51 protein-coding genes (2 of these 51 running past the window's edge) are annotated in these 56,584 nt (G+C 71.3%); 15 read left to right on the top strand and 36 right to left on the bottom strand.

All coding sequences use genetic code 11. From position 1 onward, the window contains the following. The 5 genes from ACFYO9_RS31085 to ACFYO9_RS31065 form a co-directional block, all read right to left on the bottom strand. Positions 1–104, bottom strand: the beginning of a protein-coding gene (locus ACFYO9_RS31085) for a WD40 repeat domain-containing protein (RefSeq protein ID WP_358777650.1). Its footprint begins 1,129 nt before the window's first position; 104 of the gene's 1,233 nt are visible here — the first part of the coding sequence; it begins with the start codon at positions 102–104; its stop codon lies beyond the left edge, outside the window. Beyond that, positions 101–655: a SigE family RNA polymerase sigma factor gene (locus tag ACFYO9_RS31080; RefSeq protein WP_358777662.1), complete on the bottom strand. Its 555-nt coding sequence runs from the start codon at positions 653–655 to the stop codon at positions 101–103. The genes ACFYO9_RS31085 and ACFYO9_RS31080 overlap by 4 nt, the downstream gene beginning before the upstream one ends. A 183-nt stretch (positions 656–838) precedes the next feature. Next, positions 839–1,474, bottom strand: coding sequence for a hypothetical protein (locus ACFYO9_RS31075; protein ID WP_358777649.1), 636 nt, complete (start codon positions 1,472–1,474; stop codon positions 839–841). A gap of 87 nt (positions 1,475–1,561) precedes the next feature. After that, positions 1,562–2,551: a 2,3,4,5-tetrahydropyridine-2,6-dicarboxylate N-succinyltransferase gene (gene dapD, locus ACFYO9_RS31070; RefSeq protein ID WP_358777648.1), complete on the bottom strand. Its 990-nt coding sequence runs from the start codon at positions 2,549–2,551 to the stop codon at positions 1,562–1,564. Between the two features lie 9 nt (positions 2,552–2,560). Next, on the bottom strand, positions 2,561–3,880 hold the full coding sequence (locus ACFYO9_RS31065) for an MFS transporter (RefSeq protein WP_388666749.1): 1,320 nt from the start codon (positions 3,878–3,880) through the stop codon (positions 2,561–2,563). Between the two features lie 63 nt (positions 3,881–3,943). Between ACFYO9_RS31065 and ACFYO9_RS31060 the strand changes: the two genes are divergently transcribed. Beyond that, complete coding sequence (locus tag ACFYO9_RS31060) at positions 3,944–4,828, top strand: winged helix-turn-helix transcriptional regulator (protein WP_358777646.1); 885 nt, start codon at positions 3,944–3,946, stop codon at positions 4,826–4,828. 32 nt (positions 4,829–4,860) lie between these two features. Here the strand turns inward: ACFYO9_RS31060 and ACFYO9_RS31055 are convergent, their stop codons facing one another. Beyond that, a complete protein-coding gene (locus ACFYO9_RS31055; RefSeq protein ID WP_358777645.1) occupies positions 4,861–5,397 on the bottom strand; it encodes a TetR family transcriptional regulator in 537 nt (178 codons plus the stop codon). Further along, complete coding sequence (locus ACFYO9_RS31050; protein ID WP_355818005.1) at positions 5,397–5,717, bottom strand: multidrug efflux SMR transporter; 321 nt, start codon at positions 5,715–5,717, stop codon at positions 5,397–5,399. The genes ACFYO9_RS31055 and ACFYO9_RS31050 overlap by 1 nt, the downstream gene beginning before the upstream one ends. Positions 5,718–5,842: 125 nt before the next feature. On the opposite strand from ACFYO9_RS31050, the gene ACFYO9_RS31045 reads away from it, so the two are divergent. Next, the gene (locus ACFYO9_RS31045; protein WP_358777644.1) at positions 5,843–6,946 is read left to right on the top strand and encodes an oxidoreductase; all 1,104 of its coding nucleotides are present in this window, start codon (positions 5,843–5,845) and stop codon (positions 6,944–6,946) included. 97 nt (positions 6,947–7,043) lie between these two features. Here ACFYO9_RS31045 and ACFYO9_RS31040 read toward each other — a convergent pair whose 3' ends face one another. The 8 genes from ACFYO9_RS31040 to ACFYO9_RS31005 form a co-directional block, all read right to left on the bottom strand. Further along, on the bottom strand, positions 7,044–7,382 hold the full coding sequence (locus tag ACFYO9_RS31040; RefSeq protein ID WP_030358830.1) for a metal-sulfur cluster assembly factor: 339 nt from the start codon (positions 7,380–7,382) through the stop codon (positions 7,044–7,046). Further along, positions 7,379–7,852: a Fe-S cluster assembly sulfur transfer protein SufU gene (sufU, locus tag ACFYO9_RS31035; RefSeq protein ID WP_355818000.1), complete on the bottom strand. Its 474-nt coding sequence runs from the start codon at positions 7,850–7,852 to the stop codon at positions 7,379–7,381. The genes ACFYO9_RS31040 and sufU overlap by 4 nt, the downstream gene beginning before the upstream one ends. Before the next feature lie 16 nt (positions 7,853–7,868). Then, on the bottom strand, positions 7,869–9,125 hold the full coding sequence (locus ACFYO9_RS31030; protein WP_355817997.1) for a cysteine desulfurase: 1,257 nt from the start codon (positions 9,123–9,125) through the stop codon (positions 7,869–7,871). Beyond that, positions 9,122–9,913: a Fe-S cluster assembly ATPase SufC gene (sufC, locus tag ACFYO9_RS31025; RefSeq protein ID WP_355817995.1), complete on the bottom strand. Its 792-nt coding sequence runs from the start codon at positions 9,911–9,913 to the stop codon at positions 9,122–9,124. Before sufC ends, ACFYO9_RS31030 begins: the two co-directional genes overlap by 4 nt. A gap of 7 nt (positions 9,914–9,920) precedes the next feature. Beyond that, on the bottom strand, positions 9,921–10,265 hold the full coding sequence (locus ACFYO9_RS31020) for a bifunctional 3-phenylpropionate/cinnamic acid dioxygenase ferredoxin subunit (protein ID WP_358777643.1): 345 nt from the start codon (positions 10,263–10,265) through the stop codon (positions 9,921–9,923). After that, complete coding sequence (gene sufD / locus ACFYO9_RS31015) at positions 10,262–11,482, bottom strand: Fe-S cluster assembly protein SufD (protein ID WP_355817989.1); 1,221 nt, start codon at positions 11,480–11,482, stop codon at positions 10,262–10,264. Before sufD ends, ACFYO9_RS31020 begins: the two co-directional genes overlap by 4 nt. Before the next feature lie 62 nt (positions 11,483–11,544). Continuing rightward, the gene (gene sufB / locus ACFYO9_RS31010; RefSeq protein ID WP_355817986.1) at positions 11,545–12,969 is read right to left on the bottom strand and encodes a Fe-S cluster assembly protein SufB; all 1,425 of its coding nucleotides are present in this window, start codon (positions 12,967–12,969) and stop codon (positions 11,545–11,547) included. Continuing rightward, entirely contained in the window at positions 12,966–13,712 is a 747-nt protein-coding gene (locus tag ACFYO9_RS31005) for a metalloregulator ArsR/SmtB family transcription factor (RefSeq protein WP_355817983.1), read from the bottom strand. Before ACFYO9_RS31005 ends, sufB begins: the two co-directional genes overlap by 4 nt. Before the next feature lie 161 nt (positions 13,713–13,873). Between ACFYO9_RS31005 and ACFYO9_RS31000 the strand changes: the two genes are divergently transcribed. From ACFYO9_RS31000 to ACFYO9_RS30985, 4 genes are all read left to right on the top strand, one after another. After that, a complete protein-coding gene (locus tag ACFYO9_RS31000; RefSeq protein ID WP_358777642.1) occupies positions 13,874–14,725 on the top strand; it encodes an AAC(3) family N-acetyltransferase in 852 nt (283 codons plus the stop codon). Between the two features lie 76 nt (positions 14,726–14,801). Then, entirely contained in the window at positions 14,802–15,725 is a 924-nt protein-coding gene (locus ACFYO9_RS30995) for an ABC transporter ATP-binding protein (RefSeq protein ID WP_355817978.1), read from the top strand. 88 nt (positions 15,726–15,813) lie between these two features. Continuing rightward, the gene (locus ACFYO9_RS30990; protein ID WP_358777641.1) at positions 15,814–16,584 is read left to right on the top strand and encodes an ABC transporter permease; all 771 of its coding nucleotides are present in this window, start codon (positions 15,814–15,816) and stop codon (positions 16,582–16,584) included. A 482-nt stretch (positions 16,585–17,066) separates the two neighbouring features. Then, positions 17,067–19,280, top strand: coding sequence for a glycogen debranching N-terminal domain-containing protein (locus ACFYO9_RS30985; RefSeq protein WP_358777640.1), 2,214 nt, complete (start codon positions 17,067–17,069; stop codon positions 19,278–19,280). A gap of 16 nt (positions 19,281–19,296) precedes the next feature. On the opposite strand, the gene ACFYO9_RS30980 is transcribed toward ACFYO9_RS30985, so the two are convergent. Continuing rightward, positions 19,297–20,496 (bottom strand): glycosyltransferase family 4 protein, encoded by a 1,200-nt coding sequence (locus tag ACFYO9_RS30980; RefSeq protein ID WP_358777639.1) that lies wholly within the window; start codon positions 20,494–20,496, stop codon positions 19,297–19,299. A 180-nt stretch (positions 20,497–20,676) separates the two neighbouring features. On the opposite strand from ACFYO9_RS30980, the gene ACFYO9_RS30975 reads away from it, so the two are divergent. Together ACFYO9_RS30975 and ACFYO9_RS30970 are read left to right on the top strand one after the other, a co-directional pair. Then, positions 20,677–23,391, top strand: a complete 2,715-nt coding sequence (locus tag ACFYO9_RS30975; protein ID WP_358777638.1) for a tetratricopeptide repeat protein — start codon at positions 20,677–20,679, stop codon at positions 23,389–23,391. Positions 23,392–23,395: 4 nt separating this feature from the next. Continuing rightward, positions 23,396–24,424: a COX15/CtaA family protein gene (locus tag ACFYO9_RS30970; protein WP_355817965.1), complete on the top strand. Its 1,029-nt coding sequence runs from the start codon at positions 23,396–23,398 to the stop codon at positions 24,422–24,424. Between the two features lie 16 nt (positions 24,425–24,440). Here ACFYO9_RS30970 and ACFYO9_RS30965 read toward each other — a convergent pair whose 3' ends face one another. From ACFYO9_RS30965 to ACFYO9_RS30955, 3 genes are all read right to left on the bottom strand, one after another. Next, positions 24,441–25,538 carry an amidohydrolase family protein gene (locus ACFYO9_RS30965; protein ID WP_355817963.1) on the bottom strand — a complete coding sequence of 366 codons (1,098 nt, stop codon included), beginning with the start codon at positions 25,536–25,538 and terminating at the stop codon, positions 24,441–24,443. 101 nt (positions 25,539–25,639) lie between these two features. Next, positions 25,640–26,005: a hypothetical protein gene (locus ACFYO9_RS30960; RefSeq protein ID WP_355817960.1), complete on the bottom strand. Its 366-nt coding sequence runs from the start codon at positions 26,003–26,005 to the stop codon at positions 25,640–25,642. 97 nt (positions 26,006–26,102) lie between these two features. Then, the gene (locus ACFYO9_RS30955) at positions 26,103–27,056 is read right to left on the bottom strand and encodes a heme o synthase (protein ID WP_355818080.1); all 954 of its coding nucleotides are present in this window, start codon (positions 27,054–27,056) and stop codon (positions 26,103–26,105) included. 418 nt (positions 27,057–27,474) lie between these two features. Here ACFYO9_RS30955 and tkt point away from each other — a divergent pair, with 418 nt between their 5' ends. From tkt to pgl, 5 genes are read left to right on the top strand one after another with little or no spacing between them, the layout of a single operon-like run. Continuing rightward, a complete protein-coding gene (gene tkt, locus ACFYO9_RS30950; RefSeq protein WP_355817958.1) occupies positions 27,475–29,562 on the top strand; it encodes a transketolase in 2,088 nt (695 codons plus the stop codon). 34 nt (positions 29,563–29,596) lie between these two features. After that, positions 29,597–30,715 carry a transaldolase gene (tal, locus tag ACFYO9_RS30945; RefSeq protein WP_355817955.1) on the top strand — a complete coding sequence of 373 codons (1,119 nt, stop codon included), beginning with the start codon at positions 29,597–29,599 and terminating at the stop codon, positions 30,713–30,715. A gap of 5 nt (positions 30,716–30,720) precedes the next feature. Next, positions 30,721–32,244: a glucose-6-phosphate dehydrogenase gene (gene zwf, locus ACFYO9_RS30940; protein WP_388666746.1), complete on the top strand. Its 1,524-nt coding sequence runs from the start codon at positions 30,721–30,723 to the stop codon at positions 32,242–32,244. Next, entirely contained in the window at positions 32,241–33,278 is a 1,038-nt protein-coding gene (gene opcA / locus ACFYO9_RS30935) for a glucose-6-phosphate dehydrogenase assembly protein OpcA (protein ID WP_355817952.1), read from the top strand. Before zwf ends, opcA begins: the two co-directional genes overlap by 4 nt. Further along, the gene (pgl, locus tag ACFYO9_RS30930) at positions 33,275–34,054 is read left to right on the top strand and encodes a 6-phosphogluconolactonase (RefSeq protein ID WP_388666744.1); all 780 of its coding nucleotides are present in this window, start codon (positions 33,275–33,277) and stop codon (positions 34,052–34,054) included. Before opcA ends, pgl begins: the two co-directional genes overlap by 4 nt. A gap of 54 nt (positions 34,055–34,108) precedes the next feature. On the opposite strand, the gene ACFYO9_RS30925 is transcribed toward pgl, so the two are convergent. The 14 genes from ACFYO9_RS30925 to ACFYO9_RS30860 form a co-directional block, all read right to left on the bottom strand. Continuing rightward, positions 34,109–34,603 carry a DUF2087 domain-containing protein gene (locus tag ACFYO9_RS30925; protein WP_388666741.1) on the bottom strand — a complete coding sequence of 165 codons (495 nt, stop codon included), beginning with the start codon at positions 34,601–34,603 and terminating at the stop codon, positions 34,109–34,111. Between the two features lie 113 nt (positions 34,604–34,716). Then, positions 34,717–36,369 carry a glucose-6-phosphate isomerase gene (gene pgi, locus ACFYO9_RS30920; RefSeq protein WP_358777637.1) on the bottom strand — a complete coding sequence of 551 codons (1,653 nt, stop codon included), beginning with the start codon at positions 36,367–36,369 and terminating at the stop codon, positions 34,717–34,719. A gap of 180 nt (positions 36,370–36,549) precedes the next feature. Further along, positions 36,550–36,885, bottom strand: a complete 336-nt coding sequence (locus ACFYO9_RS30915) for an RNA polymerase-binding protein RbpA (RefSeq protein WP_355817946.1) — start codon at positions 36,883–36,885, stop codon at positions 36,550–36,552. A gap of 160 nt (positions 36,886–37,045) precedes the next feature. Further along, positions 37,046–37,276 (bottom strand): preprotein translocase subunit SecG, encoded by a 231-nt coding sequence (gene secG / locus ACFYO9_RS30910; RefSeq protein WP_030784160.1) that lies wholly within the window; start codon positions 37,274–37,276, stop codon positions 37,046–37,048. A 135-nt stretch (positions 37,277–37,411) separates the two neighbouring features. Continuing rightward, entirely contained in the window at positions 37,412–38,188 is a 777-nt protein-coding gene (gene tpiA / locus ACFYO9_RS30905; protein WP_358777636.1) for a triose-phosphate isomerase, read from the bottom strand. 6 nt (positions 38,189–38,194) lie between these two features. Then, positions 38,195–39,406: a phosphoglycerate kinase gene (locus tag ACFYO9_RS30900; RefSeq protein WP_358777635.1), complete on the bottom strand. Its 1,212-nt coding sequence runs from the start codon at positions 39,404–39,406 to the stop codon at positions 38,195–38,197. Between the two features lie 101 nt (positions 39,407–39,507). After that, positions 39,508–40,518: a type I glyceraldehyde-3-phosphate dehydrogenase gene (gap, locus tag ACFYO9_RS30895; RefSeq protein ID WP_355817938.1), complete on the bottom strand. Its 1,011-nt coding sequence runs from the start codon at positions 40,516–40,518 to the stop codon at positions 39,508–39,510. A 189-nt stretch (positions 40,519–40,707) separates the two neighbouring features. Beyond that, positions 40,708–43,668, bottom strand: coding sequence for a M14 family zinc carboxypeptidase (locus ACFYO9_RS30890; protein WP_358777634.1), 2,961 nt, complete (start codon positions 43,666–43,668; stop codon positions 40,708–40,710). Between the two features lie 157 nt (positions 43,669–43,825). Further along, positions 43,826–44,815, bottom strand: a complete 990-nt coding sequence (gene whiA / locus ACFYO9_RS30885; protein ID WP_355817932.1) for a DNA-binding protein WhiA — start codon at positions 44,813–44,815, stop codon at positions 43,826–43,828. Next, complete coding sequence (gene yvcK / locus ACFYO9_RS30880; RefSeq protein WP_355817929.1) at positions 44,806–45,828, bottom strand: uridine diphosphate-N-acetylglucosamine-binding protein YvcK; 1,023 nt, start codon at positions 45,826–45,828, stop codon at positions 44,806–44,808. The genes whiA and yvcK overlap by 10 nt, the downstream gene beginning before the upstream one ends. After that, positions 45,825–46,760: an RNase adapter RapZ gene (gene rapZ, locus ACFYO9_RS30875; protein WP_355817926.1), complete on the bottom strand. Its 936-nt coding sequence runs from the start codon at positions 46,758–46,760 to the stop codon at positions 45,825–45,827. The genes yvcK and rapZ overlap by 4 nt, the downstream gene beginning before the upstream one ends. Continuing rightward, complete coding sequence (uvrC, locus tag ACFYO9_RS30870) at positions 46,757–48,781, bottom strand: excinuclease ABC subunit UvrC (RefSeq protein WP_358777633.1); 2,025 nt, start codon at positions 48,779–48,781, stop codon at positions 46,757–46,759. Before uvrC ends, rapZ begins: the two co-directional genes overlap by 4 nt. Before the next feature lie 102 nt (positions 48,782–48,883). Then, entirely contained in the window at positions 48,884–49,741 is an 858-nt protein-coding gene (locus ACFYO9_RS30865; protein WP_358777632.1) for a hypothetical protein, read from the bottom strand. A 5-nt stretch (positions 49,742–49,746) separates the two neighbouring features. Further along, entirely contained in the window at positions 49,747–50,424 is a 678-nt protein-coding gene (locus ACFYO9_RS30860) for a papain-like cysteine protease family protein (RefSeq protein WP_358777631.1), read from the bottom strand. 327 nt (positions 50,425–50,751) lie between these two features. Between ACFYO9_RS30860 and ACFYO9_RS30855 the strand changes: the two genes are divergently transcribed. Then, positions 50,752–51,657, top strand: coding sequence for a hypothetical protein (locus ACFYO9_RS30855; protein ID WP_358711005.1), 906 nt, complete (start codon positions 50,752–50,754; stop codon positions 51,655–51,657). 48 nt (positions 51,658–51,705) lie between these two features. Here the strand turns inward: ACFYO9_RS30855 and ACFYO9_RS30850 are convergent, their stop codons facing one another. Further along, a complete protein-coding gene (locus tag ACFYO9_RS30850) occupies positions 51,706–52,134 on the bottom strand; it encodes a Rieske (2Fe-2S) protein (RefSeq protein WP_355817915.1) in 429 nt (142 codons plus the stop codon). A gap of 226 nt (positions 52,135–52,360) precedes the next feature. On the opposite strand from ACFYO9_RS30850, the gene ACFYO9_RS30845 reads away from it, so the two are divergent. Next, positions 52,361–53,284 carry a carbohydrate kinase gene (locus tag ACFYO9_RS30845; protein WP_355817912.1) on the top strand — a complete coding sequence of 308 codons (924 nt, stop codon included), beginning with the start codon at positions 52,361–52,363 and terminating at the stop codon, positions 53,282–53,284. Between the two features lie 114 nt (positions 53,285–53,398). Here ACFYO9_RS30845 and ACFYO9_RS30840 read toward each other — a convergent pair whose 3' ends face one another. Continuing rightward, positions 53,399–54,163, bottom strand: coding sequence for a crotonase/enoyl-CoA hydratase family protein (locus ACFYO9_RS30840; protein WP_355817909.1), 765 nt, complete (start codon positions 54,161–54,163; stop codon positions 53,399–53,401). Between the two features lie 164 nt (positions 54,164–54,327). After that, a protein-coding gene (gene uvrA, locus ACFYO9_RS30835) for an excinuclease ABC subunit UvrA (protein ID WP_355817907.1) crosses the window boundary here: on the bottom strand, positions 54,328–56,584 show its 3' portion. Its footprint extends 866 nt past the window's final position; 2,257 of the gene's 3,123 nt are visible here — the last part of the coding sequence; the start codon falls outside the window, past its right edge — the gene reads right to left on this strand; the stop codon is at positions 54,328–54,330.

Raw genomic sequence — 56,584 nt, 5'->3', positions numbered from 1 at the left:
CGGGCGGCCAGCACCCGGTCCGCGAAGTCGCCCGGCACCGGAGCCTCTTGTGCCGCCTGGTCCCGGAGCGACTCGCGCACGAGATCTGTCACGTTCACGGTCATGCCTCCACGGGCGAGAAGTCGGGGGAGCCACAAGCTCGGCGGCCGGCCGGGGCGTCGAGCCGCGCCAGTTCGGGGGCGAGGGCGCGCAGCCGGGCCAGGGACCGGTGCGTCGTACTGCGTACGGTGCCGACGGAACAGCCGAGGACCGCGGCCACCTCCGCCTCCGGCAGGTCCTCGAAGTACCGCAGTACGAGGACGGTCCGCTGGCGCGCGGTGAGCTTGGCGAGCGCCCCGCGCATGACGATGCGCAGCTCCGCGGCGGAGGTGCCGTCGCCGGACGCGGCGCGCTCCGGCGGCTCGGCGACGGCCAGTTCGCGCCGCGGCCACTTCAGCCGCCACCTGCTGACCTGCTGCCGGTACAGGATCCGCCGTACGTACGCCTCGGGTTCGTCGATCCGCTGCCACCGTCCCGCGGCTCTGACGAGCGCGTTCTGCAGCAGGTCCTCGCCCGCGTGCCGGTCGCCCCCGCTGAGCAGCACGGCGGTCCTCAGCAGCGCGGGCGACCTGGCCGCCACGAACTCCCGGAAACTCTCCTGCTCCTGGACATTCATCGTCACCTTCGCTCCCTGGGGGCCTGTCGCCCTCCCGCACTCAGCAGGACGGGGGCGGGGGCCCGCGGCTATGCCTGTGGTGCGGAAGAAATGCGGGAGAAATCTCGCCGCCGCGCGAAACGAACCGCCCGGCGAAACGAAAGGAGCGGCCACCCCGAGGGTGGCCGCTCCGGTGTGGCTCGCTCAGCGCGCGGCGGGGAAGCCCGCGGCCTTGGTCCAGAGCAGGGTGTCGGAGCCGCGGCTGAAGGTGACCTTCTTGCCGCCGGGGGCGACGACGATCTTCTCCCAGCCGTCGAAGTTCTTGGTGACGTGCTTGTCCCACGTGGTCAGCGGGCCGACGGCCACCGCGGCGACCGAAGCGGTGGGCGGCTCGCCGTCGGCGCAGTACGGACCGAAGTCGCCGAAGGCGGCGACCGTGCCGTCCTTGGCCTTGAGCGTGATCCCCTGGCAGGCGTCGGCGGTGGTCCGGTGGACCGCGGCCGGCTCGGACCAGCCCTTGGCGGTGGGGCTGTAGTCCTGCACGAAGAGCCCCTTGTCACGCAGGTAGTACATGGCGACGCGACGCCCGTCGGCGAGCTTGACCTGCGCGTTGAAGGGGCTGGGGCTGCCGCTCCAGGGGATGTCGCTCTTGCCCAGCGGATGGCTGTGGTCACCGGCCACGGCCCTGCCGCCGGCCTCCGCTGCGGCCCGGTCGGCGGCCTGCGCGGCGGCCCGGGGAGCGTCCACCCGGTCCTGCCCGACGCTCTGCCCGCCCCCGGCCACGAGCCCGAGCACCACCACGGCGCCGAGCGCCAGAGCCCGCGTACCCGTCCTGTTCATGCTGTTCCCCCTGGGATCCGTGGGACCCCCGCGGATCCCAGGGGAGCAGACGTTACCGGCACCCGCGCGGTTCCGGCAGGTCCGTGATCAGTTGTGGCTGTGCAGGACCTCGTTCAGGCCGCCCCATACCGCGTTGTTCGGGCGGGCCTCGACCGTGCCGGTGACCGAGTTGCGGCGGAAGAGGATGTTGGAGGCGCCGGAGAGCTCGCGGGCCTTGACGATCTGGCCGTCGGGCATGGTCACGCGGGTGCCCGCGGTGACGTACAGGCCGGCCTCGACCACGCACTCGTCGCCCAGCGCGATGCCGACGCCCGCCTCGGCGCCGACCAGGCAGCGCTCGCCGATGACGATGCGGACGTTGCCGCCGCCGGAGAGCGTGCCCATGGTGGACGCGCCGCCGCCGATGTCCGAGCCGTCGCCGACGACCACGCCGGCGGAGATGCGGCCCTCGACCATGGAGGTGCCGAGCGTGCCCGCGTTGAAGTTCACGAAGCCCTCGTGCATGACCGTGGTGCCCTCGGCGAGGTGCGCGCCGAGCCGGACGCGGTCGGCGTCGGCGATGCGGACGCCCTTCGGCGTGACGTAGTCCGTCATGCGCGGGAACTTGTCGATGGACGTCACGGCGAGGTGCAGGCCCTCGGCGCGGGCGTTGAGCCGGACCTTCTCGACGTCATCGACGGCGACCGGGCCGAGCGAGGTCCAGGCGACGTTGGCGAGGAAGGCGAACTGGCCGTCCAGGTTCACGCCGTGCGGCTTGACCAGGCGGTGGCTGAGCAGGTGCAGACGCAGATAGACGTCGTGGGCGTCCAGCGGCTTGTCGTCGAGGGACGCGATGACCGTACGTACGGCGATGATCTCGACGCCACGGCGGGCGTCCGGGCCGATGGCCTGGGCCGCGCCGGCACCGAGCAGCTCCACGGCACGCTCGGCGGACAGCCGCTCGCTGCCGGCGGGGCCCGGCTCCGCGGCGAGCTCGGGCGCGGGGAACCAGGTGTCGAGAACGGTGCCGTCGGCGGCGACGGTGGCGAGGCCTGCGGCGACGGCGCCGGTGGTGCGAGAAGCATTCGTGTCGGTCATGGGTGAAACCTAACCGGAGGTGCCGCGCGCGGGCGAACCGGTCTCAGGGTCCGGGCCACCCGAGGTCACGGGCGCGGACGGCGCCCCCTCACGCACCCGCTCCGACACCCGCCCCGCCTCAGGTCCTGACACCCGTCCCCCTCCCCGCCCCACCACGAGGACCGCACACCCCGCCACCCCCGCGAGCACCGCGCAGACCGGCCACAGCAGTCCCGGTGCCGCGCTGTACAGGGCGCCGCCGAGCGGAGCCGACAGCACGACGCCGCTGACCGAGACGCCCGAATACAGACTCTGGAAGCGGCCCTGCACGTGCGCGGGCGCATGGTCGGCGACGTAGGCGGTGGCCGGGGTCTTGTAGAGGATCTCCCCGGCCGTGAGCAGCAGCATCATCGCCACCGCGGTGGCGAGCCCGGTGCCGGTGGCGAGCACGGCGTACCCCGCGCCCACGAGCAGCAGCCCGCCCCCGATGATCCGCAGCGGCGCGCGGCCGCGCAGGGCGAGGGTGGCGGGGAGTTCGAGGAGGAGGATGACGCCGCCGTTGACGGCCAGGAGCCAGCCGTAGACGCCGGTGTCCAGGCCGTGCCGGTCGAGGTCGACGGGGAGCGTCGCGTACTGCTGCCGGTAGACGAGGTCGGTGAGGAGGATGGCGCCGAGGAGGACGAGGACGGCGGGGCGCCGGCGCAGGGCGGCGAAGACTCCCTCACCCCGACCACCCTTGCCGGCCAGACCCGTATCCGTACTCGTACCCGCACCCATACCCGTACCCGTCCGCACCGCGCCGTGCGTGGGCAGCACCCGCCAGGCGTACGCGGCGAAGGCGAGCGTGCCGAGTCCGTCGACGGCGAAGAGCCAGCCGTACGAGACGTGCGCGATGAGCAGCGCGCCCAGCGGCGGCCCCACGGTGAAGCCCGCGTTGGTGGCGAACCGCATCACGGCGAAGCCCTGGCGCCGCACGCCCTGCGGCACGGTGACGGCGACGAGGGCACTGTTGGCGGCGCGCGCGCAGCCACCGGCGTACTGGCTCAGGGCCGGTACGACGTACAGCAGCGCGACCGGCAGGACGGACAGCGAGAGCACCCCCACTCCGGAGAGCACCAACCCGGCGAGCAGCACCCGCCGGTGGCCGTACCGGTCGCCGAACCAGCCGCCGGTGAAGTTGCCCGCGACCGCGCCGACCCCGCCGATGCCGCTGATCACTCCGGCTCGGGCGACGGAGAGGCCCACCTCGTCCGTCAGATAGACGAAGAAGTAGACGAAGGTGAAGGTGACGACCATGGTGCAGAACTGGCCGGCGGCGAGCAGCCAGACCGTCCTCGGTACCTCACGCAATGCCGCCCCCACGGATCGTCGAGTCAGTTCCTTTTGGGAACGGACTATGTCAGCATGGGGGCCATGGCGCAACGGACCCGGCTCGACGACGATCACTGCGCCATCGCGCAGGCCCTGGACGTGGTCGGCGACTGGTGGACCCTGCTGATCGTGCGCGACGCGGCGCGCGGTGTGCACCGCTTCGAGGAGCTGCAGCGCGAACTGGGCGTCTCCCGCAAGGTGTTGACCGAGCGCCTGCGGCTTCTGACGGAGGCGGGCGTGCTCGCACGCGTCCCCTACCAGGACCGCCCGGTGCGCCACGAGTACCGCCTGACGCCGCGCGGGCGCGCGCTGCTACCCGTCCTGGTCGCCCTCCAGGACTGGGGTGACACCTGGGTACTGGGAGAGGGAGAGACGATGGCGACCGCCGCGGAAGCGTCACTGGAGGCCCGGCGCGTGCACGAACTGCTCGGCACGCGCGTGCCGGAGCTCCAACTTGCAGGCCACGAAGGGGAGTTGCGCGACCCGGTGGCGACCGGCACGCCGTGGACCGTCCTGTACTGCTTCCCCGGCGCGTACGCCCGGCAGGACGCGTACCCGCCCGGCTGGGCCGGGATCCCCGGCGCGCGGGGCTGCACGCTGGAGTCGTGCACCTACCGCGACCGGCTCGCGGAATTCACCGCGGCGGGCGCCACGGTGCAGGGCGTGTCGTCCCAACGGCCGGACGAGCAGCGGGCGTTCGCCGAGAAGGAGGGCCTGCGCTTCCCGCTCCTGTCGGACGCCGGCCTGGCGCTCACGGCGGCCCTGCGCCTGCCGACGTTCCGCGCGGCGGGCGTGAGCCGGATGAAGCGGCTGACGCTGGTGGTGGACCGCGACCGGGTGGTGCGGGACGTGCAGTATCCGGTCACGGACGTCACGGCGAGCGTCGAGGCGGCCCTGGAGGCGGTCAAGTCCCTTGAGCCCCTATAAGCCCGCCGAACCCGCCCCAACCCTCAAGTCCCTCACCCGAGGAGACGGTTGAGCACCTCGCGGGCGTACTCCTCGTCGTACTCGCCGCCCGTCAGCAGCACCTGCAGGCTGATGCCGTCCATCAGGGCGACGAGGGCGCGGGCGGTGACCGGGTCGGTGCGGCGCACCAGGACGTCGGCGAGGCCCTGGCACCACTCGGCGGCCACGGGGCGCAGCGCGGGCCTGCGCAGGGCGGCGAGGTAGAGCTCGTACTCCAGCTCGACCCCGGACCGCTCCCCCGCGAACCACTCGCCGAGCACCCGGGCGAGCGCGCCCGCGAGATCCGCCTCCGGGTCCTCGAAGGCGCTGCTCGCCGCCATGACCTTCGCGAAGCCCTCGTTGCTCTGGCGCAGCGCGGCGACCATCAGCTCGTCGAGCGTCTTGAAGTGGTACGTGGTGGAGCCGAGCGGCACGTCGGCCTCGGCGGCGACCGAGCGGTGGGTGAGCCCGGCGATGCCCTTGGTGCCGACCACGCGGATCGCCGCGTCGATGATCCGCTGACGGCGCTCGGGATCGTAGCGACGGCCCATCAGTGCGCCCCGCCGAGGTTGAGCACGACGACCCCGATGATGACGAGCGCGATGCCCGCGATCTTGAGGGGGCTGGCCGACTCGCCCAGGAAGAGCATGCCGATCCCGGCGACGGCGGCGGTGCCGATCCCCGCCCAGATGGCATAGGCGGTGCCCACGGAGAGCGTCTTGAGGGTCTGCGCGAGCAGGGTGAAGGCGAGCAGATAGCCGGTGACGGTGATCAGGGAGGGCCACAGCTTGCTGAACCCCTCGCTGTACTTCATGGCGGTGGTCCCCGCCACCTCCGCCGCGATGGCCGCGGCCAGCAGTGCGTATCCCATGCGTACGAGTGTACATATCGTTGTGTACAGGCGTACGCAAACACGGAGTCCCGCACCGGTTAGGGTGACGCGATCACTGTGGGGGGCCACAGGGCGTACGACACGGACCATGGAGCGCAAGAGCGATGTCGGACACATCAGGGTGGGGACCGCAGCAGGGCCGGCAGGACCGGAACCCGCATCCGTATCCGCACGGCCGGCAGCCTTGCCCGCAAGGACCGCGGCCCTACCCCTGGGGCCCGCCTCCCCCGCCGCCCCCGAAACCGGGCGTCATACCCCTGGCTCCGCTCGGTGTCGACCAGGTCCTCGGCGGCGCCTTCGCCACCATGCGGCGTTACGCGAAGCCGCTGTTCGTCCCGGCACTCGCGGCCTACGCCGTGCTCGCCGTCATCATGGTCGCCGCGTTCGGCGTCGTGTACGCCGCGACGCGGGACGACGTCGACGCGCTCGGCGCCCGGGACTCCCCGGCCTGGGAGCACGTCCGACCGATCCTGTTCGCGTTCGGGGCCCTGTGGGTCCTCGCCACCCTCGGCGCCCTGGCCGTCAACTCGTTCGTGCAGGCCACCTGCGCGGCCACGCTGCACGACGCGGTGCTCGGCAGGGCGGCCGACGTCCGCGCCATGTGCCGCAGAGCCTGGTCGCGCACCCCTGCGGTGGCGGCCGTGACGCTGGTGCTCGCCCTGGTCCTGATGATGCCGGTGGGCGCGTTCGCCCTGCTCCTCTTCACCTTCGTCGCCCTGATCCTGGCCCAGACACTGATCCCCGTCATGCTGGTGTTCCCACTGCTGCTCGTGACGATCCCGCCGGCGGCCTGGCTGTACGTCCTGTTCGCCCTCGCCCCCGCGGCGGCCGTCCTGGAAGGGGCGGGCCCGTTCACCGCGCTGCGCCGCTCCGTACGCCTCGTACGCGGCGCCTGGTGGCGCACGTTCGGCATCTCGCTGCTCGCGGGGGCGATCGTGATGGTCGTGTCCCTGCTGTTCCAGCTGCCCCTGCAACTCGGCGCGCCCGAACCGACCGCGGTCGCCCCGGGCACCCCGGCCTCCGAGGTGTTCGTGGACCAGCTCCGCTCCCAGTCCGGCCTGTACGCCCTGGCAGGACTGCTCTGCACGCTCCTCGTCCAACTCCTCGCCGCGGTCTTCCTCCCCCTGGTGACGGCGCTCCTCTACCTGGACCGCCGCATCCGCAAGGAGGGCCTGGCCCACGCATTGGCGGAGGCGTCGGGGCAGTGAGGCCGTGAGGCTGTGAGCACGACGAAGCCCCCCGGGGATTGCCGGGGGGCTTCGCGGGTCCTGCGGGCTCGGTCGTTCTCCGACCTCGCCGTCCTTCTCAGACGTTGAACCCCAGCGCCCGCAGCTGCTCGCGGCCGTCGTCCGTGATCTTGTCCGGGCCCCACGGCGGCATCCAGACCCAGTTGATCCGGAGCTCGTTCACGATGCCCTCGGTCGCGGACTTCGCCTGGTCCTCGATGACGTCCGTCAGCGGGCAGGCCGCCGACGTCAGCGTCATGTCGATCGTCGCGATGTTCGCGTCGTCGATGTGCACGCCGTAGATCAGGCCGAGGTTGACGACGTCGATGCCCAGCTCGGGGTCGACGACGTCGTACAGCGCCTCGCGGACCTCTTCCTCCGAAGCGGGCTTCGTCGTGAGTGTCTCGTTCTCGCTCATGCCGTCTTCCTTTCAGCGGCCCCGTCGTTCTCGCCCAGTGCCTGGGCCGTCGCGTCCTTCCAGGCCATCCAGCTCAGCAGGGCGCACTTCACCCGCGCCGGGTACTTGGAGACCCCGGCGAACGCGACGGCGTCCTCCAGGACCTCCTCCATCGCGTCGTCCGGCTCCAGCTTGCCCTTGGACTGCATCAGCTCCAGGAAGACCTCCTGGATCTTCTGCGCGTCCGCGAGCTCCTTGCCGACAAGCAGGTCGTTCAGGACGGACGCGCTGGCCTGGCTGATGGAGCAGCCCTGGCCCTCGTACGACACGTCGGCGATCGTCGACCCGTCGTACTTCACCCGCAGCGTGATCTCGTCGCCGCACGTCGGGTTGACGTGGTGCACCTCGGCGTCGCCATCGCGCAGACCACGCCCGTGCGGGTGCTTGTAGTGGTCCAGGATGACTTCCTGGTACATCGAATCCAGCTTCACGTTCCCGGTCAGCCCCTCAGCCGAAGAAGTTCCGTACGTGCTCCAGGCCGTCGACGAGAGCATCGACCTCGCCGGGCGTGGAGTACAGATAGAACGACGCTCGCGTGGTCGCAGGAATTCCGTAGCGCAGGCAGACGGGGCGCGCGCAGTGGTGACCCACGCGGACCGCTATGCCCTGCTCGTCGAGGACCTGGCCCACGTCGTGCGGGTGGATGTCGCCGAGCGTGAAGGAGATCGCGGCACCGCGCTCCTCGGCCGTCGTCGGGCCGATGATGCGCAGGTCGGGCACCTCCAGGAGGCGCTTGACCGCGTACTCGGTGATCGCCTGCTCGTGCGCCGCGATCTTGTCCATGCCGATGGCCGAGAGGTAGTCCACGGCCGCGCCCAGGCCCACGGCCTGGGAGACCGGCGGGGTGCCGGCCTCGAACTTGTGCGGGGCGGGGGCGTACGTCGACGAGTTCATCGACACGGTCTCGATCATCTCGCCGCCGCCGAGGAAGGGCGGGAGGTCCTCCAGGAGCTCCTGCCGTCCCCACAGGACGCCGATGCCCGTGGGACCGCACATCTTGTGGCCCGTGAAGGCCACGAAGTCGGCCTGCAGCGCCTGCACGTCCAGCGGCATGTGCGGGGCGGCCTGCGAGGCGTCGATCAGGACGAGCGCGCCGACCTCCTGGGCGCGGCGCACGATGGCCTCGACCGGGTTGTGCGTGCCCAGGATGTTGGAGACGAGCACAAAGGAGACGATCTTCGTCTTCTCGGTGATGACCTCGTCGATGTTGGACAGGTCGAGCCGGCCGTCGTCGGTGAGACCGAACCACTTCAGCTTCGCGCCGGTGCGCTGCGAGAGCAGCTGCCACGGCACGATGTTGGAGTGGTGCTCCATCTCCGTGATGACGATCTCGGTCTCGTGGTCCACGCGGTAGGGCTCGTCGGCCCAGCCCAGCATGTTGGCCACGAGGTTCAGCGACTCCGAGGCGTTCTTGGTGAAGATCACCTCGTCGCGGCTGGGCGCGTTGATGAACGCCGCGACCTTGTCACGGGCGCCTTCGTACAGCGCCGTGGCCTCCTCGGCGAGGACGTGCACGCCGCGGTGAACGTTGGCGTTGTGCTGCTCGTAGTACTCGTTCAGTACGTCGAGGACCTGGCGCGGCGTCTGCGAGGTCGCCGCGTTGTCCAGGTACACGAGCTTCTTGCCGTCGTGGATCGTGCGATCCAGGATCGGGAAGTCCTTGCGGATCGCCTCGGTGTCGAGGAGGCCCGGCAGCTGTGTCACGCGACAGTCTCCTCTGAGTTCGCTCCGCTCACGGGGCCACCCTTCGTGTAGGCCTCGTAGCCCTCGGCCTCGAGCTTGTCGGCGAGCTCGGCGCCGCCGGACTCGGCGATGCGGCCGTTCGCGAAGACGTGCACGAAGTCGGGCTTGATGTAGCGCAGGATGCGCGTGTAGTGCGTGATCAGCAGGGTGCCGACCTCACCGGTCTCGCGGACGCGGTTGACGCCGTCGGAGACCTGGCGCAGCGCGTCGACGTCCAGGCCGGAGTCCGTCTCGTCGAGGATCGCGATCCGCGGCTTGAGGAGCTCCATCTGGAGGATCTCGTGGCGCTTCTTCTCGCCGCCGGAGAAGCCCTCGTTGACGTTGCGCTCGGCGAAGGCCGGGTCCATCTGGAGCTGCTCCATCGCGGACTTGACCTCCTTCACCCAGGTGCGCAGCTTGGGGGCCTCGCCGCGGATCGCCGTCGCCGACGTACGCAGGAAGTTGGAGACCGAGACGCCGGGGACCTCGACCGGGTACTGCATGGCGAGGAACATGCCGGCGCGGGCACGCTCGTCGACGGACATCTCCAGGACGTCCTCGCCGTCGAGGGTCACGGTGCCCTGCGTGATCGTGTACTTGGGGTGGCCCGCGATGGAGTAGGCGAGAGTCGACTTGCCGGAGCCGTTCGGGCCCATGATGGCGTGGGTCTCGCCCTGCTTCACGGTCAGGTCGACGCCCTTGAGGATCTCCTTGGTGGAGTTGTCGGCCTCGACGGTGACGTGCAGGTCCTTGATTTCAAGCGTTGCCATGGGTGCCTCAGGACTCCTGGGAAGGGGAGGCGTGCACGTCAACGAGTACATCGCCCCCTTCGATCTTTACGGGGTATACGGGGACGGGGCGCGTCGCGGGGAGGCCGGACGGCTTACCGGTGCGGAGGTCGAAGCTGGAGCCGTGCAGCCAGCACTCGATCTGGCAGTCCTCCACCTCGCCCTCGGAGAGGGAGACGTTCGCGTGCGAGCAGATGTCGTGGATCGCGTACACCTCGCCCTCGGTGTGGACGACCGAGACGGGCGTGCCGTCGAGTTCCACCCGCTTCGGGGTGTCCTCCTCCAGCTCGGTCAGTCCGCAGGCCCGGACGAACCGGGCTTGGTCGAGGCTCATGCGACGGTCGCCTCCAGCTCCTCTTCGATCTTCGCGATGAGGCGCTCCTCGACGTCGGGCAGGCCGATCTGCTGGACCAGCTCGGCGAAGAAGCCGCGGACGACGAGGCGCCGGGCGTCCTCCTCCGGGATGCCGCGCGACTGCAGGTAGAAGAGCTGCTCGTCGTCGAAGCGGCCGGTCGCCGAGGCGTGGCCCGCGCCGACGATCTCGCCGGTCTCGATCTCGAGGTTCGGCACCGAGTCGACCCGGGCGCCGTCGGTGAGCACGAGGTTGCGGTTCATCTCGTACGTGTCCGTGCCCTCGGCGGCGGCCTCGATGAGGACGTCGCCGATCCACACCGCGTGGGCCTCGTCGCCCTGGAGCGCGCCCTTGTAGACGACGTTGGACTTGCAGTGCGGGGTGTTGTGGTCGACCAGGAGGCGGTGCTCCTGGTGCTGGCCGGCGTCGGTGACGTACAGGCCGAAGAGCTCGGCCTCGCCGCCGGTGCCCGCGTAGTTCACGCGCGGGTGCAGGCGGACCACGTCACCGCCGAAGGTGACGACCACGGACTTGAAGGTGGCGTCGCGGCCGACCAGCGCGTTGTGCTGGGCGACGTGCACCGCCGTGTCGTCCCAGTCCTGGACGGAGACGACGGTGAGCTTGGCGCCGTCGCCGACGAGGAAGTCGACGTTGGCGGCGAGCACGGCGTCACCGGTGTGGTCGATGACGACCAGGGCCTCGGCGAACGCGCCCACCTCGACGACCTGGTGCGCGAAGGCGGTGCCGCCCTCGCCGTGCACGGCGATGCGGATCGGCTCACTCAGCACCGTCTCCTTGGGCACCGAGATGACCGAGGCCTTCTCGAACGAGGAGTAGGCCTGCGCGGCGACGCGGTCGACGGGCTTGCCCGCCTTGCCGACGCGCGCGTCGTCCCGGCCGACGGTCTCCTGGGTGACGCCCTCGGGGGCGCTCACCTCGACGCGGATGCCGCCGTCGGCGACCGCCGTGCCGTCGTGCAGGCCGCGCAGCCGCTCCAGCGGCGTGAACCGCCACTCCTCCTCGCGGCCGTGCGGGACCGGGAAGCTGTCCACGTCGTAGGACGGGGGAGCGCTCATGCGGGTGGCGACGGTGGACTCGGCGGCCACCGCGATGGACCCGGCGGTCGTCGACCCCAGCGGTGGGGGTCCCCCCTGGCCGAGCGAAGTCGAGGGCTTGGGGGAGTTCTGAGCCTCAGCCATGGCTGTCGTCGTGCTCTCTCTCTGCGTAAGAAGTCAGTCGCTGCGAAGGATGGTCGCCGGAATTAACCGACCGAACCCTCCATCTGCAGCTCGATCAGCCGGTTCAGCTCCAGGGCGTACTCCATGGGGAGCTCCTTGGCGATCGGCTCGACGAAGCCGCGCACGATCATCGCCATCGCCTCGAACTCCGTCATGCCGCGGCTCATCAGGTAGAAGAGCTGGTCGTCGGAGACCTTGGAGACGGTCGCCTCGTGGCCCATGGAGACGTCGTCCTCGCGGACGTCGACGTAGGGGTAGGTGTCCGAGCGGGAGATCGTGTCGACGAGCAGCGCGTCGCAGAGCACGTTCGACTTCGATCCGGCGGCGCCCTCACCGATCTCGACGAGGCCGCGGTACGACGTACGACCGCCGCCGCGGGCCACCGACTTGGAGACGATGTTGGAGGACGTGTTCGGCGCCATGTGGACCATCTTGGAGCCGGCGTCCTGGTGCTGGCCCTCGCCCGCGAAGGCGATGGACAGCGTCTCGCCCTTGGCGTGCTCGCCCATCAGGTAGACGGCCGGGTACTTCATGGTGACCTTGGAACCGATGTTGCCGTCGATCCACTCCATGGTCGCGCCCTCGTACGCCACGGCGCGCTTGGTGACCAGGTTGTAGACGTTGTTCGACCAGTTCTGGATCGTCGTGTAGCGGCAGCGGCCGCCCTTCTTCACGATGATCTCGACCACGGCGGAGTGCAGCGAGTCCGACTTGTAGATCGGCGCGGTGCAGCCCTCGACGTAGTGGACGTAGGCGTCCTCGTCGACGATGATCAGCGTCCGCTCGAACTGGCCCATGTTCTCCGTGTTGATGCGGAAGTAGGCCTGGAGCGGGATCTCGACGTGCACGCCCTTGGGGACGTAGATGAACGAGCCACCGGACCATACGGCGCTGTTCAGCGAGGCGAACTTGTTGTCGCCGACGGGGATGACCGTGCCGAAGTACTCCTTGAAGAGCTCCGGGTGCTCCTTCAGGGCGGTGTCCGTGTCGAGGAAGATGACGCCCTGCTCCTCCAGGTCCTCGCGGATCTGGTGGTAGACGACCTCGGACTCGTACTGGGCCGCGACACCGGCGACGAGGCGCTGCTTCTCCGCCTCGGGGATGCCGAGCTTGTCGTACGTGTTCTTGATGTCCTCGGGCAGGTCCTCCCAGGACTCCGCCTGCTTCTCCGTGGAGCGCACGAAGTACTTGATGTTGTCGAAGTCGATGCCCGAGAGGTCCGAGCCCCAGCTCGGCATGGGCTTCTTGTCGAAGAGGCGCAGGCCCTTGAGGCGGAGCTTGGTCATCCACTCCGGCTCGGACTTCTTGGCCGAGATGTCCCGGACGACGTCCTCGTTGATGCCGCGCCTGGCGGATGCGCCCGCCGTGTCGGAGTCGGCCCAGCCGTATTCGTACGTGCCCAGACCCTCGAGTTCGGGGTGGGCAGTCTCCTCGATAGGGAGCGTCATGCGGGGTTCCTCCCGGCCGTGCTTGCTGATGCTGGTGTGGTGGTCCGTGTGGTGCTGCTACCGCCGCTGCCGCTGTTGCCGCGCGGGATGAACGTCGTACAGACGCCGTCCCCGTGGGCGATCGTGGCAAGGCGCTGCACATGTGTGCCGAGCAGGCTGGAGAACATCTCGGTCTCCGCCTCGCACAGCTGCGGGAACTGCTCGGCGACATGGGCGACAGGGCAGTGGTGCTGGCAGAGCTGCTCACCGACCGGTGCGCTGCGCGCCGTAGCAGCGTACCCGTCGGCGGTCAATGCCCTGGCCAGAGCCTCGGTGCGCTGTTCGGCGGGTGCGGCGTCGATCGCCTTCTTGTACGTCTCCGCCTGGGCGGCGATGCGGTCCCGGGCGAAGGCGTCGACAGCACCCTCGCCGTGGCGCTCGGTGATCCACCGGAGCGCGTCCGCGGCCAGCTTGTCGTACGACTGGTCGAAGGCGTCGCGCCCACAGTCGGTCAGCGCGAAGACCTTGGCGGGTCGGCCCCGGGTCCTCGCCCCGTAGACCCGCTGCTCACGGGGTTCCACGACGTTCTCGTGGGCGAGGGCGTCGAGGTGGCGGCGGACGGCCGCCTGGGTGAGGCCGAGGCGCTTCGCGAGATCGGCGACGGTGGAGGGGCCGTGGTCCAGGATGGACCGCGCGACCCGGTTGCGCGTCGAACGCTCACCGGTCGCGAGTTCCTCCTGCGGAGCCTCGCCAACGTTTTTCACAACGCCATTGTTGCGTAATTCCTCAGAACCTGACAACCCGCGTCCGAAACGGCCCTTGGTGCGCTGCATCACTTAGGTAAACCTAAATTGACCTGCGGAAATGATCAGTGATCGATCAAATGGGTGGCGCCCGAGGAATACGTCCGCAAGACTCCTCAACCATGCCGACACCCCCTCTCACCGGCCCTTTGTGCACGCGCGAGTCGCTCGCCGACGACCTCCTGAGGCTCGGCGTCCGCCCCGGCGAGACGCTCCTCGCGCACACCTCGCTCAGCGCGCTCGGCTGGGTCAGCGGCGGCGCGGTCGCCGTCGTCCAGGCGCTCCTCGACGCCCTTGGCCCGGACGGCACGCTGGTGGTCCCCGCTCATACGGGTGACAACTCCGAGCCCTCGGCGTGGCGGAACCCGCCGGTGCCCGCGCAGTGGTGGCCGGTGCTGCGCGCGTCCCTCCCCGCGTACGACCCGCTGACCTACCCGTCCTTCGGCGTCGGCGTCGTCCCGGAGGCCGTGCGCACCTGGCCCGGGGCGCTGCGCAGCGCCAACCCGCAGACCTCGTTCGCGGCGCTCGGCCCGGCCGCCGCGACGATCACCGCAGGCCACGCCCGTGACTGCCGGCTCGGCGAGCGCAGCCCGCTGGCGCGCCTGGAGGAGGCGGGCGCCCGCGTCCTGCTGCTCGGCGCCGGGTACGACGCGTGCACCGCCTTCCATCTGGCCGAGTACCGCATCCCCGGCCCCGAGGTGGAGAACTCCTTCGCCGCCATGACGTCGCAGGGGCGCCGCTGGATGACGGTCCGGGAGCGCTCGATCTGCGAGGACGGCTTCGTGGAGCTCGGCGCGGCGTTCGAGAAGGGGGAGGGGGTGGGCGCCGCCGGAGAGCCCACCGGGGAGCCCGCCGCGACGGCCACGGTGGTGCGCGGGCTCGTCGGCGCCGCCGAGACGCGGCTCTTCCCGCTGGCGGACGCCGTCGCGTACGCGGAGCGGTGGCTGGCGGAGCACCGGCCGCGGCAGGTGTAGGCGACGGCGCCCGGAAGTGCCGGGAGCGCCGCCCCGCCGGTCCGGGGACCCGGCGCCGTCCCTAGACTGGCTCACCATGCGAAACGAGCCCGTCGTCCAGATCCGGAATCTGGTCAAGCGGTACGGAACCAAGACCGCGGTGGACGGTCTCGACCTGACGGCAGGAGCCGGCATCACCGCCGTCCTCGGGCCCAACGGCGCGGGCAAGACCACCACGATCGAGACCTGCGAGGGGTACCGGAAGCCGGACTCCGGCACCGTCCGGGTGCTCGGGCTCGACCCGGTCCGCGAGGCGCACGCGCTGCGGCCGCGCATCGGCGTGATGCTCCAGTCCGGCGGCGTCTACTCCGGCGCCCGCGCCGACGAGATGCTCCGCCACGTGGCCAAGCTGCACGCCCGCCCGCTCGACGTGCCGGCGCTCATCGAGCGGCTCGGCCTGGAGAGCTGCGGCCGCACCACCTACCGCAGGCTCTCCGGCGGCCAGCAGCAGCGCCTCGCGCTCGCCATGGCCGTGGTCGGCAGGCCCGACCTCGTCTTCCTCGACGAGCCGACCGCGGGCCTCGACCCGCAGGCGCGCCGGGCCACCTGGGACCTCGTACGCGATCTGCGCCGCGACGGCGTCGCCGTCATCCTCACCACGCACCACATGGACGAGGCCGAGGAGCTCTCCGACGACGTCGCGATCATCGACGCGGGCCGGGTCATCGCCCAGGGCAGCCCCGACGAGCTGTGCCGGGGCGGCGCCGAGAACACCCTGCGGTTCACCGGCCGCCCCGGGCTCGACGTCGGCTCGCTGCTCAAGGCGCTGCCCCCGGACTCGGCCGCCGCCGAACCGACCCCCGGCTCCTACCGGGTGAGCGGCACGATCGACCCGCAACTGCTCGCCACGGTCACGTCCTGGTGCGCCCAGCACGGGGTCATGCCGGACCGCATCTCGGTCGAACGCCACACGCTCGAGGACGTTTTTCTGGATCTCACCGGTAAGGAGTTGCGGTCATGACGCAGGCCCACTCGTCTTTCGGCCGGGGGTCCGGGGGTTGTCCCCCGGGACAGCACAGTCTGGAGCTCACGGGTAAGGAGCTGCGCGGATGAGCGCCGCCGGTACGTACACGCCGGAGCCGGGCGCCGCCCCGCTCCCCCGCATGATCGCCGCGCAGGCGGTCCTCGAGACGAAGATGCTGCTCCGCAACGGCGAACAGCTGCTCCTCACCGTCGTGATCCCGACGCTGCTGCTCGTCCTGTTCAGCTCGGTCGACATCGTCGACACGGGCGACGGCGACGCAGTCGACTTCCTCGCGCCCGGCATCCTCGCGCTCGCCGTCATGTCGACCGCGTTCACCGGTCAGGCCATCGCCACGGGCTTCGAGCGCCGTTACGGCGTGCTCAAGCGGCTCGGCGCGTCGCCGCTGCCGCGCTGGGGCCTGATGACGGCGAAGACCCTCTCGGTGCTCGTCACCGAGGTGCTGCAGGTCGTCCTGGTCACGGTCATCGCGTTCGCCCTCGGCTGGTCGCCGCACGGCAACCCCTTGTACGTACTCCTCCTCCTGGTCCTCGGCACGGCGGCCTTCTCCGGGCTCGGGCTGCTGATGGCGGGGACCCTCAAGGCCGAGGCGACGCTCGCGGCGGCCAACCTCGTCTTCCTGCTGCTCCTGATGGGCGGCGGCGTGATCGTCCCCCTCGACAAGTTCCCCGACGCGGCCCGGACGGTGCTCGGCCTGCTCCCCGTCTCGGCCCTCTCGGACGGCCTGCGGGACGTGCTGCGGCACGGCGCGGGCATGCCCTGGGGCGACCTCGGCATCCTCGCGGTGTGGGCGGTGCTCGGGCTCGGCGCGGCGGCGAAGTTCTTCCGCTGGGAGTAAGGGGGCGGCGCCGGACGCCGCCTGGTCCTCGGGGCGACCTCTGGTGGTTCGTCTGCGGGCCGGTGGGGGCTGATCGCGCAGTTCCCCGCGCCCCTGAGTGGTCCTCCCCCGGTCGTCCTGGGGGGCCGTCCACGGGGGCGGTGCTGCGGTCTGCGCAGGGGCGCGGGGAACTGCGCGACAAGCCCCCACGGACCCGCAGACACAGCCCCGCAAGGAAGAGGGACGTCACCCTCACAGCGTGCCCGGCTCAGGACCACCCCAGGGGCGCGGGGAACTGCGCGACCAGCCCCCACGGACCCGCAGACGCAGCCCCGCAAGGAAGAGGGACGTCACCCTCACAGCGTGCCCGGCTCAGGACCACCCCAGGGGCGCGGGGAACTGCGCGACCAGCCCCCACCGACCCGCACCCGAAAGACGCCCCCCGGCGGGAACACGCCCCCCCGGCGCGAATGACGTGAGCGCGCAGCGGGCACTCCCGTTGCGTGGCCGACACCTCCGAGTTACCCGGACCGCGCCGGGCGCGCGCCCTGCAGCCGCTCCTGCACGACGTGGTGATCTGCGTCGCGGCGCCCGCCTTCACCGCGTCGCCCCGCGACGGCCAGCTCCGCGGGGCGCGGGCCGACGGCTTCTACGACCACGACCGGCGGCTCCTGCACACCCTGCGGCTGCTGCTCGACGGCCGTGAGCCCGAGCCCGTCGGCGTCCAGCCGCTCGGCCCCGACCGGGTCCGCTTCACCGCCGTGCACCGCTACCCGGGCGACGGGACGGACGACCCCACACTGATCGTCGAGCGGGTGCGCGCCGCCGGGCAGGGCGAGACGCTGCTGCTGCGCAACGTCGGCACCGTCACGCGCGTCCTGCGCGTCGATCTGACGGCCGCCACCGATCTGGCCGACATCGCCGACGTCAAGCGCGGGATCACCGGGCGGGCCGTGCGCCCGCACGCCGACCGCACCGGTCCCGCCCTCTCCTGGCGCTCCGCCACCGGCCGTGCGCGGCTCCGCGCCGTCGAGTGCCCCGAGCCCCCAAAGACGTCGGCGGACCCGGCCGGCGGCACCTTCGGCTGGCCCCGGGTCGAGTTGGCGCCCGGCGACTGCTGGCGGGTCCGGCTCGCCGTCACGGGCCGCGCCGTCCCGGCCCCGCCGGGCCACCCGGTCGCCGCGTCCCCGCACGTGCCCTGGTCGGACCCGGTGATCCACGGCGACCGCCGCCTGGTCGGCCTGGTCCGCCAGGGCCTCGCGGACCTACGGGCCCTACGCCTCGCGGACGGGTCTCGGCACGCGGACCACCCGGAACCCGCAACCACCCCGCGGCACGCGGACGGTGCCGGTCACCGGCCTCCCGCACCCCACGACGACCAGTTCATCGCGGCCGGCTGCCCCTGGTATCTGACGCTCTTCGGCCGGGACTCGATCTGGTCGGCGCGCATGCTGCTGCCGCTCGGCACCGATCTGGCCCGCGGCACCCTGTGGACCCTCGCCCGCCGGCAGGGCACCGTCCACGACGACTTCCGCGAGGAGGCGCCGGGCCGGATCCTGCACGAGCTGCGGCCCGCGGAGTCCCGGCACGGCCACGGGCTCCGCCTCCCCGCCCACTACTACGGCTCCGTCGACGCGACCCCGCTCTTCGTCTCGCTCCTGGTGGACGCCTGGCGCTGGGGCCTGCCCCCGGCCGACGTCGAGGGCCTGCTGCCGTACGCGGAGCGCGCGATGGACTGGATCATCGGCACCTGCGCCAAGGACGGGGACGGCCTGCTGCGCTACTACCCCCGCCCCGGCGGCCTGCTCCACCAGTCCTGGAAGGACTCCACCGACGCGGTGCGCGACGCGGCAGGACGCCGCATCGAGCCGCCGCTGGCCCTCTGCGAGGTGCAGGGATACGCGTACGAGGCGGCCGCCGGGCTCGCCGATCTGCTGGCCGCGCGGGGCGCGACGGAGCGGGCCCGCGCACTGCGCGACTGGGCCGCGGCCCTCCGCGACCGGTTCGCCGACGCGTTCTGGATCGACGGCAAGGACGGGCCCGCCGCCCGCTACGTCGCCATCGCGGTCGGCCGCGACCTCGACCCGGTCAGCGGCCCCGCGTCCAACATGGGCCAGCTGCTCGCCACCGGCATCCTCGACGCGGACGGCTGCGCCGACGTCGCCGCCTGGCTCGCCGCACCGGAGCTGAACTCCGGCTGGGGCCTGCGCAGCCGGTCGGCCGCCGTGCCCGGCTTCAACCCGATGAGCTACCACGGCGGTTCGGTGTGGACCCACGACACGGCGATCGCCGTGCAGGGCCTGTGCGCGGCGGGCCGCCCCACCGAAGCCGCGGCCCTCGCCGACGGCCTGCTCGACGCGGCGGTGCACTTCTCGTACCGGATGCCGGAGCTGTACGGCGGCGACGCGCGTACCGACACCTCCCCCGCGCCGCTCGCCTACCCGGCCGCCTGCCGCCCGCAGGGCTGGTCCGCGGCGTCCGGCGTCGCCGTGCTCGCGGCCCTGCTCGGCCTGCGCCCGGACGCCCCGCGCCGCCTGCTCACCGTGCGCCCGCTCCCCCCGGACCTGCTCGGCCCGCTCACGGTGTCGGGGCTGCGCCTCGCGGGCGCGGACCTCTCCGTACGGGTCGACCGGGAGGGGCGTACGACGGTGGCGGGTCTGCCGCCGGAGTGGCGGATCGGCACTGGAGCGGACGGCGACGGCGACGGCGACGGGTGAGCGCGCGGGCGCCGGTTCAGACACCGGCGCGGGCGCCGGTCCTGATCCCGTCGGCTGACGCTCCGTCCGCTCGGCCGAGGAGCCTGCGGTACTCGCGCTGCATCTGCTTCAGATAGATCTCACGCAGGTCGAAGTGGTCACCGACATGGGCCCGGCCGCGCAGCCCCATCTCCCGGCCCGTCGCGCGGTGGTCGAGCAGATGGGCGAGGCGCCGGGCGAGTTGCTCCTCGTCGCGTCCGGGCACCAGGTATCCGATCACCCCGTCGCCGTCGACGCCTTCGTCGAGCCCGCCCATCCGGGTCACCACGACGGGCCGCGCGGCCGCCATCGCCTCCAGGGGCGCGAGTCCCATCGGCTCGTCGAAGACCGAGGGGTAGACGACGACCGTGGACCGCGCGTAGAGATCCGGCATTTGCTCGACGCCCGCCTCCACGAATTGCACGTACGAGGTGAGACCGCGCCGCTCGATCTGCTTTTCGAGGCTTTCCCGGAATCCGATCTTCTCGCCGTGGAAATCGACGGTCCGGTGCGTGTCGGTGAGGACGAGTCGCGGTTCGAATGCGCACATGCCGCGCCCGACGATCAGGTCGAGTGCGGCCACCGCGAGCTCCGCCCCCTTGTCGGGGATCAGACGCGCGGGCAACAGGACGGTGCCGGGGCCCGGTTCCGCGTCGAGCGGGGCGAGCGTCGTGTACGGGGCGGTGTCGATGCCCAGATAGGTGCGCTCGGCGCGGACTCCGAGCACGTCGGCGCAGGCGCTCCGCAGGAACTCCGAGACCGCGTAATGCCCGTCCCACTCGCCCGCCGTGAGCGTGGAATCCCGGCTTCCCGGCTTGCCCCAGATGCTGTGGTACGTGTGGCAGAGCACGAGCCGGTGCGGCTCCCGCAGCGCCTCCAGGGCCTTGGCCGGGGCGGCGCTGAAGTGGTGCAGGTTGTGTCCGTGCACGACGCGGATCCCGCGCTCGGCGAGGATCTCGGCGAACCACCGGGTGAGTCTGGCCAGGTCGGCCGGATCGCGCTCGACCCGGGCGAGGTCGAGCGCCGGGTGGGTGAGCACCTCGACACCGGGTTGACCCGGGCTCTGCGCGCCGGGCGTGCCGGTCAGGACGGTGACACGGTTTCCCTGCGCCGCCAACAGCCGCGAATAGTCCCATAGGTGGGATTCCACCCCGCCCACACAGGGCGGAAACGACCAGTGGACCAGTGCGACATGCATCCCGACTCCCGGGGGTTGATCCTTTGCGTCGAGATCCATTTCGCCTCCGTGCCGTCGAATCCGCGAAGCGCAGATGCTAGTCCCAGATTCCGCTGCGGAGATATTCCGGCGAGCACCGGTTTTCCCGGAGAATGGGACTGTACTGCGCCAAGGGTGGACGGGGCAGCCGAGGGGGAACTGATGTCCGTATTGATTTCTGGTTTATTCGTCGGTGCCCGCAAGCGGTTCGTCCTGACGCGCCGACGTCTGAATGCCACCCTGAAGCGGCTCGCCGCCGGCGTCACCGCCCTCTCGGGTGTGGCGGTCGCCTTGGTCGCGCTGCTGAAGGACAAGACGAACGGGCCGATGATGTGGGCCCTGATCACCGTCATCGTGCTGGTGATGGTCTCCCTCGTCGTCATGGCCGCCCCGGCCCCCGGCCGCACCGCCGAGGGCGCCGCCACGACCGCCACCCCGCCCAACAACCTCCCCTTCCGCTCCCGCTACTTCGTGGGCCGTGAGACGGAGATGGCCCGGATCGAACAGACCCTGCGCCCCGGCAAGGGCCCCCGGGGCCGGCGCGTCGGCGTGCTGCACGGCACCGGCGGCATCGGAAAGTCCCAGCTGGCCACGGCGTACGCCCACGAGAAGCTGGAGGAGCACACCCTCACCCGCTGGCTCAACGCCACCAGCGCCGACCGGCTCCTGTGCGACCTGCTCGAACTCGCCGCGCTGATCGGCATCGCGTACCACGAGTCCAAGACCGTCGTCCTGTCCCGGCTGTGGAGCTGGCTGCGCGACCACCCTGACTGGCTCCTGATCTACGACAACGTCCAGCTGGAGGAGGTGGAGGGGCACGGCGAAGGACCCATCGACCGGCATCTGCAACTCCAGCCCTTGCTGCCGCCCGAGGGAGCCGGCGAGGTGCTCATCACCACGCAGCTGCGCGAGGGCTGGACGGGCCTGTGCCCCGAACCGATCGAACTCACCGTGTACGACGAGGCCGACGGCATGGCCTTCCTGCGGCTCAGGACCGGGTCGCACGCCGACGAGCGGCTCGCCCGGCTCGGCCGGCTGCTCGGCTGGCAGCCGCTCGCCCTGGAGCAGGCCGGCGCGTACATCGAGCAGGCCGAGATCCATGTGGAGAGCGAGGACTTCGAGGACTATCTGCACCGGCTCTCGGAGCAGACCGCGGACAGCGACGCCAAGACGTTCGAGCTGGCCATCGAGCGGATCGGCGTGCAGCAGCCGGCCGCCGAGGACCTGCTGCGGCTCTGTTCCTTCCTCGCCTCCGAGGACGTGCCCCGCACCATGCTGTTCCGCTACCGCTCGGTCCTGCCCGACCGGCTGCGCCTGGTGATGGAGGACCAGCTGGCCTTCACCCGGCTCGTCCTCAAGCTCGTCCACCACTCCCTCATGACCCGCCAGGGCGACGGCCGCACGGAACCGGTGACGTACGGCATCCACCCCCGGGTGCAGATCTTCATCCGCTCCCGGCTCACCGGCCACGAGCGCCTGGAGTGGTCGCAGGCCGCGGTCCGGCTCATCGAGGCCGCCTTCCCGCTCGTCCCCGAGCAGCTCGACTCACGGGTCGCCTGCGAGCGGCTGATGCCGCACGTCGACGCGGTGACCGCCGAACCCGCCTGGGCCGACGACAGCGACGGCGACCTGGGCGCCGCGCGGGACCCGGAGGGCCTGGTGCGGCTGCTGCACCGGGCCGGCAGCTACCAGAGCCACCGCTGCGACTGGAAGAGCGCCCTGGCCTTCTTCAACCGCGAGGTGGAGCTGCGCCGGCTCGGCACCGGCTCCGACCACAGCCTGGCCACGGCCCACCTCGCCATCGCCCGCCAGCACTACTACCTCGCCCACCTGGACGCCGCGGAGGCCGCCTGCGGCCGGGCGCTCGCGCTGTGCGACTCCCACAAGGACGACGACGCCTTCCAGCAGGTGCGGGCGCAGTGCTGCCGGCAGTTCGGCGGCATCCTGCGCGAGCGCAACCGGTTCCGGGAGGCGAGCGGCTATCTGGAGACCGCGCTGCGGATCTACGAGCACCAGGGCTCCGGCTGGGAGGTCGTCGACTGGGCCGTCACCGAACAGGAGGCCGGCATGATCCACCGCAACGCGGGCCGGCTCTCCGAGGCGCTCGACTGCTACCGCAGGGCCGGCGAGCTGGTCCGCAGCGGCGGCTCCACCGGCCTGGAGGAGCACGTGGTCTTCCACGCCATGCTCCGCCGCGACGCCGGCATCGTCGCGCAGGACCGCGGCGACCTGGACACCGCGGAGCGCGAGCTGACGGCCGCGCACACCGTCTTCCGCAGCAAGCGCGGCGAGGAGGACTTCGAGACCGCGCAGGTCGCCAAGTTCCTCGCGGACGTGCTGCGCCGCAAGGGCCAGCAGTGCAGGGCCGCGTCCCGGCACGCCCGCGGCCCGCTGCGCAAGCGCCGCCTGCGCGCGCAGTCCCAGGCCCAGCTGACGGCGGCGCACGCGCTCCTCGGCCCCGTCGTGACCCTGCTGGGCGAGCGCCGCGCGACCGAGGCGCACACCTACGCCGCCTGCCTCAACAAGCTCGGCTCGCTGCAATGGGCGCAGGGCCACACCACCAAGGCCATCGGCACGCTCCGCGAGGCCGAGGAGATCTACGTCACCGCGTACGGCCCCGACCACCACTACCGGGCGAAGACGCTCTCCCGGCTCGGGCCCGTGCTGCGCGCCGCGGGCCACCGGGACCGCGCCGAGCAGGCGCTGCGCACCGCGGAGCGCATCTTCGTGGTCAGCCTGGGCGAGGACCACCCCTCACTCGTCGCGGTGTACGCCTTCCTCGCCGACTGCGCCGCGGACCCGGCCGACGCGGCGGAGCTGCGCGCCAGGGCCGACCGCATCCACCGGTCGCTCTGGGACAACTCGTCCCCCTCGTGAAGAGATGCACAAGCGGCCCCCTACGATGGTGCGCGTGCCAAACGTGACCCGAGCCGACATCGCCTCCGCCGCGCGGAACCCGCTCGCCTTCATCGCCGAGCGCTGGACCCCGACGCAGCGGACCGTCCAGCAGGCGGCCCTGATCTCCCTCGTCATGACGGTGGTCATCGTGGTGACCGGCGGCGCCGTCCGGCTGACCGGTTCGGGGCTCGGCTGCCCGACCTGGCCCAAGTGCACCGAGGAGTCCCTGACCGCGACGCACGAGATGGGCTTCCACGGCGTCGTCGAGTTCGGCAACCGCATGCTGACGTACGTGCTGTGCGCGGTCGTCGGCTGGGCGATCATCGCGGCCCGCTCGCAGAAGCCGATGCGGCGCAGCGTCACCCGGCTCGGCTGGATGCAGTTCTGGCTGGTGATGGGCAACGCCGTGCTCGGCGGAATCGTCGTCCTCGTGGGCCTGAACCCCTGGACGGTCGCGGCGCACTTCCTGCTCTCCACCGCCCTGACCGCGGTCGCGGTCGTGATGTGGCAGCGGACCCGCGAGGGCGACTCCGAGCCGCGCCCGCTGGTCGGCAAGGCCGTGGCGCAGCTCGTCTGGGTCCTGGTCGGGGTCTCCGTGCTGCTGATCGCCATGGGCACGATCGTCACGGGTTCGGGGCGGCACGCGGGCGACTCCAGCGACGTCCCGCGGATGGGCTTCGACTGGGAGTCGGTCAGCAAGCTGCACGCGGTCCTCGCCTGGATCGTGGTGACGCTGGCGTTCGCCCTGTGGTTCGTCCTCAAGGCGGTCGACGCGCCGCCCGGCCCGCTGGGCCGTACCCGCCAGCTCTTCCTGGTCCTCCTGGCGCAGGGCGCGATCGGCTACGTCCAGTACTTCACGGACACGCCCGAGATCCTGGTCGGCGTGCACATGTTGGGCTCGTGTCTGGTGTGGATCGCCGTGATGCGCGTCCTGCTCGCGATGCGGGAGCGCCCGCTCACCACGGCCGACGTGCCCGCCCAGGCCGACGACTCACGCCTGTCCGCCGTCTGAGCCGGCCGCACCGCCCTCACTGCCCGGCGCCCTCGGGGAGTCCGTAGACCCGGCGGGCGTTGCCGGCGGCGATCAGTCCCGCCACGCGCTGTGCGTCGGTGAGCGACCAGGCCCCCTCGGCGACCCAGGTGCCGAGCACCCGCCCGAGCGCCTCGCGGAACAGGTGCGCCCCGACGACGTGCAGCTCGGGCAGGCCGTGGGCGCCGCTGGAGAACAGCAGCTTGCCGAAGGGCGCCAGTTCCAGGATCTCCGCGAGGACCGCCGCGGCGCGGGCCCCGGTCCGCACCAGGGCGGGCCCGAGGTCGGCGTACACGTGCGGGAAGACGGCCGCCAGGTGTGCGGCGCTGCGGTGGTACGGATAGCCGTGCAGCAGCACCAGATCGGTGCCGAGGCCCGCGGTGGCCCGCGCGAACTCCCCCAGGTAGGTCTGCGGGTCCCCTGCTCCCGCGTGCAGCTGCAGCGGGCGGCCCGAGGCCACGGCGATCCACAGCAGATGGCGAAGGAGCACCGGGTCGGTGAGCGCCCCGCCGACCTGCCGCCCGGCCAGCCAGCGCCCCACCGCGCCCCGCACCTCGCCGGGTCCCGGCGGCTCCGGGGCGAGGGCGAGCGGATGGCGCACCCCCGCGACGGAGGTGAAGGCGACGGCGCCCGCGGCGGCGGCGTGCACCGACTCGGCCAGATTGGCCAGGAACGCGTCGGCGGTGCCGGAAGTGTCCGCGACCTGTTCGGCGAGCAGCTCCAGACGGACGATCTCGCGGGCGTCCGCGTCACCCGTACAGGCCATCTCGTCGGGTCCGGTCAGATCCCCCGGCAGCCCGGTGTCGACGAGGTACGTGGTGATGCCGCTGCCGCGCAGCAGGCGCCGGCCCGACTCGAGAACGCCGAGCTCGCGGCGGCGGGCCAGATAGCGGGCCGGCGGGCAGTGCGGCTCCATGCCGAGCAGCGGCGGGCACCAGCGGCGCACGGCGAAGCCGGTCTGGGTGTCGAAGAAGGTGGTCCCGGGGGCGGGCGGCCCCTCGCCCCGGCCGAGGTGGGCCTCGAAGGTGCCGAGGCCCAGCTCCGTACGGAGGACGCCATGGCAGTACTGGTCCACCAGGGACGGCGTTTCGATCATCCGGACTCCCGATGAGTGGACCTTGTTCTTACGGTCCTAACGGGTGACCCGGCTGTCAGGTGTTGCTTTCGGCCGTTCTCCGCGGGGGCGTACGGCGCGCGTCAGTCGTTGCTCGGGCCGCCGAGCTGGATGCCGGCCATCCGCTTCCACTCGTACGGTCCGGTCCGCACCTTGGCCGCGAACTCCCCGGCGAAGTCGTCGTGGACGGTGATCCCGGCCTTCTCGACTGCGCTCTGCGCCACGGCGTAGGAGGGCGCCATCAGGTCGCCCCAGCCGCCGTCCTCGCCCACCAGGACGATCCGGGCGCCGCGCTCTCCGACGTACGCGACCTGGCCCTCGGCGCCGCCGTGGGCCTTCGCGAAGGCGCCGATCTCCTTGGCGAGCCTGGCCGCCTTCCGCTCCGCGCGGGCCGCCTTCTTGCCGTCCTCGACCTGCTCGGTCTCTGCCATCTGCTCGGTCTCTGCCATGGAACAGGATGCTACCGACGGGTAGATCAACTGGCGACGGGCGGGGCACGTGGCGTTCGACACCAGCGTGCCCCGCCCGTCGGCGGAGTGTGTGCGCTCAGCGCAGGAAGGGGTCCACCGCGACCGCGACGAAGAGCAGCGAGACGTAGGTGATGGACCAGTGGAAGAGCCGCATCTCCTTGAGCTTGCCGCCCGTGACCTCGGCCTTGGCGCGGTTCTGCAGTCCGTGCGCCTCCCACAGCCACCAGCCGCCGGTGACCAGCGCGACCGCGGTGTAGAACCAGCCGGTGTAGCCGAGCGGCTGGAGCAGCAGCGAGACGGCGACCATGACCCAGCTGTAGAGGACGATCTGGCGGGCGACCACCTTGTTGGAGGCGATGACCGGCAGCATCGGCACGCCCACGCGCGCGTAGTCCTCCTTGACCTTCATGGACAGCGGCCAGTAGTGCGGCGGCGTCCAGAAGAACATGACCAGGAAGAGGATGACCGGGGCCCACGACATCGAGTCGGTGACCGCGGACCAGCCGATGAGGACCGGCAGACAGCCCGCGATGCCGCCCCACACGATGTTCTGGGAGGTGCGCCGCTTCAGGATCATCGTGTAGACGACCACGTAGAAGAGGAGCGCGCCGAGCGAGAGCCAGGCGGAGAGCCAGTTGACGGCGAAGCCGAACAGCAGGGTCGAGACGACCGCGAGGGTGATGCCGAAGACCAGGCACTCGCGCGGGCTGACCATGCCGGTCACCAGCGGCCGCTGCGACGTACGGTCCATCAGGGCGTCGATGTCGCGGTCGATGTACATGTTGAGCGCGTTGGCGCCCCCGGCGGAGAGGTAGCCGCCCAGGCAGGTCACGAAGACCAGCCAGAGGTCGGGCACCCCCTGTTCGGCGAGGAACATCACCGGAACGGTGGTGATGAGCAGCAGCTCGATGATCCGCGGCTTGGTCAGCGCCACGAACGCCTTGACACGAGCCCCGAACGGCCGATGGCTCGGGCTAAGGTCCGTCCCGGAAACCCCCGCTGGACGGGATTCAACGGCCGTCACGCACACCCCTGACAGAGACATCCCAGCGGGCCGACCAGCACCTTCTGACATGAAGATCCGGTAAAGCCCGCGCGTACCACGCCACTGTAGACGTTGCCCATACCTCGCTCTTCGCGGGGGTGGGGTCGTGTTGGGCGGCCGGTCGAACGGCGTCCGGGGCGAGTTGAACCGCCAGATGAGCGGAACCCCGCGTTCATTGAGCGGACATATGGGCGATACCGGTGGCCTTATGAGCGGACATATGAGCGACCCCATATTCACTTGCCTAATGCCCGCGCTTTCCTTTCGACAGGCGGATCCTCGCGTGTCACTGCAGTCTGGAATGACTCGAAAAAATGAGCGTTCTAGCAGCGGTAGGCTCGACATCGGCCGGTGGTATCTACGCCGCCGGCATTCGACATGTGGAGAGGAGCCCTGACTCAGGGTGAGCACCAAGCCGACCACCACAGACCTCGAGTGGACCGAACTGGACCAGCGAGCCGTTGACACCGCTCGCGTCCTGGCCATGGATTCCGTACAGAAGGTCGGCAACGGCCATCCCGGTACGGCCATGAGCCTCGCGCCCGCCGCGTACACCCTCTTCCAGAAGGTGATGCGCCACGACCCGGCGGACGCCGACTGGACCGGCCGCGACCGGTTCGTCCTCTCTGCGGGCCACTCGTCCCTGACCCTCTACATCCAGCTCTACCTGGCCGGCTTCGGCCTGGAGCTGGACGACCTGAAGGCCTTCCGCACCTGGGGCTCGAAGACCCCCGGTCACCCGGAGTACGGCCACACGGTCGGCGTGGAGACGACCACGGGCCCGCTGGGCCAGGGCGTCGCCAACGCCGTGGGCATGGCGATGGCGGCCCGCTACGAGCGCGGTCTGTTCGACCCGGAGGCGGCCGACGGCGCGTCCCCGTTCGACCACCACATCTACGCCATCGCCGGTGACGGCTGTCTCCAGGAGGGCATCTCCGGCGAGGCCTCGTCGCTGGCCGGGCACCAGAAGCTCGGCAACCTGATCCTGCTGTGGGACGACAACCACATCTCGATCGAGGGCGACACGGAGACCGCGGTCTCCGAGGACACCATGAAGCGGTACGAGGCGTACGGCTGGCACGTCCAGCGCGTGGCGCCCAAGGAGGACGGCGACCTCGACCCGGCCGCCCTCTACGCCGCGATCAAGGCCGCCCAGGCCGAGACCGAGCGCCCCTCCTTCATCGCGATGCGCTCGATCATCGCCTGGCCCGCCCCGAACGCGCAGAACACCGAGGCCGCCCACGGCTCGGCGCTCGGCGACGAGGAAGTGGCCGCCACCAAGCGCGTCCTCGGCTTCGACCCGGAGCAGAACTTCGAGGTCTCCGACGAGGTCCTCGCGCACACCCGCAAGGCCCTCGACCGCGGCCGCGAGGCCAAGGCCGAGTGGGAGAAGGGCTTCGCCGCCTGGCGCACCGCCAACGACGAGCGCGCCGCCGAGTTCGACCGCATCCGCGCGGGCGAGCTGCCCGAGGGCTGGGAGGAGAAGCTCCCGGAGTTCGAGACCGGCAAGGGCATCGCCACCCGCGCCGCCTCCGGCAAGATCCTCCAGGCGCTCGGCCCGGTCATCCCCGAGCTGTGGGGCGGCTCCGCCGACCTGGCGGGCTCGAACAACACGACGATCGACAAGACGTCGTCGTTCCTGCCCGAGGGCAACCCGCTGCCGGGCGCCGACCCGTACGGCCGTACGGTCCACTTCGGCATCCGCGAGCACTCCATGGCCGCGGAGATGAACGGCATCGCGCTGCACGGCAACACGCGCATCTTCGGCGGCACCTTCCTGGTGTTCTCCGACTACATGCGCAACGCCGTCCGGCTGTCCGCGCTGATGCACCTCCCGGTGACGTACGTGTGGACGCACGACTCCATCGGCCTCGGCGAGGACGGCCCGACCCACCAGCCGGTCGAGCACCTGGCCGCGCTGCGCGCCATCCCGGGCCTGAACGTGGTGCGCCCGGCCGACGCCAACGAGACCGTCGTCGCGTGGCGCGAGATCCTCAAGCGCTACACCAAGGAGTTCGGCAAGGGTGCCCCGCACGGCCTCGCGCTGACCCGCCAGGGCGTACCGACGTACGAGCGCAACGAGGACGCCGCCAAGGGCGGTTACGTCCTCTTCGAGGCCGACGGTGGCTCGCCCGAGGTCGTCCTCATCGGCACCGGCTCCGAGGTCCAACTCGCCGTCGAGGCGCGCGAGCAGCTGCAGGCCGCCGGCGTCCCGACGCGCGTCGTCTCGATGCCGTCCGTCGAATGGTTCGAGGAGCAGGACCAGGGGTACCGGGACTCGGTGCTGCCGCCGTCGGTGAAGGCGCGCGTGGCGGTCGAGGCCGGCATCGGTCTGACCTGGCACCGCTTCGTGGGCGACGCCGGACGCATCGTCTCGCTGGAGCACTTCGGTGCCTCGGCGGACGCCAAGGTGCTGTTCCGCGAGTTCGGGTTCACCGCCGACGCGGTGGCTCAGGCGGCCCGGGAATCACTCGACGCCGCTCAGCGCTGACGCCCATATACGACCAAGTAGGAGATGTAATTCCATGACAGACGCACTCAAGCGCCTTTCAGAAGAAGGCGTCGCGATCTGGCTGGACGACCTGTCGCGCAAGCGGATCACGTCCGGCAACCTCGCCGAGCTGATCGACCAGCAGCACGTCGTGGGCGTCACGACCAACCCGTCGATCTTCCAGAAGGCCATCTCGCAGGGCGACGGCTACGACCAGCAGCTCTCGGACCTCGCGGCCCGTGAGGTCACCGTCGAAGAGGCCATCCGCATGATCACGACGGCGGACGTCCGTGACGCCGCCGACATCCTGCGCCCGGTCTTCGAGGCGACCGGCGGCCAGGACGGCCGGGTGTCCATCGAGGTCGACCCGCGCCTGGCGCACAACACCAAGGCCACGACGGCCGAGGCCAAGCAGCTCGCCTGGCTGGTGGACCGGCCGAACGCGCTCATCAAGATCCCGGCCACCGAGGCGGGCATCCCGGCGATCACCGAGGTCATCGGCCTCGGCATCAGCGTCAACGTCACGCTGATCTTCTCGCTCGAGCGCTACCGCATGGTCATGGACGCGTACCTCGCCGGCCTGGAGAAGGCCAAGGAGCGCGGCCTCGACCTGTCGAAGATCCACTCGGTGGCGTCCTTCTTCGTGTCCCGCGTGGACACCGAGATCGACAAGCGCCTCGACGCCATCGGCACGGACGAGGCCAAGTCCGCCAAGGGCAAGGCCGCGCTCGCCAACGCCCGGCTCGCCTACGAGGCGTACGAGGAGGTCTTCTCCTCCGACCGCTGGGCCGCCCTGGACAAGGCGCAGGCCAACAAGCAGCGTCCGCTGTGGGCCTCGACCGGCGTCAAGGACCCGTCCTACAAGGACACGCTGTACGTCGACGAGCTCGTCGCGCCCAACACCGTGAACACGATGCCCGAGGCGACCCTGGAGGCCACCGGCGACCACGGTTCGATCTCCGGCAACACCATCGCGGGCACGTACGACCAGGCGCGCGCCGAGATCGCCGCCGTGGAGAAGCTCGGCATCTCGTACGACGAGGTCGTGCAGCTCCTGGAGGACGAGGGCGTCGACAAGTTCGAGGCGTCCTGGAACGACCTGCTCAAGTCGACCGAGGCCGAGCTCAAGCGCCTCGCTCCTGCGAAGGGCTGACCACTTTGTCAAGCAGCAATCCGCTGCGTGACGCCGCAGACCGACGGCTCCCGCGTATCGCGGGGCCGTCGGGCCTGGTCATTTTCGGCGTCACGGGCGATTTGTCCCGTAAAAAGTTGATGCCCGCCGTCTACGACCTCGCCAACCGGGGTCTCCTGCCGCCGGGCTTCTCGCTCATCGGCTTCGCCCGCCGCGACTGGGAGGACGAGGACTTCGCCCAGGTCGTCCACGACGCGGTCAAGCAGCACTCCCGGACCCCGTTCCGCGAGGAGGTCTGGCAGCAGCTCATCCAGGGCATGCGCTTCGTCCAGGGCAACTTCGACGACGACGACGCCTTCGAGCAGCTCAAGGCCACCATCCAGGAGCTGGACAAGGCGCAGGGCACCGGCGGGAACTTCGCGTTCTACCTCTCGGTGCCGCCGAAGTTCTTCCCGCAGGTGGTGCAGCAGCTCAAGAAGCACGAGCTGGCCGACGCCCCGAAGGGCGCCTGGCGCCGCGCGGTCATCGAAAAGCCGTTCGGCCACGACCTCGCGTCGGCCCGCGAGCTGAACGCGATCGTGCACGAGGTGTTCGCCCCGGACCAGGTGTTCCGGATCGACCACTACCTCGGCAAGGAAACCGTCCAGAACATCCTGGCGCTCCGCTTCGCCAACCAGATGTTCGAGCCGATCTGGAACCGGTCGTACGTGGACCATGTGCAGATCACCATGGCCGAGGACATCGGCATCGGCGGCCGCGCCGGCTACTACGACGGCATCGGCGCCGCGCGCGACGTCATCCAGAACCACCTGCTCCAGCTGATGGCGCTGACCGCGATGGAGGAGCCCGCCTCCTTCGACGCGAATGCGCTGGTCGCCGAGAAGGCCAAGGTGCTCGGCGCCGTCCGGCTGCCCAAGGACCTCGGCAAGAACACCGTCCGCGGGCAGTACGCCGCCGGGTGGCAGGGCGGCGAGAAGGCCGTCGGCTACCTCCAGGAAGAGGGCATCGACGCCAAGTCGAAGACCGACACCTACGCGGCCATCAAGCTGGGCGTGGACAACCGCCGTTGGGCGGGCGTCCCCTTCTACCTGCGCACCGGCAAGCGCCTCGGCCGCCGCGTCACCGAGATCGCGGTCGTCTTCCAGCGCGCGCCCCACTCCCCCTTCGACCACACGGCGACCGAGGAGCTCGGGCAGAACGCGATCGTCATCCGCGTCCAGCCCGACGAGGGCATCACGGTCCGGTTCGGCTCCAAGGTGCCCGGCACCTCCATGGAGATCCGGGACGTGTCGATGGACTTCGCGTACGGCGAGTCCTTCACCGAGTCCAGCCCCGAGGCGTACGAGCGGCTGATCCTGGACGTCCTGCTCGGCGACGCCAACCTCTTCCCGCGCACGGAGGAGGTCGAGCTGTCCTGGAACATCCTCGACCCGATCGAGGAGTACTGGGACAAGCACGGCAAGCCCGCGCAGTACCCGGCAGGCACCTGGGGCCCGACCGAGGCGGACGAAATGCTCGCACGAGACGGACGGAGCTGGCGTCGGCCATGAAGATCGACCTTACGGACACCACGTCCAGCAAGATCAACAAGGCGCTCGTGCAGGGCCGCAGGGCGATCGGCACGCCGGCCGTCGGCATGGTGCTCACCCTCGTCATCGTCACCGACGAGGAGAACGCCTACGACGCCCTGCGGGCCGCCAACGACGCGTCGCGCGAGCACCCCTCGCGCACCCTCGTCGTCATCAAGCGCGCCGCGCGCTCGCCCCGTGACCGCACCACGTCGCGCCTCGACGCCGAGGTACGGGTCGGCGTGGAGGCGGGCACCGGCGAGACGGTGGTCCTGCGGCTGTACGGCGAGGTCATCGACCACGCCCAGTCGGTCGTGCTGCCGCTGCTGCTCCCCGACGCCCCCGTGGTCGTCTGGTGGCCGGTGAACGCCCCGCTGGACCCGGCCAACGACCCGCTGGGCACCCTCGCCCAGCGCCGCGTCACGGACACCTACGCGGCCGAGGACCCGATCCACGAGCTGACCGCACGCGCCGAGGCCTACCACCCCGGCGACACGGACCTGTCGTGGACGCGCATCACCCCGTGGCGCTCCATGCTCGCCGCGGCGCTCGACCAGGTCACCTGCAAGGTCACCTCGGTGCAGGTGGACGGCGAGGAGTTCAACCCGAGCTGCGAGCTGCTCGGCATGTGGCTCGCCGACCGGCTCGACGTACCGGTCAAGCGCGCGCTGTCGGCGGGCCCCGGCCTGACCGGCGTCCGCATGGAGACCGACTGCGGTCCCATCGTGCTCGACCGGGCCGACGGCTCGCTCGCCACGCTCTCCATCGAGGGGCAGCCCGACCGCGCGGTGGCGCTCAAGCGCCGTGAGACGGCCGAGCTGATCGCCGAGGAGCTGCGCCGCCTCGACCCGGACGACACCTACGCCTCCGCGCTGAAGTACGGCGTGGACCGCCTGGGCCAGCCGTCCGAGCCGGTGACGGAGACCGCGTCGGAGGCCAAGGAGGGCGGCAAGGCCCCCGAGGCCAAGCAGGCGCCGGCGAAGAAGGCAGCGGCCAAGAAGGCGGCCGCGAAGTGACCGCGACCCCGCAGCTCGTCGTCCACCGCGACAAGGAGCTGATGGCGCAGGCCGTCGCGGCCCGCCTCATCACGAAGATCGTCGACGCGCAGGCCGCCCGCGGCCACGCGTCGGTGGTCCTCACCGGCGGCCGCAACGGCAACGGCGTGCTGGCCGCGCTCGGCTCCTCCCCGGCGAAGGACGCGGTCGACTGGTCGCGCCTGGACCTGTGGTGGGGCGACGAGCGGTTCCTGCCGGACGGCGACCCGGAGCGCAACTACACCCAGGCCAAGGAGGCACTGCTCGACTCGGTGCCCCTGAACCCGGCCCGGGTGCACCCGATGCCCGCCTCGGACGGCGCGTACGAGGTGGACGCGGCGGCGGAGGTCTACGCCGCCGAACTCACCGCGGCCGCGGGCCCGGACGACCACGGCCCGGTGCCGACCTTCGACGTCCTGATGCTCGGCGTCGGCCCGGACACGCACGTCGCGTCGCTCTTCCCCGAGCTGCCCGCGGTGCGCGAGACCGTGCGCTCGGTGGTCGGCGTGCACGGCGCGCCGAAGCCGCCGCCGGTCCGCGTCTCGCTGACCCTTCCGGCGATCCGGGCGGCCCGCGAGGTGTGGCTGCTCGCGGCGGGCGAGGACAAGGCGCGGGCCGCGGCCATCGCCCTGTCGGGCGCGGGCGAGGTGCAGGCCCCCGCGGCCGGTGCCTACGGCCGCTCGCGCACCCTGTGGTTCCTGGACACCGCGGCGGCCTCGCAGCTCCCCCCGGAGCTGTATCCGCCGGCCGTGTCCTAGCGGTCCGTCGCGTTACGTCGCCGAGGGCCCCCGCACCGGCTGGTGCGGGGGCCCTCAGGCGTCCACGAGGACGCGTCGGTAGCTGCTGCCGTCCTGCTCGCGGACCAGGAGGCCGTCGGTGACGCAGTACCGCCGCAGCGCCGCGGTGTCGTCGTGGACGGTGCCGAACGCGTCGTTGACCTCGCGCTCGCTGTAGCTGCGCCCTGTGTCGAAGAGGGTGTCCGTGAGGTGGACGAGGAGTTCGTGGCGCACCACGGCCCGCACCGGGATCGTGGTGAGGCGGCCGTGCGCGAAGAAGCCGGTGAGGCGGCGCGGCACGGTGGGGTGGACGTAGGCGTCCACGGGGTCGGGCGAGCGCCGGAAGACGGCCGGGTCGGCCCGCAGCGATCCGTCGGGCAGCCGCTCCACGAGCCCGGTGGCGAGGAGCCGTCCCAGGTGCTTGCGGGCGACGGTGGAGTCGGCCTCGCCCGGAGCCAGGTCGTCGAGGACTATGCGCGCGTACAGCCGGAGTCTGTCGGGGTCGGCGAGCGCGGCGTGCAGCTGGTCCATGACGGGGTCCCTCCCGGCGGGTGACAGAGCTGAAGCAGTGTCACCCGCCGGGGGCCGCGCCCGCATCCGATTAACGGCCGTACGTCACCGGACGGGCCGAGGGACCGGCGGGATCAACGGCCGCGCAGATCCCGGTACTTGGCGACCAGCGCCGTGGTCGACCCGTCCAGGCCCGGCACGTCGGCGCCCTCGGTCAGCGCGGGCTCGATCCGCTTGGCGAGGACCTTGCCGAGCTCGACGCCCCACTGGTCGAAGGAGTCGATGTTCCACACGGCGCCCTGCACGAAGACCTTGTGCTCGTAGAGCGCGACGAGCTGGCCGAGGACCGAGGGGGTCAGCTCCTTGGCGAGGATCGTCGTCGTCGGGTGGTTGCCCTTGAACGTCTTGTGCGGGACGAGCTCCTCCGCGACGCCCTCGGCGCGCACCTCGTCCGGCGTCTTGCCGAACGCCAGCGCCTGCGTCTGCGCGAAGAAGTTGGCCATCAGGAGGTCGTGCTGGGCGACCAGGCCGGGCAGCAGGTCGGCGACCGGCTCGGCGAAGCCGATGAAGTCCGCCGGGATCAACTTCGTTCCCTGGTGGATGAGTTGGTAGTAGGCGTGCTGGCCGTTGGTGCCGGGCGTGCCCCAGACCACCGGGCCGGTCTGCCAGTCGACCTCCTCGCCGTTCCGGTCGACGTACTTGCCGTTGGACTCCATGTCCAGCTGCTGCAGATACGCGGTGAACTTGGAGAGGTAGTGCGAGTACGGCAGCACGGCGTGCGACTGCGCGTCGTGGAAGTTGCCGTACCAGATGCCCAACAGGCCCATCAGGAGAGGCACGTTGGACTCGGCGGGCGCGGTGCGGAAGTGCTCGTCGACGAGGTGGAAGCCGTCGAGCATCTCGCGGAACCGGTCGGGACCGATGGCGATCATCAGGGAGAGACCGATGGCCGAGTCGTAGGAGTAGCGGCCGCCGACCCAGTCCCAGAACTCGAACATGTTGTCCGTGTCGATGCCGAAGTCCGACACCTTCTCGGCGTTGGTCGACAGGGCCACGAAGTGCTTGGCGACGGCGCCCTGGTCGGCGCGCAGGCCGGTGAGCAGCCAGTCCCGCGCCGAGGTGGCGTTGGTGATCGTCTCGATGGTGGTGAACGTCTTCGAGGCGATGACGAACAGCGTCTCGGCGGGGTCGAGGTCCCGCACGGCCTCGTGCAGGTCCGCGCCGTCCACGTTCGACACGAAGCGGACCGTGAGGTCGCGGTCGGTGAAGGAGCGCAGCACCTCGTACGCCATCGCGGGACCGAGGTCGGAGCCGCCGATGCCGATGTTGACGACGTTCTTGATGCGCTTGCCGGTGTGCCCGGTCCACTCGCCGGAGCGGACCTTCTCGGAGAAGGCGCTCATCTTGTCGAGGACGGCGTGCACCGCCGGCACCACGTTCTCGCCGTCGACCTCGATGACGGCGTCCCGCGGGGCGCGCAGCGCGGTGTGCAGGACCGCGCGGTCCTCGGTGGTGTTGATCTTCTCGCCGCGGAACATGGCGTCCCGCAGTCCGAACACGTCGGTCGCGGCGGCCAGCTCGCGCAGCAGCCGCAGCGTCTCCTCCGTGACGAGGTGCTTGGAGTAGTCGATGTGCAGGTCACCGACCTGGAGGGTGTACGCCGTGCCGCGCGCCGGATCCGCGGCGAACAGCTCGCGCAGCTGCACTTCTCCGAGTTGTTCGCGGTGCTTGGTGAGCGCCGTCCACTCGGGCGTCTGATTGAGCCTTGCGCGGCTTTCTGCATTCATCTCGGACTTCAGCCTTCTCTCGTACCCGCGTACGTGTATTGCCCCGCTGCACTCACCAACCTAATCGATCGATGAGCGGTATGAGATGTCTGAAACCGTCTGTCCGCAGACGTGCCCGCGGATGTACCCGGACAAGAAACCGGCCGGACACCTTCTCGGTGTCCGGCCGAATCCCAAGTACTAGATCTCGCCCCGCAGTTTGGCGAGCGCTTCCGCGAGAATGGCCTCGCCGTCCGCGTCGCTGCGCCGCTCACGCACATACGCCAGATGCGTCTTGTACGGCTCGGTGCGCGGCGGGTCCGGAGGGTTGTCCCGGTCCTGACCTGCCGGAAAGCCGCAGCGGGTACAGTCCCATGTGTCGGGGATCTGCGCGTCGCTCGCGAAGCTGGGCTGCGTCTCGTGCCCGTTGGAGCACCAGAAGGAGATGCGCGCTCGCGGCGCGGACTCACCGCGCTCGGCCTCGCCCATCGGCCCCGCCCCGACCCGACTTCCTCGGATCGCGTTGCCACTTGCCACGGTCGTAACTCCCTGCGTGATGGTGCTGCTGCGGGCGCCTCAGTTTACGTAAGGCCCAACGCGCGTCCAGTGTGCGGAGTTACACCCCACCCCCCGGACGCAAGCCCCATGATAAGCCGCGCACGCGGCCACGCACCGGACAAGCGACCAGCGCCTGACGCTAGTTGTTCGCCTTCATCAGCAGACCCAGCGCGACAATGCACGCGAACCACAGCAGACCGACCACGACGGTGATGCGGTCGAGGTTGCGCTCCGCGACGGAGGAACCGCCGACGGACGACTGCATGCCGCCGCCGAACATGTCGGAAAGGCCGCCGCCCTTGCCCTTGTGCATCAGCACCAGCAACATCATCAGAGCGCTGAAGACGATGAGGGCGATCGAGAACCCCATAACCACGGCTGGACCAACTTCCTCGGAACTGAATCGACGACGGGGGCCGGGGCTTTTTTCGCGGGCGAGCTTTCCAGCCAGCTTTCCGAGCCTCCGACCCCCGCAAGGGTACGACGTATCGCCGCTACCGCATACTCACTGGTCGCGGAACCGGACGATCTTGACGAACTCGTCGGAGTCCAGCGCGGCGCCGCCGACCAGGGCACCGTCGACGTCGGGCTGCGCCATGATGTCGGCGACGTTCTTCGCCTTCACGGAGCCGCCGTACTGGATGCGGACCTTGTCGGCGAGCTCGGGCGAGTACAGCTCGGCGAGGCGGCGGCGGATCGCGCCGCAGACCTCCTGCGCGTCCTCGGGGGTGGCGACCTCGCCGGTGCCGATCGCCCAGACGGGCTCGTACGCGATCACGATCGTCTCGGCCTGCTCGGCCGGGACGTCCTTGAGGCCGCCGTCGAGCTGGTTGAGCGTGTACTGGACCTGCTGTCCCGCCTTGCGGATGTCCAGGCCCTCGCCGACGCAGAGGATCGGGGTCAGGCCGTGCTTGTAGGCGGCCTTCACCTTGGCGTTGCAGAGCTCGTCGGTCTCGTTGTGGTACTGGCGGCGCTCGGAGTGGCCCACGGCGACGTAGGTGCACTTCAGCTTGGCCAGCATCGGGCCCGAGATCTCGCCGGTGTAGGCGCCGGAGTCCTGCGCCGAGATGTCCTGGGCGCCGTACTTGATCTTGAGCTTGTCGCCGTCGACCAGGGTCTGCACCGAGCGGAGGTCGGTGAAGGGCGGCAGGACGGCGACCTCGCAGGCCTCGTAGTCCTTGTCGGCCAGGGCGAAGGCGAGCTTCTGGACGTGGGCGATGGCCTCGAGGTGGTTGAGGTTCATCTTCCAGTTGCCCGCCATCAGCGGGGTGCGCGTAGTCATCAGGTCTCAGTTCTCCAGTGCCGCGAGGCCGGGGAGCGTCTTGCCCTCGAGGTATTCGAGGGAGGCGCCGCCACCGGTCGAGATGTGGCCGAATGCGTTCTCGTCGAAGCCCAGCTGCCGGACGGCCGCGGCGGAGTCGCCACCGCCGACGACCGTGAAGGCCGCGGAGTCGACAAGGGCCTGGGCGACCGCCTTGGTGCCCTCGGCGTAGTCGGGGTGCTCGAAGACGCCCATCGGGCCGTTCCAGAAGACGGTGGCCGCGTCGGCGAGCTTCGAGGCGTAGAGCTTACGGGTCTCGGGTCCGATGTCGAGACCCTCCTGGTCGGCCGGGATGGCGTCCGCGGCGACCGTGGTGGGGTTGGCCGGGGCCTTGGTCTTCAGGTCCGGGAAGTCCGGCGAGACCAGCACGTCGACGGGGAGGACGAACTCCACGCCCCGCGCCTCGGCGCGCTTGAGGTAGTCCTTGACGGCCGGGATCTGGTCCTCCTGGAGGAGGGAGATGCCGACCTCGTGGCCCTGGGCCTTGAGGAAGGTGTAGGCCATGCCGCCGCCGATGAGGATGCGGTCGGCCTTCTCCAGGAGGTGGTCGATCACGCCGAGCTTGTCGGAGACCTTGGCGCCGCCGAGGACCACCGCGTAGGGCCGCTTGACCTCGTCGGTGAGCTTCTTCAGGACGCCGACCTCGGTGGCGATGAGGTAGCCGGCGTAGTGCGGCAGCTTGGCGGGGAGGTCGTACACCGAGGCGTGCTTGCGGTGCACGGCGCCGAAGCCGTCGCCCACGTAGACGTCCGCGAGGGCGGCGAGCCGGTCGGCGAACCCGGCCCGCTCGGCGTCGTCCTTGGAGGTCTCGCCCGCGTTGAAGCGGAGGTTCTCGATGACGGCGACCTGGCCGGGCTGCAGGCCGTCCACCGCGTCGTGCGCGGCGGGGCCGACGGTGTCCTGCGCGAACGCGACGGGCGCGCCCAGGAGCTCGCCGAGCCGCTCGGCGGCGGGCAGCAGCGAGAAGGCCGGGTCCGGGGCGCCCTTGGGGCGGCCCAGGTGCGAGGCGACGACCACCTTGGCGCCCGCGTCGGCGAGGGCCTTCACGGTCGGCAGGACGGCGCGGATGCGGCCGTCGTCGGTGATGGCGCCCTCGGCGAGCGGCACGTTGAGGTCGGCGCGGACGAAGACCCGCTTGCCGTCGACTCCTTCGGCGAGAAGTTCGTCGATCGTCTTCATGAACTGGACTCCTTGGGTGGGCTGACGCACAACAGGGCCCGGAGCGCGCGGCGTTGCGCGGTCCGGACCCTGTGCTCACATCTAGGTGCCTGCTCTGGTGGTTAGAGCTGACCGCCGACGAAGACGGTGAGGTCGACGAGACGGTTGGAGTAGCCCCACTCGTTGTCGTACCAGCCGAGGATCTTCACCGACTTGCCGTCCTGGACCATCGTCAGGGACGAGTCGAAGGTGCAGGAGGCCGGGTCGCTGACGATGTCGGACGACACGATCGGGTCCTCGGTGTAGAAGAGGTAGCCCTTCAGGTCGCCGTCGTCGGCGGCCTTCTTGAACGCGGCGTTGACCTCGTCCTTGGTGACCTCGCGGGAGACCTCGACGACCAGGTCGGTGGCCGAACCGGTCGGGACCGGGACGCGCATCGCGATGCCGTCGAGCTTGCCCTTGAGCTGGGGCAGGACCAGGGCGGTGGCCTTGGCGGCACCCGTCGTGGTCGGGATGATGTTCTCGGCGGCGGCGCGGGCGCGGCGCAGGTCCGAGTGCGGGAAGTCCAGGATGCGCTGGTCGTTGGTGTACGCGTGGACCGTGGTCATCAGGCCCTTGACGATGCCGAAGTTCTCGTCGAGAACCTTCGCCATCGGCGCCACACAGTTGGTGGTGCAGGAGGCGTTGGAGATGACGTGGTGGTTGGCCGCGTCGTACTTGTCCTGGTTGACGCCCATCACGATGGTGATGTCCTCGTCCTTGGCCGGAGCCGAGATGAGGACCTTCTTGGCGCCGCCGGTGATGTGCTTCTCGGCGTCGGCCTTCTTCGTGAAGATGCCGGTGGACTCGATCACGATGTCGACGCCGAGGTCGCCCCACGGGATGTCGGCGGGGTTGCGCTCGGACAGGACCTTGATGGTCTTGCCGTCGACGGTGATGGTGTCCTCGGTGTGCGACACCTCGGCCTTGAGGCGGCCCAGGATGGTGTCGTACTTCAGAAGGTGCGCGGTGGTCGCGGTGTCACCCAGGTCGTTGACAGCCACGATCTCGATGTCCGCACCCTGCTCGAGCAGCGCGCGGAAGTAGTTGCGACCGATGCGGCCAAAGCCGTTGATGCCTACGCGGATCGTCACGAAACCGATCTCCTCGTTGGTACGCCGGTTTTAGACGCCGGCGAGTTGTATGGGATGTCCCCGACCGCCTCCGACCCTACCTCTCTGAGGCCTCTGAGGTGACATCGAGAGGGGCTCCGGGCGACACAGAGGCCCGTACCCCCCAGTAGGGGTACGGGCCCCCGGGACCTTGGTCCCGATTACGCACTGTCAGCTGCGCAGATGTGCCAGGGAGGCGCCCATAAGAGCGGCCCGTTCGGCGTTTGTGGGCACGTGCTCGAACCCGAAGCCGAGCAGCACGCTGTCACGCGCTGTGACCGCCGCGAAGGTACGGAAGAGCTCCCCGGTGCGCGCCCAGTCGCCTGTGATAGTGGGGCTGCCGGGCGGGGGCGGCGCGACGGTCCAGGAGCCGAGCGAGGTCTCGAATCCCTCGGACTCGACGGCGTTGCCGCCGACCACGAATTGCGCGTTGTCGGCGAAGAGGCCGCGGCCTCCGCTGGAGGGGTCGGTGACGGAGCTGAGCGACACCTCGATCTTCTTTCCGGCGTACGCGCTGAGGTCGAACGCGACGGGCTTCCAGCCGCCCGACGAGCCGGTGAAGCTGTTCCAGGCGCCGCTGGTGCCGGAGGCGGTGCAGCCGCCGCCGTCGAGCGTCAGGTAGTGGCGCAGGAAGGGGTGTCCGTTGACGAAGAAGCCGGCCGCGCACTCGGCGGGGACGGCGGTGGACGAGTTGCCGTTCTTGTCCGGCAGCGTGGTCCAGTCCTCCGCGCCGGTGGTGTGCGCCTCTAGGAGGCCGTGGTCGTAGCCGGTCTCCAGGTTCCAGTTGAGGGCGAGGCGCAGCTCCGGTTGGTCGGCGGCGGTGACGCCGGTCAGGTCGATGGTGTGGGTGATCCGCTTCCAGTCCTGGTCGGTGTGGGTGGCCGAGGCCATGCCCTGGCCCTCGAAGGGGGCGTAGGGGTTGGCGATGCCCGGGTAGGAGCCCGCGGCCGCGCTCTTGAACCGCGGGAAGTCGCGGGGCGGCAGGATGTCGGAGGTGACGGTGAAGCGTCCGGCCTTGTCGAGCGGGTTGGCGCCGGCGGCGGCGAGCGGGGTGCTGACGCCGTCGAGCGCCCCGGTGCCCTTGAAGCTGTCGGCGCCGGGCGCGGAGGCGCGGTCGTAGGCGCCCAGGTAGTACTGCGCGAAGTCGTCGGTGAGGGCCTCGCCCAGATCGACGTCGCCGCCGGCGCGCTCACCGGCCTCGATGAGCTTGCCGCCCTCGTTGAGATGGTCGCGCAGGGCGAGTTGGGTGGCCGCGCCGGGGACGGGGTCGCCGGTGGAGTGGACCACCACGGGGAAGTGCGCCAGGACGCCGAGCGGGTGCGGGACGCCTTGCTTCGCCACGTCCCAGACGGCGGCCGAGCGGCCGTTGGCCTTGATGGCGTCGACGTACTTCTGGGTCTCGGTGGCGCTCGCGCCTTCTTCGGCCACGACGAGCGTGTTGGCCTTGGGGCGCTCGGCGACGGTGTACGTGAAGTGCTCGCTGCGGGTGCTGCCCTTCTTCGTACGTCCGGAGAACCACACCTCTACCTTGTCGCCGACGCGGGCGCCCTCGACCTTCGCGCGGTACTCGTCGAAGTAGAGGTTGTCCTCGCCGCCGTAGGTCTCGCCGCCCTTCCAGGCGCGGAGGTCCTCGTGGTGGGTGCGGCCGCCGTTGACGCGGTAGTTGAGCTCCTTGGCGCGGACCGACCTGCGGGCGGTGACGGCGACCTGCTGGTCGCCTCCGCGCGCGTAGGAGGTGGTGAAGGCGTCGGGGGTGAAGTCGGGGGCGTCGATGCCGGTGACGGAGACCGGCTGGTCGGGGTGGAGCGCGGTCTCGGCGACGGCGAGCGCGAAGGGCACGTTCTTCGCGAACTCCTGCTGGATCAGCTTCTCGTCGTCGGGGAAGGTGAAGACGGAGGCGCAGTCCTCGGGCTTCCAGGCGTCGTCGGGGTCGACGTCCGACGCGGTCTGGCAGGTGGACATCTCGGGGGTGAACATCGCCATGCCGTTGACGTTGCCCGCGTGTCCGTCGGCCTCGCCGTTGGTGGTGTAGAGCTCGGAGGAGACCTGTGGGTGGTAGCCGGGGATCGCGGACTTCTCCGGGGTGCCGGCCAGCGCCTTGTAGAGGACGTCGTCCGGGGTCGGCGTGGCTACCTGCCAGCCCACTCCGTAGAGGAGCAGTTCGGCCGCGGAGTGGTAGTTGATGCCGTACGTGAACCCGATGCGCTTCTCGAAGCGGTCGATGGCCACGGTCTCCGGCTCGGACATCGGGCGTGCGCCCCGGTAGGTCTCGTTCGAGGAGTCGGGGGAGGAACCCTCGTTGTCGTAGCCCCACTTGTACGCGAAGTTGCGGTTGAGGTCGACGCCGTCGCCGGCGGCGATCTTGCCGTCGCCGTCCACGTCGCGGAGGTTCTTGCGCCACTGGCGGTTGGCCGCGGCGGCGTGCGTGTAGTCGTAGCCGTCGGGGTTGGCGGAGAGCACGAACCACAGCTCGGTGGAGTCCACAAGCCGGGTGACGCGCTTGTCCTTGCCGTAGTTGTCCAGGTAGTGATGCATCAGGCGGCGGGTCATCTCGGGGGTGATCCACTCGCGCGCGTGCTGGTTGGACATGTACAGCGTGGCCGGCTTGGCGCCGTCCTTGGTCTTCCCGGCGTTCTTGGAGAGCTTCAGGGCGAGGATGTCCTGGCCCTTGAGGGTCTTGCCGATGGAGACGACCTTGGTGAGGCCGGGGTGGGCCTGCCCGGTCTTGACGATCTCCTCCCGCAGGCCGCCCTTTCCGCTGTACGGCCGGAAGACGCCGTCCCCCGCGGCCTTGAGCCGCTTCTCGGCGCCCGCCGTGATCTTGTGCTCGCCGAGCTCGATGCCCTTGCGCTCGACGGCCTTGGCCTGGCCCTCGGTCAGATAGAGCTCGACGCGGCCGGTGCCGCGCTCGGGCGTCTGTCCGGCGAGCTCGTGGGCGTCCTGGCCCGCCGCGACCAGCAGGGGTATCTGCCTCTTGGTGACGTCGGCCTGGTAGACGTGCACGGCGGCCGGGTCGTCGGCCTTCGGGGTGGTGCTCGGCCCGCTCGCCCCGGCCTGTGGTGCGACGGCGAGACCGCCGATCAGCACCACGCCGGCCGCGAGAACGGATCTCGCGCTCGCTCTTCGTCTCATGAGCCCCCCTTGCGGTTGTCCGGCACAGATGTGCGGGATGCCAGGCTCGTGACGGTGCATGATCATGTCAATACAGCGGGTGAAGGCGGGCGGAGCGGACACACGAAAGCCGCCGGTGCCTGCGGGGCACCGGCGGCTCGAGAGACGTGGGGGCGGGTCAGACCGCCATGTTGTCCGCGAGCTCCTCGCTCAGATTGGACTCGGTCCCCGGGATGCCGATGTCCTGGGCGCGCTTGTCGGCCATGGCGAGCAGCCGGCGGATGCGGCCCGCGACGGCGTCCTTGGTCAGCGGCGGGTCGGCGAGCGCGCCCAGCTCCTCCAGGGAGGCCTGCTTGTGCTCCATGCGCAGGCGTCCGGCGGCCGCGAGGTGCTCGGGCACCTCCTCGCCGAGGATCTCCAGGGCGCGCTGCACGCGGGCGCCGGCGGCGACGGCCGCGCGGGCCGAGCGGCGCAGGTTCGCGTCGTCGAAGTTGGCCAGGCGGTTGGCGGTGGCGCGCACCTCGCGGCGCATCCGCCGCTCCTCCCAGGCGAGCACCGACTCGTGCGCGCCGAGCCGGGTGAGCAGGGCGCCGATGGCGTCGCCGTCGCGTACGACGACCCGGTCCACGCCGCGCACCTCGCGCGCCTTGCTGGCGATCTGCAGCCTGCGCGCGGCGCCGACCAGCGCGAGCGCAGCCTCCGGGCCGGGGCAGGTCACCTCCAGGGAGGAGGAGCGGCCGGGCTCGGTGAGCGAGCCGTGCGCGAGGAAGGCGCCGCGCCAGGCCGCCTCGGCGTCACAGGTGGCCCCCGAGACCACCTGCGGGGGCAGGCCGCGGATGGGGCGGCCTCGGCCGTCCACGAGTCCCGTCTGGCGGGCCAGCTGGTCGCCGCCCGCAACCACCCGTACGACGTAACGCGAGCCGCGGCGCAGGCCGCCGGGGGCCATCACGATCAGCTCCGAGCCGTGCCCGAAGATCTCCAGGATGTCCCGCTTGAGGCGGCGTGCCGCCATCGCGGTGTCCAGCTCCGCCTCGATCACGATGCGGCCGCTCACCAGGTGAAGGCCGCCCGCGAACCGCAGGATCGCCGAGACCTCTGCTTTTCTGCAGCAGGTCCGGGTGACGGGGAGCCGGGAGATCTCGTCCTTCACCGCTGCCGTCATCGCCATGGGCCGATCCTTCCATGCATCCGAAAAATACGGTCGTACGCGGCTGCCAGGAGCTCCGGGTCGTGCCGCGGAGTTCCGTCGGGCCGGGCCACCGGCGCCAGCTCGACCGTGGCGCCGAGCCGCTTGGCGGCATCGGTGAGTGACGCACGGTCGGGCACGGCGGCCTCGTCGGCCAGCACCACGTCCAGGGCGAGTTTAGGGGCGTGTCGGGCCAAAACCTCCAAATGACGCTGCGGAGAGAAGCCTTCGGTTTCTCCCGGTTGCGGCGCGAGGTTGAGCGGGAGGACCTTGCGGGCCTTCGTCTCGGTGAGCGCGTCGAGCAGTTCCGGGACCAGCAGGTGCGGGATCACCGAGGAGAACCAGGAGCCGGGGCCGAGCACCACCCAGTCCGCGTCCAGGACGGCGGCGACCGCCTCGGGGACGGCCGGCGGGTCGTGCGGCACGACGTGCACGGACTGCACCTCGCCCGGGGTGAGGGCCACCGTGGCCTGGCCGCGGACCGTGTCCACGTCGTCCGGGCGCTTGGGGTCGTGGCCCTTGACCAGGGCCTGCAGCTCCAGCGGCACGGCCGACATGGGCAGCACCCGGCCCCGCGCGCCGAGCAGCGTGCCGACCAGGTCGAGCGCCTGCACGTGGTCGCCGAGCTGCTCCCACAGGGCGACGATCAGCAGATTGCCGACCGCGTGCTCGTGCAGGTCGCCCTTGGACTGGAAGCGGTGCTGGATGACGCGGGACCAGGTCTGGCCCCAGTCGTCGTCGCCGCAGAGCGCGGCGAGCGCCTTGCGCAGATCGCCGGGCGGCAGTACGCCCAGCTCGTCGCGGAGCCGGCCGCTCGACCCGCCGTCGTCGGCGACCGTGACGACGGCGGTGAGGTCCCCGGCCCCGGTGATGCGGCGCAGCGCGGCGAGCGAGGCGGACAGGCCCATGCCCCCGCCGAGCGCGACCACCTTCGGCTGGGTGCCCCGCTTGCGGCCCAGCCGGCTCAGGCGGACGGTCCGGCGGTTGCGTGTCATTCGCGCCCCATGTCCCGGTGGACGATGACGGTCTCCACGCCCTCGGACGCCAGGCGCGCCGCGAGCTTCTCCGACATGGCGACGGAGCGGTGCTTGCCGCCGGTGCAGCCGACCGCGATCGTCACGTACCGCTTGCCCTCGCGGCGGTAGCCCGCGGCGATGAGCTGGAGCAGTTCCGCGTACCGGTCGAGGAACTCCTTGGCGCCTGGCTGGTTGAAGACGTACGCCGCGACCTCCTCGTTCTGGCCGGTGAACTGGCGCAGCTCGGGGACCCAGTGGGGGTTCGGCAGGAAGCGCATGTCGACGACGAGGTCGGCGTCGACCGGCAGGCCGTACTTGAAGCCGAAGGACATGACGGTGGCCCGCAGCTCGGGCTCCTCCTCGCCCGCGAACTGGGCGTCCATCTTGGCGCGCAGCTCGTGCACGTTGAGGCTGGAGGTGTCGATCACCAGGTCGGCGTCGCCGCGCAGCTCGCGCAGGAGGTCGCGCTCGGCCGCGATGCCGTCGACGATGCGGCCGTCGCCCTGCAGCGGGTGCGGGCGGCGGACCGACTCGAAGCGGCGGACCAGGGCCTCGTCGGAGGACTCCAGGAAGACGATGCGCCGGGTGACGTTCTTCGACTCCAGCTCGGCGAGGGACTCGCGGAGGTTGTCGAAGAAGCGCCGGCCGCGGACGTCGACGACGACCGCGATACGGGCGACGTTGCCCTGCGAGCGGGCGCCGAGCTCCACCATGGTGGGGATCAGCGCGGGCGGCAGGTTGTCGACCACGAACCAGCCGAGGTCCTCCAGGCACTTCGCCGCGGTGCTCCGGCCCGCGCCGGACATCCCGGAGATGATCACCAGCTCCGGGATCGCGGCGTCCGGAACCGCCGGCGTGTCGATGGGCGTGCCCGCGCTCACTTGCTCTCCACCTTCGTCGTGCTCGCTCATGTCTCCTGCCCCCGTCGTTCCTCCGAGGTGCCCGCGGTCACGGGCTCCTCCTCTTCCATGATCTCTCCGGTCGCCGTGTTCACGGCGGGCCCGGCGGGTGTCGCCCCGGCGAGGGCCGCCACGATGGCCTCGGCCGTCTTGCGGCCCACGCCCGGCACCTCGCAGATCTGGTCGATTGTCGCGGATCGGAGCCTCTTCACCGAACCGAAGTGCTTGATCAGCGTCTGCTTGCGCGCGTCCCCGAGGCCCGGCACGACGTCCAGCGGGCCCGCCCGGAACCGCTTGGCCCGCTTGTTGCGCTGGTAGGTGATGGCGAAGCGGTGGGCCTCGTCACGCACGCGCTGCAGGAGGTAGAGGCCCTCGCTGGTGCGCGGCAGGACCACCGGGTCGTCCTCGTCGGGGACCCAGACCTCCTCCAGGCGCTTGGCCAGCCCGCACACCGCGATGTCGTCGATGCCGAGCTCGTCGAGGGCCCGCTTGGCGGCCGCCACCTGCGGCTGGCCGCCGTCCACGACGACGAGCTGCGGCGGGTAGGCGAACCGCTTGGGGCGGCCGTCCTCCTCGGTCGGGCCGAGGTCGGTGACCTCACCGGTCTCCTCGTCGACCCACTCCCCGCTCTTCTCCTTCTCCGCGAGGTAGCGCCGGAAGCGGCGGGTGATCACCTCGTGCATGGAGCGGACGTCGTCCTGGCCCTCGAAGCCCTTGATCTGGAAGCGGCGGTACTCGCTCTTGCGGGCGAGGCCGTCCTCGAAGACGACCATCGAGGCCACCACGTCGTCGCCCTGCAGGTGGGAGATGTCGTAGCACTCGACGCGCAGGGGCACGCTGTCCAGCTCCAGGGCGGCGGCGATCTCCTCCAGGGCGCGCGAGCGGGTGGTGAGGTCGGAGGCGCGCTTGGTCTTGTGCAGCACCAGGGACTGCTGGGCGTTGCGCGCGACGGTCTCCATGAGGGCCTTCTTGTCGCCGCGCTGCGGGATGCGCAGCGAGACGTTGGCCCCGCGGCGCTCGGTCAGCCACTCCTGGACCGGCTCTATGGGGTCGGGCAGCGCGGGGACGAGGACCTCCTTGGGGACGGCGTCCCCGCTCTCCTCGCCGTACAGCTGCTGGAGGGCGTGCTCGACAAGGTCGCCGCTGGTGACCGCCTCGACCTTGTCGGTGACCCAGCCGCGCTGGCCGCGCACGCGTCCGCCGCGTACGTGGAAGATCTGGACGGCCGCCTCCAGCTCGTCCTCGGCGAGGGCGATGAGGTCGGCGTCGGTGGCGTCGGCGAGGACGACGGCGCTCTTCTCCATCGCCTTCCTGAGGGCCTCGATGTCGTCGCGCAGGCGGGCCGCCCGCTCGTACTCCATCTCTTCGGCGGCGTCCGCCATCTGTCGCTCCAGGCGGCGGATGTACGTGCCCGTGCGGCCGGCCATGAAGTCGCAGAAGTCCTCGGCGAGTTCGCGGTGCACCTCGGGGGTGACGCGCTCCACACAGGGCGCGGAGCACTTGCCGATGTAGCCGAGCAGGCAGGGGCGGCCGGTGCGGGCGGCGTTCTTGAACACGCCCGCGGAGCACGTGCGCACGGGGAAGGCGCGCAGCAGGAGGTCGACGGTGTCGCGGATCGCCCAGGCGTGGCCGTACGGCCCGAAGTAGCGCACGCCCTTCTTCTTCTGGCCGCGCATCACCTGGACCCGGGGGAACTGTTCGTTCATCGTCACCGCGAGGTACGGATAGCTCTTGTCGTCGCGGTACTTGACGTTGAACCGGGGGTCGAACTCCTTGATCCAGGAGTACTCCAGCTGGAGCGCCTCGACCTCGTTGGTGACGACCGTCCACTCCACGGAGGCGGCGGTCGTCACCATGGAGCGGGTGCGCGGGTGGAGCCCGGCCAGGTCCTGGAAGTAGTTGGCCAGGCGCTGGCGCAGGCTCTTGGCCTTCCCGACGTAGATCACCCGGCGGTGCTCGTCGCGGAATTTGTAGACCCCCGGGGCGTCGGGGATCTGTCCCGGCTTGGGGCGGTAGCTGGAAGGGTCGGCCATGTCGGACAGCCTACTTGCGGGCACCGACAGTCCGGCTCCGCGCTGTCCTCGCGGGCAGCGGCGGCCGGCGTCCCGGCCGCCGCTCCCCCGGTGCCGGCCGGGTCAGCCCCGCTGCCGGGCGCCGCGGCGCCGGACGAGTGCGGCGCCGGAGAGGCCGAGTGCGGCCAGGGCGCCCGCGCCGGCCAGCGACGAGGCGACCGTGACGGGGACGTCGAGGGACGACTGCGCCGCCGCCGTCCCGGAGTGGCCCTGCGCCTTCGCGTAGCCGCCGGCCTTGCCCGACTTCGCGTACGCGGAGCCCGGCAGCTTGTCGCCGTACGCCCGCCGCACGCGGGTGCGGTAGGCGGCGAGCGAGGTCCCCTCGGCGCCGACCGCGCGGACCGCGTCCTGGTCGAGCGGCAGCACGCGCGCGTGCCGTGCGTCCTCGACGTACCAGGCGTTGATCTGCGGCTCGTGGAAGACGGTACCGCCGGGGGACTTCTTCGCCCCTTCGCGCGCATAGCGGATCTCGTCGTCGCCGGTCGCGATGTTCACGACCTGCCAGGAGCCGCCCCGCTCGACGGTCCAGAGGGAGGCCTCCTGGCCGTCGGAGGAGACCGCCTTGCTGGCGAGGAACTCCAGGCGGGCGACGGGGGCGCCCTTCTTGCCCGCGACGAAGTCCGCGGACAGGTAGTGGACGGGCACGGCCCCGCCGTCGATGCGCGGGTCGGCGGCGGCCTTGGAGACCGCTCCCTCCCGTGCGAAGAAGCGGGACAGCGTGTCGAGGGTGCGCGGCGCCGCGGCCGCCCGGTGCGCGGCGGCGCGGGAGGCCGCGGAGGGCGCCGCGGGGTCGGGGCCGGAGCCCGGCTCTGCGGAGGCCGCGGGGGCCACGGCGCCGAGGAGCAGGGTGGCGGCGGTGCCGGCGAGCGCCGCCCTGGCCAGCCGGTGGCGCGGTGTCGTGCGGGGAAGGTGACGGGTCATCGCTCTCACGCCCCGATCCGGTAGAGCGAGTGGGTCCAGGAGAAGGTGTCGTTGTCGACGTACCAGGCGTGCGAGGCCCAGTTGTAGCGGTCGTTGGAGGGCCAGGGGTCGCCCCAGTAGACCCAGCTGCTCGCGTCGTCGTAGCCGTACAGGACGTGCATGTGGCCGCCGCCGTTGGACCACTGGATGCGGGTCTCGACCGGGCGTCCCGCGTTGATCTCGGCCTGCACGGTCGGATAGCGCAGCCAGCCGGTGACGTACGAGCCGGAGTTGATGCCCGCCCAGCGCAGGCCGCTCTGCACATTGCCGAGCGTGGCCTGGTTGTTGGGGCACTCGGTGTTCTGGTTGCGCCCGAAGGCGGCGTTGCAGAACTGGTTCTGGCTGTAGGTGCGGCCCAGGAAGGTCGCGATGGTGTTGCCGCCCGCGGCCCAGCACCAGTTGGTCTTCTGCTGGGCCTGCATGGTGATGTTCAGCCGCTTGGCGGCGCGGACGGACGGGCCGGGGGCCGTGCCGGTGCTCGCCGCGGCGGCCGCGGGCGCGGCCGTCGTGGTGGGTGCGGGGGTGAGCGGAGCGGCCGTGGCCGTGGCCACGGGTGCGGCGAAAAGGGCCGCGGCGACGACGGCGAGTGCGGACAGGCGTCTGGCGCCGCCGGTGCCGTTGCTCCTGGTGTGGGGTTCGCGCATGGCGTTCCTCCCGTGCGGGGTGGGGTGTGGAGGAGCGCGTCCGGACGCTGCGATTGAGCATCGAGTGTTGTCGGGTGCAGGTCAACACGCTTCAATGCGGAATTACTTGGGCCGTGAACGGCGGCGTACGGATGTGAACATCGCCCGCGCGCCCACCTGGCAGCCCGCCCCCACCGGTGCGAACGCCGGAACGGCAGAAGTGAACGTTCACAGAAGGAGCCCGCTGTGCGGCACGGCACACCACTCGCGGACGGCCGGGGCGAACAGCCCGGCAGGCACGACGACGCGGGGCACGAGAGCGCCCGGGACCACGAGGAGCCCGCGGACCTGGCGGCCGCCCTGCGCACCGGGCCGTTCCACCTCGCGCTGCGCACCGCGATCGCCGCGCGCCGGCTCCCGCTGCACCGCATACGCCACCATCTGATCCGGCACGGCGTCAACGTCGGCGTGACGAGCCTGAGTTACTGGCAGCAGGGCGCGCGCCGCCCGCAGCGCACCGAGTCACTGCGCGCCGTACGCGCCCTGGAGGAGATCCTGCAGCTCCCCGAGGAGTCGCTGATCCGGCTGCTCGTCCGCCCCGCCGAGCGCACCGACCGGTCCCGGCCCGCCGCCCGCTCGTACCGCTCCCTGGTGGAGGCATCGGACGTACTGCGCTCGCTCCTTGCCGAGTTGGGGTCCCCGGCCGACGGCGGGCTGCACACCATCGGCCACCACGAGCGGGTGCGGATCGGCGCGTGCCGGGAGATGGCGGGACGCGACTCGCAGCACGTCGTGCGGGCCCACCGGGACGGCGTGGACCGCTATGTCGCCATTCACCACGGGGACCCGGGGTGCTCCCCCGACCGGGTCCGGGTGCACGCCCTGGAGAACTGCCGTACGGGGCGGGTGCGGTGGCACCAGGGCACGGGGGTGCTCGTCGCGGAGCTGCTCTTCGACGCGCGGCTGCGGGCCGGCGACACGCATCTGTTCGGCTACGGCTTCGAGGACGGCACGGCCGGGCCCGCCACCGAGTACATGCGCGGCTTCACCTACGCGGGCGGCCAGTACGCGCTGCAGATCCGCTTCGACGAGGCAGCGCTGCCCGTACGCTGCCACCGCTTCGTCCAGCACTCGGCCGCGGCCCCGCGCGGCGGCCGTCAGGAGCTGACCCTGAGCGGCAGCCACCGCTCGGTGCATGTGGTCGAGCCGCAGGTGCGGGCGGGGATCCTGGGGATCGCGTGGGACTGGGAGTGAGCGGGGGGCCGGGCCCGCCGATAGAGGGTCAGGCTGCCTTCTACGCGGTCAGGCCTTCTTCGCCGGGCCCGCGATGATCTTGCCGTTGGCCACCTTCACCGGCAGTTCGGCGAGCGGCTCGACGGCCGGGTCGTGCAGCACCTTGCCGTTCGTGGCGTCGAACTGGCTGCCGTGACACTGGCAGGTCAGCTTGTGCCCCTCCAGGTTCTTGATCGGGCAGCGCGCGTGCGTGCAGATCGTGCTGTACGCCGTGTAGCGGTCCTCGGAGATGCGGCTGACGACGACGTTGTGGTCGGTGTACAGCTTCGAGGCGCCCACCTCCACCTCGTCGGACTTTCCGAGGTCCACCGGCGCGGTCGGCGCCGACCGGTTCGCCCCGTCGTCGCCGGACGAGCAGGCGGTGAGACCGAGTCCGACGGCCGGGGCGAGTGCGGCGGCCCGCAGCACGGTGCGGCGGGCGTGGGGCGTGCCGGACATGGTGTCTCCACAGGTGAGGGGTGTCGGTGACGGATCCGACCCTACCGGCGCGGGGCACCGGGGCCGGGCGGGGCGCGGCGCCACGACCGGGTGGGGCGTGCGCCCGCCCGAGAGGTGCCCGGTTCCGGCGACGCCTTCGCGCACCGCCTAGCCTGGGCGGGACGCCGCGCCCCTCGCGTGCCGCGGTGTCCGAGCCGGAGCAGGCAGCGCCCGAAAGGAACCGCCCGTGATCGTCGTCGCAGGAGAGGCCCTGATCGACCTCGTGCCGCAGGGCACGGCCGGCGAGCCGGGGCGGCTGCCCGTGCTCGCGCCCCGCCTCGGCGGCGGCCCGTACAACACCGCCGTGGCGCTCGGCCGGCTCGGCTCCCCCGTCGCCTTCTGCTCACGGGTCTCGCGGGACGCCTTCGGCGAGGCGCTCCTCGACGGGTTGCGGGCGGCCGGAGTCGACGTCTCGCCGGTGCGGCGCGGCCCGGAGCCGACGACGCTCGCCGTCGCCTCGATCGGCGCGGACGGCTCGGCCGGGTACTCCTTCTACGTCGAGGGCACGGCCGACCGGCTCTTCACCACGCCCGCCCGGCTCCCCGACGGCGTACGGGCGATGTCGTTCGGCACCTGCTCGCTGGTCCTGGAGCCGGGGGCGAGCGCGTACGAGGAGCTGATGCGGCGGTCCGCGGCGCGCGGCGTGTTCACCGCGCTCGACCCGAACGTACGGGCGGGCCTGATCCCGGACGCCGACGCCTACCGCGCCCGGTTCAAGAGCTGGCTGCCGTCGGTCTCGCTGCTCAAGCTGTCGCAGGAGGACGCCGACTGGCTCGGCGGCACCCCGCACGAGTGGCTGTCCGCCGGACCCGCGGCCGTGGTCGTCACGCACGGCGGCGACGGCCTGTCGCTGTACACGCGCGGCGGCATGGAGCTGCGGGTTCCCGGCGAGCGGGTGGACGTGGTGGACACGATCGGCGCGGGTGACACGGTCAACGCGGCGTTGCTGCACGGACTTTCGGCGCGGGACGCGCTCTCGGTGCGGGCGGCGGACGCGCTGGACGCGGCGGGCTGGACCGAGGTCCTGCGGTTCGCCGCGCGCGCGGCGGCTCTCACCTGCTCACGCGCGGGCGCGGAACCGCCGTACGCGGCGGAACTCGCGGGGGCGTAGGGCCCTACGGCCGCATCAGGTCGGTCCAGGCCGGAGCACGCCGAGGCGGGCCGGATCGGGCCGGATCGGGACGCATCAAGCCGGCGCAGGGCGCGGGGTCCGCTGCGCCCGCCGTCAGCGGTCCCTGAACGCCCCGTGCCGGCCCGCCCCCGCGGCGAAGCGGGCCGCGCCCTCGGCCGCGCCGGCCAGCGAGACCACGCCGTGGCGCAACTCGACGGCCAGCGCCTCCTGTTCGGGCAGGCCACCCTGTTCGTGCAGGGCGAGCCGGTCGTGTCGCAGACAGGTCTGCGGGAACGCGGCGATCTCCGCGGCGAGCCGCTCGGCCGCGGCGCGTGCGGTGCCGGTGGGCACGGTCCGGTTGACCAGGCCCATGCCGAGCGCCTCCGCGGCGTCCACGGGGCGGCCGGTCAGGATCAGGTCGAGGGCGCGCCCCTCGCCGATCAGCCGGGGCAACCGCACCGTGCCGCCGTCGATGAGCGGGACGCCCCAGCGGCGGCAGAATACCCCGAGTACGGCGTCCTCCTCCGCGACGCGCAGATCGCACCAGAGGGCGAGTTCGAGTCCGCCCGCTACGGCGTGGCCGGAGATGGCCGCAATCACCGGTTTGGAGAGACGCATCCGGGTGGGGCCCATGGGGCCGTCCCCGTCCTCGGTCACCGCGTTGCCGTCGGGGGTGCCGATGGCCTTGAGGTCGGCTCCCGCGCAGAAGGTGCCGCCCTCGCCCCACAGGACGGCGACGGCCGCGTCCGGGTCGGCGTCGAAGGCCCGGAAAGCATCGGCGAGCGCGTGGGCGGTGGGCCCGTCGACGGCGTTGCGGGCGGCGGGGCGGGACAGGATGACGGTGGTGACGGGGCCTGCGCGTTCGCTGCGTACGGGCATGAGTCCAGCCGATCACGCCAACGGGGCGGCGGACAAGGGGCGTTCGGGCCGTCGAGCCCGCTCCCGCGCCGACGCGAAGCGCCCCACCCCTGGTGAGGGATGGGGCGCTCGGCGTCGGGCGCGCACGTCGGCCGGGCCGTGCCGCGCGGCCCCGGGGGCTGCGGTCAGGCCTTACGAGCCCGCGCCGCCTTCTTGGCGGCCGGCTTCTTGGCCGCGGCCGTCTTCTTCGCGGCGGCGGCCTTCTTCGTGGCGGCCGCCTTCTTGGCGGGGGTCTTCCCCGCGGGGGCCTTACCGGCCGGGACGTCCGCCTTGACCGTGGCCGTCCGCTTGGTGGCCGTGGCGCTCGCCGCCACCGTCTTCTTGGCGGCGGCCTTCTTGGCGGACGTCTTGCGCGGGGCGGTCTTCTTGGCCGACCGCCCCCGCGAGGACACCGCGTCGCTGATCCGGTCCGCCGAGATGATGTCCCGGAGGAACTTGCCGGTGTGGCTGGTCGCAACGCCCGCGACGTCCTCGGGCGTGCCCTCGGCGATGACGAGACCGCCGCCGTTGCCACCCTCCGGACCCATGTCGACGACCCAGTCCGCGGTCTTGATCACGTCGAGGTTGTGCTCGATGACGATGACCGTGTTGCCCTTGTCGACCAGACCGGAGAGGACCGTGATCAGCTTGCTGATGTCCTCGAAGTGCAGACCGGTGGTCGGCTCGTCGAGCACGTACACGGTCCGGCCGGTGGAGCGCTTCTGGAGCTCGGAGGCCAGCTTGACGCGCTGGGCCTCGCCTCCGGAGAGCGTGGGCGCGGACTGGCCGAGCCGCACGTACCCGAGGCCGACGTCGTTGAGGGTCTTCAGGTGCCGGGCGATGCCGGGCACCGCCTCGAAGAAGTCGAGCGCCTCCTCGATCGGCATGTCGAGGACCTCGGCGATGGACTTGCCCTTGTAGTGCACGTCCAGCGTCTCGCGGTTGTACCGCGCGCCGTGGCAGACCTCGCACGGCACGTACACGTCCGGGAGGAAGTTCATCTCGATCTTGATGGTGCCGTCGCCGGAGCAGTTCTCGCAGCGGCCGCCCTTGACGTTGAAGGAGAAGCGGCCGGGGAGGTAGCCCCGGACCTTCGCCTCCGTCGTCTCCGCGAAGAGGCGGCGGACGTGGTCGAAGACTCCGGTGTACGTCGCGGGGTTCGAGCGCGGGGTGCGGCCGATCGGCGACTGGTCGACGTGCACGACCTTGTCGACCAGGTCGTCGCCCTCCACGCGCGTGTGCCGGCCGGGGACGGACCTGGCGCCGTTCAGCTCGCGGGCCAGGTGCGTGTACAGGATGTCGTTGACCAGCGTCGACTTGCCGGAGCCGGAGACGCCCGTGACCGCGGTGAGCACGCCGAGCGGGAAGGAGACGTCGATGTCCTGGAGGTTGTTCTCGCGGGCGCCGTGCACCGTGAGCTGCCGGGAGGGGTCGGCGGGGCGGCGCACGTCCGGGATCGGGATGGCCCGCTTGCCCGAGAGGTACTGGCCGGTGATCGACTTGTCGTTGGCCAGGAGCTCCTTCATGGAGCCGCTGTGCACGACCTTGCCGCCGTGCTCACCGGCGCCGGGGCCGATGTCGACGACCCAGTCGGCGACCTTGATGGTGTCCTCGTCGTGCTCGACGACGATGAGCGTGTTGCCCATGTCGCGCAGGCGGACGAGGGTCTCGATCAGGCGGTGGTTGTCGCGCTGGTGCAGGCCGATGGACGGCTCGTCCAGGACGTACAACACGCCGACCAGGCCGGAGCCGATCTGGGTGGCCAGGCGGATGCGCTGGGCCTCGCCGCCGGAGAGGGTGCCCGCGGCGCGGTTCAGCGAGAGGTAGTCGAGGCCGACGTCGACCAGGAACCGCAGGCGTTCGTTGACCTCCTTGAGCACGCGCTCGGCGATCTTCTTGTCGCGCGCGCCCAGCCTCAGCTGTGCGAGGAAGTCCGCGCAGTCGCTGATCGACATCGCGGAGACCTCGGCGATCGACTTCCCCATGACCGAGACGGCCAGGACGATCGGCTTGAGGCGGGTGCCCTCACAGGTGGGGCAGGGCACCTCGCGCATGTAGCCCTCGAAGCGCTCGCGGCTGGCGTCGCTCTCGGCCTCGCTGTGGCGGCGCTTGACGAAGGGGACGGCGCCTTCGAAGGCGGTGGTGTAGACCCGCTCGCGGCCGTACCGGTTGCGGTAGCGGACCTCGATCTGGGTGCGGTGGCCGTTGAGCAGGGCCTTCCTGGCGCGCAGCGGAAGTCCGGCCCACGGGATGTCGGTACGGAAGCCGAGCGCGTCGGAGAGGGCTCCCACGAGCCGCCCGAAGTACTCCTTGGTGTGGCCGTGCGACCAGGGGTGGATGGCGCCCTCGTCGAGCGACTTGTCCTCGTCCGGGACGATCAGCTCGGGGTCGACCTCCATGCGG

The organism is Streptomyces sp. NPDC005863, assembly GCF_042871345.1.
GTDB lineage: Bacteria > Actinomycetota > Actinomycetes > Streptomycetales > Streptomycetaceae > Streptomyces.
The sequence above is the reverse complement of the archived record's forward strand: the minus strand, read 5'-3'. Positions and strand labels throughout refer to the sequence as shown.

What these genes read in the sequence shown, in the direction of transcription:
- ACFYO9_RS30850 (WP_355817915.1), bottom strand. Translation starts at nt 52,134, where the DNA reads ATGTCCGGCACGCCCCACGCCCGCCGCACCGTGCTGCGGGCCGCCGCA.
- ACFYO9_RS30975 (WP_358777638.1), top strand. Translation starts at nt 20,677, where the DNA reads ATGTCCGTATTGATTTCTGGTTTATTCGTCGGTGCCCGCAAGCGGTTC.
- opcA (WP_355817952.1), top strand. Translation starts at nt 32,241, where the DNA reads ATGAAGATCGACCTTACGGACACCACGTCCAGCAAGATCAACAAGGCG.
- ACFYO9_RS30970 (WP_355817965.1), top strand. Translation starts at nt 23,396, where the DNA reads ATGCACAAGCGGCCCCCTACGATGGTGCGCGTGCCAAACGTGACCCGA.
- rapZ (WP_355817926.1), bottom strand. Translation starts at nt 46,760, where the DNA reads ATGAGCGAGCACGACGAAGGTGGAGAGCAAGTGAGCGCGGGCACGCCC.
- ACFYO9_RS30960 (WP_355817960.1), bottom strand. Translation starts at nt 26,005, where the DNA reads ATGGCAGAGACCGAGCAGATGGCAGAGACCGAGCAGGTCGAGGACGGC.
- ACFYO9_RS31050 (WP_355818005.1), bottom strand. Translation starts at nt 5,717, where the DNA reads ATGGGATACGCACTGCTGGCCGCGGCCATCGCGGCGGAGGTGGCGGGG.
- ACFYO9_RS31055 (WP_358777645.1), bottom strand. Translation starts at nt 5,397, where the DNA reads ATGGGCCGTCGCTACGATCCCGAGCGCCGTCAGCGGATCATCGACGCG.
- sufB (WP_355817986.1), bottom strand. Translation starts at nt 12,969, where the DNA reads ATGACGCTCCCTATCGAGGAGACTGCCCACCCCGAACTCGAGGGTCTG.
- tal (WP_355817955.1), top strand. Translation starts at nt 29,597, where the DNA reads ATGACAGACGCACTCAAGCGCCTTTCAGAAGAAGGCGTCGCGATCTGG.
- ACFYO9_RS30990 (WP_358777641.1), top strand. Translation starts at nt 15,814, where the DNA reads ATGAGCGCCGCCGGTACGTACACGCCGGAGCCGGGCGCCGCCCCGCTC.
- ACFYO9_RS30965 (WP_355817963.1), bottom strand. Translation starts at nt 25,538, where the DNA reads ATGATCGAAACGCCGTCCCTGGTGGACCAGTACTGCCATGGCGTCCTC.
- ACFYO9_RS30840 (WP_355817909.1), bottom strand. Translation starts at nt 54,163, where the DNA reads ATGCCCGTACGCAGCGAACGCGCAGGCCCCGTCACCACCGTCATCCTG.
- uvrC (WP_358777633.1), bottom strand. Translation starts at nt 48,781, where the DNA reads ATGGCCGACCCTTCCAGCTACCGCCCCAAGCCGGGACAGATCCCCGAC.
- sufD (WP_355817989.1), bottom strand. Translation starts at nt 11,482, where the DNA reads ATGGCTGAGGCTCAGAACTCCCCCAAGCCCTCGACTTCGCTCGGCCAG.
- ACFYO9_RS30925 (WP_388666741.1), bottom strand. Translation starts at nt 34,603, where the DNA reads ATGGACCAGCTGCACGCCGCGCTCGCCGACCCCGACAGACTCCGGCTG.
- whiA (WP_355817932.1), bottom strand. Translation starts at nt 44,815, where the DNA reads ATGGCGATGACGGCAGCGGTGAAGGACGAGATCTCCCGGCTCCCCGTC.
- ACFYO9_RS30995 (WP_355817978.1), top strand. Translation starts at nt 14,802, where the DNA reads ATGCGAAACGAGCCCGTCGTCCAGATCCGGAATCTGGTCAAGCGGTAC.
- ACFYO9_RS30865 (WP_358777632.1), bottom strand. Translation starts at nt 49,741, where the DNA reads ATGACCCGTCACCTTCCCCGCACGACACCGCGCCACCGGCTGGCCAGG.
- ACFYO9_RS30980 (WP_358777639.1), bottom strand. Translation starts at nt 20,496, where the DNA reads ATGCATGTCGCACTGGTCCACTGGTCGTTTCCGCCCTGTGTGGGCGGG.
- ACFYO9_RS31040 (WP_030358830.1), bottom strand. Translation starts at nt 7,382, where the DNA reads ATGAGCGAGAACGAGACACTCACGACGAAGCCCGCTTCGGAGGAAGAG.
- tpiA (WP_358777636.1), bottom strand. Translation starts at nt 38,188, where the DNA reads ATGACTACGCGCACCCCGCTGATGGCGGGCAACTGGAAGATGAACCTC.
- ACFYO9_RS30900 (WP_358777635.1), bottom strand. Translation starts at nt 39,406, where the DNA reads ATGAAGACGATCGACGAACTTCTCGCCGAAGGAGTCGACGGCAAGCGG.
- pgi (WP_358777637.1), bottom strand. Translation starts at nt 36,369, where the DNA reads ATGAATGCAGAAAGCCGCGCAAGGCTCAATCAGACGCCCGAGTGGACG.
- ACFYO9_RS30860 (WP_358777631.1), bottom strand. Translation starts at nt 50,424, where the DNA reads ATGCGCGAACCCCACACCAGGAGCAACGGCACCGGCGGCGCCAGACGC.
- ACFYO9_RS30890 (WP_358777634.1), bottom strand. Translation starts at nt 43,668, where the DNA reads ATGAGACGAAGAGCGAGCGCGAGATCCGTTCTCGCGGCCGGCGTGGTG.
- dapD (WP_358777648.1), bottom strand. Translation starts at nt 2,551, where the DNA reads ATGACCGACACGAATGCTTCTCGCACCACCGGCGCCGTCGCCGCAGGC.
- yvcK (WP_355817929.1), bottom strand. Translation starts at nt 45,828, where the DNA reads ATGACACGCAACCGCCGGACCGTCCGCCTGAGCCGGCTGGGCCGCAAG.
- ACFYO9_RS31000 (WP_358777642.1), top strand. Translation starts at nt 13,874, where the DNA reads ATGCCGACACCCCCTCTCACCGGCCCTTTGTGCACGCGCGAGTCGCTC.
- sufC (WP_355817995.1), bottom strand. Translation starts at nt 9,913, where the DNA reads ATGGCAACGCTTGAAATCAAGGACCTGCACGTCACCGTCGAGGCCGAC.
- ACFYO9_RS31020 (WP_358777643.1), bottom strand. Translation starts at nt 10,265, where the DNA reads ATGAGCCTCGACCAAGCCCGGTTCGTCCGGGCCTGCGGACTGACCGAG.
- ACFYO9_RS31060 (WP_358777646.1), top strand. Translation starts at nt 3,944, where the DNA reads ATGGCGCAACGGACCCGGCTCGACGACGATCACTGCGCCATCGCGCAG.
- ACFYO9_RS31045 (WP_358777644.1), top strand. Translation starts at nt 5,843, where the DNA reads ATGTCGGACACATCAGGGTGGGGACCGCAGCAGGGCCGGCAGGACCGG.
- secG (WP_030784160.1), bottom strand. Translation starts at nt 37,276, where the DNA reads ATGGGGTTCTCGATCGCCCTCATCGTCTTCAGCGCTCTGATGATGTTG.
- ACFYO9_RS31075 (WP_358777649.1), bottom strand. Translation starts at nt 1,474, where the DNA reads ATGAACAGGACGGGTACGCGGGCTCTGGCGCTCGGCGCCGTGGTGGTG.
- ACFYO9_RS31080 (WP_358777662.1), bottom strand. Translation starts at nt 655, where the DNA reads ATGAATGTCCAGGAGCAGGAGAGTTTCCGGGAGTTCGTGGCGGCCAGG.